The sequence below is a fragment of the Nocardioides iriomotensis genome (genome assembly GCF_004168035.1).
In the GTDB taxonomy this organism is placed as follows: domain Bacteria; phylum Actinomycetota; class Actinomycetes; order Propionibacteriales; family Nocardioidaceae; genus Nocardioides_B; species Nocardioides_B iriomotensis.
Genome location: NZ_SDPU01000013.1, coordinates 54,732 through 103,268, shown reverse-complemented (window position 1 = coordinate 103,268; position 48,537 = coordinate 54,732). Strand labels below are relative to the sequence as shown.

Sequence of the window (48,537 nt, the reverse complement as noted above, 5' to 3'; positions counted from 1 at the left end):
CTGGCTCGAGCACTACAACACTGACCGACGCCACAGCGCACTCGGAGGACGCCCGCCAATCAGCCGCCTGGCACCAACGTGATGGCCGGGTACAGCTAGATTCGGGCGCATGAGCGACGAGGGACTCCGGCAGGCCCGCGACAAGATGACCGCGGCGGGCGTCGACCCGGTGGCGATCGAGGTGTTCGCCCACTATTACCGGCTGGTCGAGAGCGGCGAGACCGGGATGGTCCCGGAGTCGTCGATCGAGCCGCTCGACTCGCCGGCGCTCGCCGACGCCGACGTCCCCGACGACGTGGCGCGCGAGGCGATCGGCACCACCGCGGTGATCAAGCTCAACGGCGGGCTCGGCACCTCGATGGGCATGGATCGCGCCAAGTCCCTGCTCGAGGTGCGCGACGGGCTGAGCTTCCTCGACATCATCGTGCGGCAGGTGCTGGCGCTTCGGAAGCGGTACGACGCGCCGCTGCCGCTGATCTTCATGGACAGCTTCCGCACCTCCGACGACACGCTCGCCGTGCTCGACCGGTACCCCGACCTCGCCGTCGACGGGCTGCCGCCGGACTTCCTGCAGAACAAGGAGCCCAAGCTCCGCACCGACGACCTCACGCCGGTCGACTGGCCCGACGACCCGGACCTCGAGTGGTGCCCGCCGGGGCACGGCGACATCTACACCGCGCTGCGGGGCACCGGGCTGCTCGACCGGCTGATCGACGCCGGCTTCACGCAGGTGTTCGTGTCCAACTCCGACAACCTGGGCGCCGTGCCCGACCCGCGGGTGGCCGGCTGGTTCGCGAGCTCGGGGGCGCCGTTCGCGATCGAGGCGGTGCGCCGTACCCCCTCGGACCGGAAGGGCGGCCACTTCGCCACCCGCAAGGAGGACGGCCGGATCGTGCTGCGCGAGACGGCGCAGACCCTCGACGAGGACAAGGCCGCGCTGGGTGACCTCGACCGGCACCGGTTCTGCTCGACCAACAACCTGTGGTTCAACCTCCAGGCGATGAAGGACGAGCTCGACCGGCGCGACGGCATCCTCGGCCTGGCGATGATCCGCAACACCAAGACCGTCGACCCCTCCGACCCCGACAGCCCCGAGGTCGTCCAGATCGAGACCGCGATGGGCGCCGCGATCGAGGTCTTCGACGGGGCCACCACGATCGAGGTGACCCGCGCCCGGTTCGTGCCGGTCAAGACGACCAACGACCTGCTGGTGCTGCGCTCCGACTGCTACGAGCTCGACGAGGACTACGTGCTGCACCAGGTGTCGGGCGGGATCCCGTACGTCGACCTCGAGCCGACGTTCTACAAGCTCGTCGGCGACTTCGACCGCCGCTTCCCGGCGGGCGCGCCGTCGCTGCGCGAGGCCAAGCAGCTCGTCGTCAAAGGCGACTGGACGTTCGAGGACGGGGTGACGGTCGTCGGCGACGCCGTTCTCGAGGACCAGGGTCCCGGGAGCCGGGTCGGAGCCGGTGCGACGCTGGGGTGACCGTTAGATTGCAGGTATGACGCGTGCGCTGATGCCGACCGACCGGCCGAGCACGGTCGACGAGCACGTCGAACGGATCATCGAGACGATCGACCCGCTCCCGCCGTACGACCAGCCGCTGCTGGAGGCGGTGGGCCTGCCCGTCTGCGAGGACGTGTCGGCGACGATGGACCTGCCGGCGTTCGACAACAGCGCCATGGACGGCTACGCCGTCTACTTCGACGACGTCGCCTCGGCCAGTGACGACCACCCGGTGCACCTGCCGGTGGTGGGGGAGATGGCGGCCGGGCAGACCAAGCTGTTCGCGCTGTCGCCCGGCACCGCGGTGCGGATCATGACCGGCGCTCCCGTGCCGCAGGGCGCCGACTCGGTCGTGCCGGTGGAGTGGACCGACGGCGGCATCGCCAACGTCCGGATCACCCAGGCCCCGACGAAGGGCCAGCACGTCCGGTACACCGGCGAGGACGTGCGCCGCGGCGACGTGCTCCTCCACGAGGGCACCGTGCTCGGCCCGCGCCAGCTCGGCCTGCTCGCCTCGGTCGGCCGCGCGAGCGTGCAGGCCCGACCGCGGCCGCGCGTGGTGATCGTGTCGACGGGCTCCGAGCTGCGCGAGCCGGGTGCCGGCCTCGACCACGACTCGATCTACGACGCGAACTCCTACATGCTCGCCGCCTCCGCACGGGCCGCCGGCGCCATCGCCTACCGGGTCGGCATCGTGTCCGACGACCCGGCCGAGTTCACCGACGCGCTCAGCGACCAGCTCGTGCGCGCCGACCTCGTGGTGACCAGCGGCGGGGTGAGCAAGGGCGCCTACGACGTCGTCAAGGAGGTGCTCGCCGAGCTCGGGACGGTGTCGTTCGGCGAGGTCGCCATGCAGCCCGGCAAGCCGCAGGGTTTCGGCTTCATCGGCGAGGACTCGACCCCGATCATCACCCTGCCGGGCAACCCGGTGTCGTCGTACGTGTCGTTCGAGATGTTCGTGCTGCCCGCGATCCGCCGCATGATGGGCAAGGTGCCGTACCGCCGCCCGATGGTCAGGGCCCTGCTCACCAAGGCGATCACGTCGATCCCGGGGAAGCGGCAGTTCGCGCGGGCGTTCTTCGAGATCGACGGCAAGGGCGCGCACGTCACCCCCGTCGGCGGTCACGGCTCGCACCTGATGGGCGACCTGTCGGACGCCAACGCGCTGATCGTGCTGCCCGAGGACCAGACCGGCGTGCAGGCCGGCGAGCAGGTGCAGGTCCTCGTGCTCGACCGGGACTTCTGATGGGCGACGCCCCGCGCCTCACCCACGTCGACGAGACCGGCGCCGCGCGCATGGTCGACGTGTCGGGCAAGGACGTCACGGCGCGGCAGGCGGTCGCGACCGGCCGCGTGCTGGTGTCCGCCGAGGTCGTCGGGCTGCTGCGCGGCGACGGCGTGCCCAAGGGTGACGCGCTCGGCGTCGCCCGGGTCGCGGGGATCATGGCCGCCAAGCGCACGCCCGACCTGGTGCCGCTGTGCCACCCGCTCGCCATCTCCGGCGTCACCGTCGACCTGGCCGTCGCCGACGACGCCGTCGACATCACCGCGACCGTGCGCACCAGCGACCGCACCGGGGTCGAGATGGAGGCGCTGACCGCGGTCTCGGTCGCCGCGCTCACCGTCGTCGACATGGTCAAGGCGGTCGACAAGGGCGCGGTGATCACCGACATCCGGGTCGAGACCAAGACCGGCGGCAAGTCCGGCGACTGGTCGCGAGGGGACGCATGAGGGCCGCGGTCGTCGTCGCGTCCAACCGCGCCGCGTCCGGGGTCTACGAGGACACCACCGGCCCGCTGATCGTCGCCGCGCTGCGCGACGAGGGCTTCGAGGCTGCCGACCCCGTCGTCGTCCCGGACGGCGAACCGGTCGGCGCCGCGATCAAGGACGCCGTCGCGTCCGGCGCGCGTGTCGTGCTGACGACGGGCGGCACCGGCCTCACCCCGACCGACCACACGCCCGAGGTGACCCGCCCGCTGCTGGACCGCGAGGTGCCGGGCATCGCCGAGGCGATCCGGGCGTACGGCGTGGCGAAGGGCGTGCCGACCGCGGCGCTCTCGCGCGGCGTCGCAGGGGTGAGCGGGCAGGCGCTCGTCGTGAACCTCCCCGGGTCGCGCGGCGGCGTCAAGGACGGCCTCGCGGTCGTCGTACCCCTGCTGCGGCACGCGGTGGAGCAGATCGTGGGGAGCGACCACTGAGCACGCCGTGGCGCGTCGAGCTGCGGGCCGGCCGGGTGGGCGTCCGACCGCTGCTGATGTCGGACGCGACGGTCTGGGCGGAGGTGCGCCGCCGCAACGCCGCCTGGCTGACGCCGTGGGAGGCGACCCTGCCGCCCGGTGACCGGTCGGCGCCGAAGACGTTCCGTGGCCTGGTGCGCGACCTGCACCGCCAGGCGCGCGAGCGGCGGGCGCTGCCGTTCGCGGTGACCGTGGACGACGAGTTCGCCGGACAGCTCACGGTCACCAACATCACCGGGGGATCGGCGCGCTGGGCGCAGGTCGGCTACTGGATCGACAAGCGGTTCGCGGGACAGGACGTGATGCCGACCGCCGTCGCGCTGGTCACCGACTACTGCCTGTTCGAGCTCGACCTGCACCGGGTCGAGGTGGCGATCCGACCCGAGAACACCGCGTCGCTGCGGGTCGTCGAGAAGCTCGGCTTCACCGAGGTCGGCTACGCCAAGGGGTACCTGCACATCGACGGTGCCTGGCGCGACCACCGGCTGTTCGCGCTCACCGTCGAGGAGTGCGAGGGCGGCGTGCTGCGCCGTTTCCGGCAGGGTCCCAGAGCCGAGAACCCCTGAATTCACATCAGTCACACGAGATCACAGGAGTGATCTTGCGACACACCGCTTGACGTGCGGGGCGGACCGTGCTGCCGCTCCTATCGTTCGTCGCGTGGACCTGTCTGGAGTCATCTTCGCCGTGCTCGCCCTGGCGTGGGCCGTCTACCTGATTCCCAAGGCGCTCAAGCATCACGACGAGGTCGCTCGGACCCGGTCTGTCGACCGTTTCTCGCCGGCCGCGCGTGTGCTGGCCCGCCGGGAGCCGGTGAGTCGCCGCGACAGCCGCCTCGTCGTGCCGTCCGGTCGCGCCGACGGCGAGGACCGCCCGTCGGCGCCTGCCCGGCCGGTCGACCCGCGGGCCGCCCGCGCCGCCCGGCGAGCCGCCAAGGCCGCCGCCCGCCGTCGTCGTCGGGTCCTCGCGTTCCTGCTGGTGTGCACCGCCGTCGTCGCCGGGCTCGCCGCGTTCGCGGTCGTGCCCTGGTGGTCGGTGACTATTCCGGCCGCGCTCGTGCTGCTGTGGCTCGTGCTCTGCCGCACTCAGGTCCGCCAGGCCCGCAACGCCCGCTGGGAGGCCGACCTCGCCGACGCGATCGAGCAGGAGGAGGCGGTCCGTCCGGGCCGCCCGGCCGCGCACGCGGAGGCACCCGCCGTACGCAACGCGCAGGGGTTCGAGGAGGTCGCGCCGGAGGAGGACACCATCGCGATCCCCGTCGCCGTGCTCGACGCCGTCATGGTGCCGACCGAGGACGGCGGCTCGCTCTGGGACCCGCTGCCGGTCACGCTGCCGACGTACGTCACGAAGCCGAAGGCGCGGCGCACCGTCCGCACGATCGACCTCGACGAGCCCGGTTCCTGGACGTCCGGCCGCAGCGATCAGGACTCCGCGCTGGTCGCCGAGGCGCAGGCCCAGGCCGAGCAGACCGCCGCCGAGGAGGCGCCGGTCGAGCAGCAGCGGGCCGTGGGGTCCTGATTCGGCGGCACCCGTCGTCGGCTGGTATCTTTTCTCCTCGCGTCCCGGTTCGTCCGGGTCGCTCCGGGGCTGTGGCGCAGTTGGTAGCGCGTCTCGTTCGCAATGAGAAGGTCAGGGGTTCGAATCCCCTCAGCTCCACCAAACCCGCTGGTCAGAGGCTGTGCCCGGATCCTGAACCGGAGACGAGCATGGCCTCTCGGCATGTCAGCAGAGATTCGGCCCCACCGGCGGCTGTTCTCGGGTCATCTGGACCCCTCTGGACCGGGTTCGGCACGACTGGCGCACCTGTGCGGTATGGCGACCGCAACACAGCGCCAGACCGCCGATCGCCCATCCTCGGAGGGCGGAATCGATCCCGTCGTCACCTTGTCGCCTCAGGGCGGACCGCCGCCGCGGCGCGTGCGCGGCTCCTGGAGCGGATCCGGGAGCGAGTGGCCGTGCCGAAAGCTCGCCGTGTGGGCGCGTGGACAAGGGCCCCGAGGAGGGTGCGTTGCATGAGTGAACGGTTCTACTCGGATGCGAGGCTGTATGACCGGTTGTTCCCGGGTGGCGAGCCGGCCGTCGACTTCTACCGGGCCGAGGCCGATCGGCAAGGCGGGCGTGTCCTGGAGCTCGGGTGCGGCACCGGACACAAGCTGATCCCCATCGCCTCCGACGGGCATCCGTGCACCGGCCTGGAGCTCTCCTCGGACATGCTCACCGAGGCTCAGCGCAAGGCGGACGAGCGCGCCATCGCGGTGGAGTGGGTGCAGGGCGACATGCGGGACTTCGACCTCGGCCGCACGTTCGATCTCGTGTTCGTCGCAGCCAATTCATTGCTCCATCTGCATGAGGCTGCCGATCTGCTGCGCTGCTTTCGATCCGTGCGAGCGCACCTGGCGCCCGGAGCGCGTTTCATCTTCGACGTGTTCAACCCGAACGTGCGCGTCCTCGCCGATGCCGACGGCGTACGACGCACCCGCGATGCGCTGTCGTTCGTGGATCCCGACCGTGGCGACGTGAGGGTCGATGTCGCGGAGACCTACGATGCTGCCGCGCAGGTGACCCGCGGGACGTGGCACTTCTCCGCCGACTCCGAGCCCGACTTCCTCGTCGCCCCGCTTGAGCTCAGGAGCATCTTCCCTCAGGAGCTGCCACTGCTGCTCTCCCTGGCTGGGCTTCGGCTCGTCGAGCGCTTCGGCGACTGGTCCGGTCGACCGTTCACGGGCGATGCGGCGATCCAGCTCTGCGTCTGCGAGTCGGACTGAAGAGATGAGCGGGCAGGACTGCCCGCTCAGGTCATCCTCGAAGAACGCACGTGTCGCAGATCGTGAAGCTCGGTTTGCCGATGTGCGATCGGACCTAGTCGGGCCGGCAACTGGGCAGGGCCGCCACACATCTGCTCCACGCCACCCGTTGGGAGCACCAACCTGACCGCAGTCGCTTGCCGCGCGCGCGGGCCCGTGGGCACCCTGAGACCAGGGCGTCCGGGCGCCCAGGCATGGGTGGAGGGGACATGTGGGGAATCCGGTGGCTGCTCGTGACGGTCGTACTGGCCGCGCTCACGGTCGCGTGCACCGGCGGTCAACCTTCGCCGAAACTGGCACCGGGTGCTTCCGCGCCACCATCGCCGGCGCCGTCGACCACCGATAAGCGCCCCGCCTCCGAGCAGACCCGCCTGGAGGAGTTCCTGGACCGGGCAGACGTTGTCACCGACGAACCGGTCGACGCCAAGTACGACCTGTACGACGTGCGGTACACCTCCTCGACCGACGCAGCCGCCGAGTTCGGCGCCTGCTCGAACAAGGGCACGTTGTGGTGCACCACGGTCATCGCGACCACAGACGACAACTGGGCCCACGCCGCCACCATCACCATCGACGAACGCCTCGCCGACCTGGTCACGTTCATCGCCGTGGGCCGCGGCGCCGTCGCGATCAAAGCGACGAACCAGATCACGACACCCCGGCGGTTCTACCCTCCGTTCGTGCTGTACCCCGACGGCACCGTCAACCTGTTGCACGTCGCCGAGGACCCCCAACCGCTACAACCCGGCCACGACGTCCTGGTCGACCAGCTTTACGACTTCCACTACGACGTCGGCCGCGGCATGCCCAAAGGCACCTGGGCCATCGACATCGCGGCCGCGCACACCTACCAGCTGCCGCCGGGGTCCGTCCCGTCGCGGCACAACCGGCTGCCGTGGGACGGGGAACCGAAACGTCGCTACGCCGACACCCGCAGCGACCTAGGCCCCGGCACCGCCTACGCGATCGCGATGAACGACTCCCCGCAGGACCTGCCGCTGTACCTGCGGGAGCTGTGGAGCACCGACGCCAAGGCGGTCCGGCGGGTCCCGCTGCCGCGGGACCGGATGGTCCTCGGCGGGCTGGCGTTCGCTCCCGACAAGACCCTGCTCGTCGCCGAGGGCAAGGACCCGCTCGGGTTCTGCGGCCCGCGTTGCCGACCGGGTCGAATCTGGCGGCTGCCGTTCGGCAGCAGCACCCTGCGGCCAGACGCGGGCGCGCCCCGGTTGGCGCCCTGGAACTCCCCGCTGGACCGCGGCCTGCACGCGATCGGCGCCGGCCCCATCGTCGGGTACGTCAACGACCGGACGGTCGTGATCTCCACCGACGGTCGTAGCTGGACGAAGGTCACCCCGGGCCGCTGACGGATGGTTCCGTTCGTGCTGATGACGGGGGACACTCAACAGAGCGGGACCGGGCGCAGAGGGGGTCCGAGCGATGAAGGCACGACACGCTTCGCACCGCGCCGGGACCGCCGCCGCGTCGGCCGTCCTGCTCCTCCAAGCGGCGTGCGTGGCAAACGAGTCATCGGGCTCATCGGGCTCACCGGGCTCGGTGGGTGCATCGGAAGACGCCGTCGCGGTGGGTGAGGCGACGGGCCGGCGCACCAGCCCCCGGGAAGCCAGGGACAGGGGCCCGGCGCCATGTCCGTTCGAGACATCGCCCTCCTGGTCTCTGGGGGACGTCACGACCCGCGGTCTCGCCGCGTACGGGACCCTCGAAGACGTGGCGGTCAGCCGGACCGGGACGACGACCGTCGCGTGGACCGTCTCCGTCGACTCCGGGGAGGTCCGCACGATGGACGTCCCGGCCGCGCCGGGAGATCCGCAGTCGCCCGCCGGGCCGCCTGACCCGCAGCATCGCGAGGTGTTCGACGTGTTCGGCGACGGCGTGCTGGGTGTCGACGCGACGGATGCACAGACGCTGCTCTGGCTCTCCGACGAGCGCGGACGTGGCGCCGGACCGGCCCCGTTCACCGAGTTCTTCGACATCGTGGTCGCCGACCGAAGCCCGGGTGGCCGCTGGTCGAGCGCGCCGACGGTCCTCGGAGCCGGGTACGTCCATTCTCATCAGCTTGTGGTGAACGCCGCCGGCGCCGCGGTGGTGGTCTGGAGCCTGTTCGAGGGTCGGAAGTCCTTGATCTACGCGTCCCACCGGGAAGCGGCAGGCGCGGAGTGGACGCCCATGGAACTCGTGGCGAAGGACGCGTCGTCAGAAGAGGTCGGCATCGACGATGCGGGACGCGTCCTGCTGCTGTTCAGCCGTGGACACAACGCACGGACGCGCCTGTACGCCGTACGTCGCACCCCGACCGATGGCTGGGGTCCCTCGACGCGCCTCCACGGCGGTTGGCTGCACGACGACTTCGCCCTCGCCGCCAACGGCTCCGCGATGGTCGTGCGCACCCGTGTCTCCTACGACGGGAACACCCCCCAGGGCTCGCAGTTCACCCTGCGGATGACCCCATCCGGTAGCTGGCAGCGTCCGGTCCGACAGCCGACCCTCACGGAAGGGGTCTACGGGCGCTCCATCGACATGGACGCCAAGGGCAGGGCGCTGAAGGCATGGTGGCACGGCACGGACCTCATGGTCAGATGGAGCCGTCCTGGCGGCGAGTGGCGCCGCCCGTGCGTCCTAGCGACAGACGTCAAGAGGCCGCGTTCGCTCAGTCCCGACGCGCGGCTCTCGGTGAACCGAGCCGGTGATGCGCTCGTGGTGTGGGGCGCCAAGGGCCGGGTGCCGCAACTGTGGGCTCGCCTCAAGCCTGCCGGGCACGCATGGTCCGAACCCATCAAGGTGACGCCCGAGAGCAGCCTTCCCGACGAGTACACCACCGATCTCGGCGACGGCGGGTATGCGGCGATCGCGTGGATACCTCGCAACGGCCGCCAGCTCGTCGTGCGAACCGTCAGCCTGAACGCCGGCGGGAGGGACTGACGTGCGGGTTGCGACGTAGAGCCTCGAGAACCGCTTTGCGCCGCGCAGCAGCGCCGCGCCAACCGACAGCGTCGTCTAAATGACCGGGGTCTCATCACCGCCTGGGTGCAGGCATGCCGACGTCTGGATCTACCGCGATCCGGGCTGTCATCCGAGTAGTACGTCCCGAGCCGTCAGCAGTGGTGGGGCCTCTTTGCCGGCATGACATCCGCTGCAATCGCATCCTCGTTTTGGGCCTGGACGATCTAGGATCGCCGGGTGCAGGCCGGTATGACTCCGAATGCGGACGCGACCCGGGTTGCGCTGGTTCTCGATGCGGGTGGCGCTCGCTCGGCATACCAGGTTGGCGCGCTGGAGGTACTACTTCCGGCCTTGGCCGAACGCGGTATGCGGCCCCGCCTACTGGTCGGCACCAGCGCCGGTGCACTGCTCACGGGCGCGCTCAGCGCGACGGCCCACCTTGAGCCGGAGGACCAGGTCGCGCGGCTCAAGAGCCTGCTCGGCCAGACCACCAAGGCGAACGTGATGCGGCCGTTGTGGAGGCAGGTGCCGGAAGTGCTTGTGCGCTACACGTCGGAGACATTCGGCGTGTCCTACTTCCGTCTGCGCGGGTTGTTCGGAAGCCAGCCGCTCGCCCGAACCCTCGCGACGTCCATCGACTGGGAGGCCCTGCACCGCAACGTCGAGAATGGTGTCATCGAGGCCGCGGCCGTCACGGCGACGTCCGTCCGAACCGGGCGAGTCATCGTTTTCACCGAGTCCGGCTCTCCTGTACCGCGCTCGGCGCCCGAATACCACGGGCGCTTCGTCGCCGTCCGGCTTGACGTCCCCCACCTGATGGCCTCCGCGGCGATCCCGGTTCTGTTCCCCTCCGTGCACGTCGGGGAGCCCGCCGAAGCCGAGGGGTGGTACGTCGACGGCGCCACCCGCCGTCGAGCGCCGCTCGCTCCGGCTCTCGAGCTTGGTGCCGATCGCGTGGTGGTGGTCGGCACTGGCGGACTGCGCCCGCCAGCAGACCCCGAGTTGGACAGGGTCGCCGTCGACCTGGGAGACGCCGGGGCGACCCTGCTGGGCACGGTCATGGACGACCCGCTGCGGCATGACCTGCGGCGACTCGCGGAACTCAACGCGCTGACGGGGGACGCCGAGCTCGCCCCGGTTCTCAAGCGTCACCGCGAGGCGCGCGGTCGGTCGGCGTACCAGACGATCCCCTACGTCGCAGTAGCGCCCGAAGACGGCGAAGAACTTGCCCGCACTGCGATGCAGGTCTTCCGGGCCAACCACGGCTCGCTCCTGCGCACCCTCGGCGATCCCGACCTGCAGGTCATGCACCGGTTGCTCGGCAGCGACAGCCCGCTCCAAGGCGAGCTTCTCTCCTACCTCTTGTTCGACCCCGATTTCTTCGCGGCCGCTTCCGCGTTCGGCCACCGCGACGCCCTACGTTGGGTCGAGCAACACCCCGACATGTGGCGGACCGATCGGCTTCCTGACCCCGGGAACTAGCGTGCGTCGACCCGCGTGATCAACTCCGCCTTCACCGTGCCCGGCAACCCCTGCACCAACAAACAGGCCTTGCGGTGTGCTGACGAAGCAACGCACTCACGTGCCGCGGAGAGTGAAGCTCCAGCGTGCCGACGACAGGGGCTCCGGAATCGAGAGGAGCGCGTCGTGCCGAAGCGAGTTGTCTTCCGGGCCTCCCGATGCTGTTCGGGGGCGTAGCCTGAGGGTGATGCCTCGGCAACTGCCCAGACCCCGTTGAGTCCCGGACGAACTCGTAGCTGATCGGATCGGACCGGACCGGACATGGCGGGCAATCAACCGCACTGGGCACATGAGACAAGGCTCGAGGCGAATCCGATCAGTGCGTCGGAAGCCCGCAATTTCGTCTGCCAGCACCTGGTTGATCACCGGCTGTTGTACCTGGTCGATTCCGTACGACTCGTAGCGAGTGAACTGGCAACCAACGCCTTGGTGCATGCGCAGACCGCATTCACAGTCACCCTGTCGGAACTCGACGAGACGGTCATGCTGGCCGTGCGAGACGACTCGAACTCGGTCCCCGTCCGGGGCGCCTACCACGAAATGCACTCGGACGGTCGAGGGCTGAAGATCGTGGCTCTTGTCAGTCTTGATTGGGGAGTCGTCGTCGACGAAGGATCGAAGACGGTCTGGGCATCGTTCGCCACGCGCACGAGGAATTGATTCCCGCGACGGTAGGTCCAGACTCTCGATCCAGAAAGTGCAGCCCCACAGACAAGCTTGGCGGCATCCGCCACCATTGGCGCCCGCGAAGCACAAGCGCTCGCGTACGCTGCTGTCGTCGGGGAGTGCAGCTACCTACGAGGGCGGCTCTCATCGCCGGCAGAAGGAAGACGTCCATGACGTCCCACACTGCGTCCGAGTCCGTCGCCAGTACTCAAGAAGACAAACGTCACCGACTGCGCCTTGAGCTCTCTCCGTCGCCGGGCCAGTCACCAGTAGACGGAGCCTGGTGGCCGCGAACCCGCGACATCGACCTCGAGCTCGCTGACCTGGTCGACCACTTCCCGGATCACCTGGGACGCATCTACCGTGCGCTGTACTCGAGATCAGACTGGACCAGCCACCCGCGCAGCGTCGCGACAGCCCGGAGGCGGATCAGAACGGCCGCCTTCCCCCGGGACGATACTCATCTGATCCTGCTGAGCTTCTCCACTCGGCGATCCCTGCGCTTGCTCGTCGTGCCACCTGGTCATGCGACCGGGGAGCGTCTCATGCAGTGGGCTACCCATCCACTCAACCGCCTGACAGGCGCGCAGTTGCTCTCCACGCGCGCCGAGTCCGAGGACGACGACGAGGAGTTCGATGACCTGTGGAGCGACGTCGGAGGCAACTGGTGGCAGGGCTCTCGCGCACCCTCGTTTCGCACAGACCCACCGGCTGAAGGCGATCCTCCACCGTCCTCATGAAGGCGGGTACGCGCGAGGACTCCGCCGCGTCGAGGCCCGGCAAGCCGCTTCCCGGGATCGAACCCGCCGCGAATGACCTCGAAGGAGATCGGACAATTTGAGAATCACCGTTTTCACCCCGGGCGAAGACGACCAAGGCGAGTGGGATGTCGACGCGTACAGCATCGAAGGTGGAGCTCTCCGGCTCTTCAGCCACGCCGGCGACGAACTGGCCGCTTACTCACCGACAGGGTGGACGCACATGCGGGTGCTCGAGAGATAGCCGTACTTCCTCAGCAACACGATCACGCATATTGCCCCGTCGCGCTGTCCCCGACACCCGCACCGGCCGAGTCGATCACCACTGCCGCAGCCACCGATTGCCAGGCGATGACCAGGGTGGCCACGGCATCGGTCTGAGAGTCGATGACCGACAACCGACCGATGCCCTCCTGCCCCAACCGCGCGATCTCAGTGTGGACCAGGTCGTCCTGCCCCTCGGGGATCTGCCATCGCTGCGACCAGCCCCCGACTCCGTACAACAGCAGATATGACACCACGTGCTCCTAGAAAGATCCGGTGCGAGGTGCCGCGTGCGGATCCCATCGGGAACCACCCCCGCCATGCCGCTGGGTTCGTGGGTCGAGAGTCGCCTCGCGAGGCGAGTTGATCGATGGTTCCTCGGGAGTCGTCACTGACAGCCGGGTCATCGTTCGGGTCGACATCCACAGGCGGGAGTACGTCTGCTGCAGCTCGAGACGCAGCGGAAGCCGGCCGGACGTCAAGGACAGCGCAGGCTGCGGGGAGGGCGAAGGATGGGTCGGCGTCGTCATGACGACCGCCTCTCAGCCGGCCCAGGCAAGGGAGTCCGCGGTGGAGATGTCGCTTGGCCGGTCACGATCCACAGTACGTTGCCCTGCCTCACCGAGCGCCCAGCCCCAGGAGTCGAGCCGCACAACGTGGGTGACTGAGCCAGCTGGGCGGCCGGTCGTGAGCCACATCCAGTGTCTAGCCATCGTTTCGGAATCCGACCGGGGCTGGGTACGTTGCTTATGGAACGCCCTGCTAGTGGACGTATGTGGGCAGTACGCGCACATCGTTCGCCACTGGCAGGCGTTTCACGTGCGGGCCCCCTTTTGCGTGGCCCGACGTGGTCAGCGCGCATGTTCGACGCTCGCCCCCTCGACCGGCGCGGGCGCGCCGATCGCCGCATCCAGCTGTCGCAGTCTCCCGATCAGCCTGCCCATCTTGACGCGCCACCCTCGCGCTCCCCGGAGCGTTCAGGCGCTCCGAGGGCGCACCCGGTAGCGCAGGTGGAGCACCCGGTTGCCCTGGATCACCACGTCGGGATCCTCCAGCAGGTGCTGCGCATCGACCGACCCGAAGAAGCGCTTGCCGGACCCGAGCACGACGGGCACGACGTCCATGCGCACCTCGTTGACCAGGCCCGCGGCCAGCACCTGGCCACCGACCTCGCCCGCGGCGACCTCGACGAGGCGGTCACCCGCGAGCTCCTTCGCCATGGCCACGGCTGCCTCGACGCCGTCGACGAAGTGGAACGGCGCCTCGGGGTCCCAGCCATGGGGCTCCGGCCGGTGCGTCACGACGACGACGTGGTCGACTCCGCTCGGAGGCTGCCCGCCCCAGCCGTCCGTCATGTCGAAGACGTGGCGGCCGACGAGTGTCGCACCGATCTGGTTCCAGTACGGACGGGTGTAGTCGTAGGACGTCTGCGACACCTTCACCTCGCCGCTCGCGTCCAACGGGACGTCACCGCTGGACAACCAGTCGAACAGTGGTCCGGGCTGATCGTGCTCGTCGGCGATGAAGCCGTCCACCGACACCGAGCCGTACATGACCACCGTGCCCACGGGCTCTCCTCTGCTTCGGGATGTCCCCAAGTTAGCGTCGTGGGCGGCGCGCGGTGGTACCGAATGTCGTTGACGACCACGTCGGTCTCGCAGAGGATCCGTCGGGTGACGACTGTGCAGCCGGCCGCACCCGCCGGCCGCCTGGCCCCGCTGCGCCATCGCGACTTCCGGTGGCTGGTGGCCGGCACCGCCACCAGCAGCCTGGGGAACGCAATCACGCCGGTCGCCCTGGCGTTCGGGGTGCTCGACCTCGGTGGGTCGCCGACCGACCTCGGGGTCGTGGTGGGGGCGTTCGCGCTCGCCGAGGTCGTGACCGTGCTGCTCGGCGGTGTGCTCGGCGACCGGGTGTCCCGCAAGATCATGATGGAGGGCTCCGCGGCGGCGTGCACCATGACGCAGGGCCTGGTCGCGGTGCTGCTGATCGGCGGGTGGGCGACCATCCCGACGTTGGCTCTGATCGGTGCCGTCAACGGGTGCCTCGGGGCGCTGAGCCAGCCCTCGTCCGCCGCGATGACGCGGTTGACGGTGCCGGCCGAGCTCCTCGGCTCGGCAGTGGCGTTGCGCGGCCTGCTGCAGACGAGTACGGCGGTGGTCGGCTTCAGCCTGGGCGGCGTCCTGGTCGCCGCCGTCGGTCCCGGTTGGGCGATCGCCGTCGACGCGGCCACGTTCGCGATCGCGGCGACCTGCTTCTCCCGGCTCCAGGTGCCGCACAGCCGACCGGGCACGGCACGGACCTCGCTCCTCGCGGATCTGGCGGAGGGATTCCGCGAGGTGATGCGCCATGCCTGGCTGTGGCTGCTCATCGGCCAGGCGATGCTCTACCACCTGGTGTACGGCGGCGCGCAGGCCGTCCTCGGGCCGGTCGTGGTGGGAGAGACCTTCGGGCGATCGCTGTGGGGCGTCGCCCTCAGTGCGCTGATGGCCGGGTTCGTCGTCGGTGGCGCGGTGTGCGTGCGGTGGCGGCCGCGCCTCGCCGTCGGCACCCTGCTGCTGTCGCTGACGGCCGCGTTCCCCCTGGCCATGGCGCTCAGCGACCACGTCGCCCCCATCCTCCTCGGGGCATTCCTGCACGGCTTCGGCCTGCAGGTCTTCGATGTGGCGTGGGAGGTGTCGATCCAGGAGCAGGTCGCGGAGGACAAGCTCGCGCGCGTGTTCTCGCTGGACATGGTCGGGTCCTTCGTAGCCCGACCGCTGGGACTCGTGCTGACCGGGCCGGTCGCCGAGGTCGTCGGCTACGACCGATGGCTGGTAGTCGTCGGCTGCGTGATGGGCGGGTCCGCCCTGCTCGCCCTGCTCTCGCGGGACGTCCGACGCCTGGAGCGGCGAACCTGACACGCGCGACTGGGCCGGCCGGGCCGGGGCATGACACCCTGCGGGCGTGGCGAGGGGATCCGCAGAGGTGTCCGGCGAACGGCCGTTCTACGGCCTGTTCGCGGGCGCGTACGACGCGCTCATCGACGACCCGGTCGAGCCGTGGGTCGACGCGGTCCACGAGGCGCTCGGGGCGGCGGGGTTCGGATCCGCGCGTGTGCTCGACGCCGGCTGTGGGACGGGGCGGCACGCGGCGGCCCTGGTCGACCGTGGGCACGCGGTGACCTTGTTGGACGCCTCCCCAGCGCTCCTGCGGGTTGCCGCCCAGCGGTGTCCTGACGCGCCCGTACTGCTCACCGACCTGTGCTCCCCGGCTGTCACCGCGACCTTCGACGCAGTGGTCTCCCGCGGAGTGCTGAACGACCTCCTGACGGACCGGGAGCGGGCGGATGCCGTGAGCTCGTTCGCCCGGCTCACCCGACGGGTCGCACTTGCGATGCGACAGCCGCCCGACCTGGACGAACGGGAGGATCGTGGTCGACGAGCGCTACGAGCTCACGCCTGGCCCTCACGCCGGTCCTGTGCTGCGCGAGTACACCTTCCAGATGCGACCGTGGACGACCGAAGAGCTCGACGACACGCTTGGGCAGGCCGGCTATCACAGCATCGCGACCACGGGTGGAGTCGGGCGCAGAGCCCAGGACCGCCTGCTCGTGGTTGCCCGGCGATGACGGTGAGGACGTGGGCCCGACGCACGCACAGCACCGTCGTGGCGTCGATGGTCAGCCGTTTCGCGTGTCGCCCGATCCCTGACGCAGTACGGCGTTGAGGCGGGCGGCCTGGCTCGTGAGGTGGTCGCGTTCCGGCGTGCTGGTGGCGCGGCGGGCTGCTTCGGCGTAGAGCCCGGCGGCCCGGTCGAGGTCGCCGGCCCGCTCGTGGAGGTAGGCGGCGACGGCGGCGTACCGCGGCGGCGACGGGTCGAGAACCGCCAGGGCGGCGAGGCCGGCCGGCGCGCCGTCCGCCTCGCCGACGGCGACGGCCCGGTTGAGACGGGCGACCGGGCTGTCGGTGAGCCGGACCAGCTCGTCGTACCACTCGACGATCTGGACCCAGTCGGTCTCCTCCGTCGTCGGGGCGTCGGCGTGCAGGGCCGCGATCGCGGCCTGCGCCTGGTACTCGCCGAGCCGGTCCCGGGCGAGCGCCTTCTGCAGGATCTCGACCCCCTCGGCGATCAGACGTGTGTCCCACCGACCGCGGTCCTGCTCCGCCAGCGGCACCAGGCTGCCGTCGGGCCGGGTGCGCGCGGCACGCCGGGCGTGGTGCAGCAGCATGAGTGCGAGCAGCCCGGACACCTCCGGGTGGTCGATGGCACCCGAGAGCTGACGGGTGAGCCTGATCGCCTCCGCCGCCAGGTCCAGCTCGCCCGAGTAGCCCTCGTTGAACACCAGGTAGAGCACCCGCAGGACGGTGGCGACGTCACCGGGCTCGTCGAACCGCACGCCCGAGACGGTCCGCTTCGCGCGGCTGATCCGCTGCGCCATGGTGGCCTCGGGGACGAGGTAGGCCTGCGCGATCTGACGCGTCGTCAGGCCGCCGACGGCGCGCAGGGTGAGCGCCACCGCGGACGCCGGGGTGAGCGACGGGTGGGCGCAGAGGAAGTACAGCTGGAGGGTGTCGTCGACACCCGCCACCGGGGTGGGCTCGGGGTCGGCGTCGACGAGGTCCTCGCGTCGGCGACGCGCCACGTCCGCCCGGACGGCGTCCAGGTAGCGGCGCCAGGCCACGGCCACCAGCCAGGCGAGCGGGTCGCGCGGTGGGTTGTCGGGCCACGCCCGCATCGCGTCGAGCAGCGCATCCTGGACCGCGTCCTCGGCCGCCGCGAAGTCTGCTCCGCGGCGGACGAGGATCGCGATGGTGGCCGGTGTGAGCCCACGCAGCGCGGCGTCGTCCACGACGTCTACTCGACGGCCGTGTGGTTGTGCGACAGGAACGGCCGGAGCTCGAGCCACTCGTGGATCGGCTCGCCGTTGGCGCCGGGGGCCGCGGACAGCTCGCCGGCCAGCTCCACCGCCCGCTCGTAGCTGTCGACGTCGATCACCATCCAGCCGGCGATCAGGTCCTTCGTCTCCGCGAAGGGACCGTCGGTGACGGGCGGGCGTCCCTCGCCGTCGTACCGGACCCAGGTGCCCTCGGGGGAGAGGGCCTGCCCGTCGACGTACTCACCGGTGCTCTCCAGCCGGGTGGCGAAGTCCCCCATGTACTTGATGTGCGCGGCCACCTCGTCCGGGGCCCACTGGTCCATCGGCACGTCGTTCACGGCGGCGGGGGCGCCTCGGTAGTGCTTGAGCAGCAGGTACTTGGCCATCGGTGTCTCCTCGAGTCGGTTCGCCCATTCTGGGCTGGTCACGGAGGGAGAACGGAGCCGACCACGCGTTCTCGACATGCTCGGCCCCATGATCCTGCCGTCCGGCCGGCCCGGGTCGGACCGGTGCGTCCCGGAAAAAGGCATAGGACGGGCGTTCGGCGGGAACGGTCACCGCTGAGCACTGACCGCGGCGTGCAGCGACACCGAGGTGCACGCCCTTGGAGGGAGAATCATGAGCACAGACGAGTTCGCACCTCTCACACCGGAAGAGCTGCAGGGCGAGGGCGCCACAGCACTCCCGGACAAGGAGGTCATCTCGATCCTCGACCTCGCCGCCGATGTGGACCTGGCGATCGACGGCGCCGCGCCGATCGACCTGGCGGTGGCTCTCAACGCGAACGTCGTGGCTCCGATCGACGCCGCGGTGAGCGCGAACCTGCTCAGCGACGGCTCGACGTCCCAGGCCCTGGCCGACCAGGGCGTCCAGGTCACCCAGAACGTCACGGCCGACGCGCTGGCCACGGGCATCCAGGACAGCACCATCGACCAGAGCGACACCGTCGACGGCGGTGCCCCGGTGGACGCCGGTGACACCGGCGGGACCGGAGACGCCGCGCTGCTGAGCGCCGGCACCGGGGACGGTGCGGACGGCGCCGACTCCGCCGACTCCGCGGACGCCCTGGACGCCGCGGCCGCCGACGCGAGCGGGCCCGTCGACGGCAGCGTCGTCGTGGACTCGACCGGCAACATCCTGGGTGTCCTCGACAGTGCGACCGGCAACGTCGTGGCCCCGGACGGGTCGATCGTCGGCACGCTCAACGAGGCCACCGGCGTGGTGGTCGACTCGGCCGGCAACCTCATCGGCTCGGTCACCGACCTCGTGGACGGTGCGACGGTGGTCGACTCCGGCGGCGAGGTCGTCGGTGTCCTCGACGCCGTCACCGGCAACGTGGTGGACGCCTCGGGCAACGTGGTCGGTGTGCTCGACCCGCTGACCGGCGACGTGCTCAACACCGTCGGGAACGTCGTCGGCTCGGTGACCGACTTCGTCGACGGCACCACCGTCGTCGACTCGGCCGGCAACGTGATCGGTGTCCTCGACGGCGCCACGGGCAACGTCGTGAACTCTCTCGGCACGGTGGTCGGATCGCTCGACCCGGTCACCGGACAGGTGCTGGACGCCGCGGGCAACGTCCTCGGCACGGTCGGCGAGGTGCTGGACGACGTCACCGACACCCTCGGTGGCCTCGACACCGGCGACCTGCTCAAGGGCGACCTGCTCAACGTCGACGTCAACGTCGACCTCGACGCCGACCTGGCCGCACCGATCAACGGCGCGGTCGCCGCCAACGCGAACGTCGCGGCGCCGATCGACGCCGCGGTGGCGGCGAACATCCTGTCCGAGGGGTCGGACGCGACCGCGATCTCCCAGCAGGACGCGATCATCACCCAGAACATCTCGGGCACCGCCGAGGCGACCTCGGACCAGACGTCGGCCATCGACCAGTCGTCCCTCGAGCCCGTCGACACCGACACCGCGTCGGCCGACGGCACGGACGCCGGTGCGGACGCCGCGGCTGCCTCGGCGGCCGGCACGGCCGCGCCTGCGGACACCGGCGCCGACACGGGCACGGCAGCCGCCGCTGAGCCCACCGCTGCGACCGAGGAGCCGGCACCCGCCGAGGAGCCGGTCGCCGGCGCGACGACCACGCAGTGAGCACGCTCGTCGACGCTCCCGCCCGCGTCGACGGCGTCGAGCTGATCGGGGAGATGGCGGGGTCCGGCTACCGGACCCCACCGTCCCTCGTCCGGCGCGGCGACGGGCAGGTCCTCCAGCTCACACCCTTGCTGTACCTGGTGCTGAGCGCCGTGGACGGCCGCCGGAGCTGTGCCGAGATCGCCGAGAGGGTCAGCCAGGCGCTGGGCCGGCTGGTGAGCGAGGACCAGGTCCGGTCGCTCGTCGACGGCCACCTGCGGCCGTTGGGGCTGCTCACGCGTGCCGACGGTGCCGAGCCCGAGCTGCGCCGGGCGAACCCGCTGCTGCGTCTCAAGCCGCGGTTCGCCGTGACAGACCCGCGGACCACGCGCCGGATCACGGATCCCTTCCGGGTGCTCTTCTCGCCGATCGTCGTGACGGTGTGCCTGCTCGGGTTCCTCGCGGTCGTGACCTGGGTCTTCTTCGAGCGCGGCCTGGGCGCCTCGGCGTACGACGCGTTCGAGCGGCCGCACCTGCTGCTGCTCGTCTTCGTGGTGACGGTGCTCTCGGGAGGCTTCCACGAGTTCGGACACGCCGCCGCGACGCGGTACAGCGGTGCGCAGCCCGGAGCGATGGGCGCGGGGCTCTACCTCGTCTGGCCCGCGTTCTACACCGACGTCACGGACAGCTACCGCCTGGACCGCGCCGGCCGGATCCGCACCGACCTGGGTGGCCTGTACTTCAACGCCATCGTGGTGGTGCTCACCTTCGTGTGGTGGGCCGCGACCGGGTGGGAGGCGCTGCTCCTCCTCGTCGCCACCCAGGTGCTGCAGATGACGCAGCAGCTGCTGCCGCTCCTCCGCTTCGACGGATACCACGTGCTGGCGGACATCGCGGGCGTCCCCGACCTGTACCACCGGATCAAGCCGACCCTCGCCGGGCTCCTGCCGCACCGCTGGAAGGCGCCGGAGAACCGGGTGCTCACGACGCGGGCGCGCGTCCTGATCACCCTGTGGGTGCTGGTCACGGTCCCGATGATGGCGCTGATGCTCCTGGGCGTCGTCGCGGCGGTGCCGCGGCTCCTGGGCAGCGCGGGGTCCTCGGTGCGTGAGGACCTCGACGGTGTGGCCCGGGCGTGGACCGCCGGAGCGGGCATCGACCTCGCCGCGCAGACCCTCCAGGTGCTCGGCGTGGTGCTGCCGGTCCTCGCGGCCGCCCTCGTCCTGAGCCGGGTCGGCACCCGCTTCTTCGGCGGGCTCGCTGGCTGGAGCCGGGGGTCGGCGGGCAAGCGGCTGGTCGCGATCCTGGTCAGCGCGATGGTGGTCACCGGGCTGTCGTGGGCGTGGTGGCCGCACCCCGGCACCTACCGACCGATCCAGCCCGGCGAGCGCGGGCTCGTCTCCGCCCTCCTGCCGGGCTCCTCGACCCCGCCCGCCGACCTCGCCCGTGCGGCCGCCGTCCCGGGTCTCAGCGCCCTCCCCGCCGGTGCCGCCGCCCGGCAGCGGCTGTCCGGCGACGACCCGCTCGTCGCGGCGTTCCCCGACGACGGTGAGCTGCCGACCGCCGACGAGCCCGACCTCGCCATCGTGCTCGTCCCGGCCGACGACCCCGGCGCCGGTCCGAGCGGCGTCGCGAGCCCGACCGGTGCCCCGAGCGGCGCCCCGGACAGCGGCGGCACGCCGAGCCCGAGCAGCATCCCCGGCGCCGCCGGCAGCACCCCTGGCCCCGGTGCCGTCCCCGAGGACGAGCCCTGGGTCTTCCCGTTCGACCAGCCGCTGCCGCCCGCGGAGGGGGACAACCAGGCCCTCGCGACCAACACGACCGACAACACCGCCGTGTACGACGTCGCCTTCGCCCTGGTCTGGGCGGAGGGAGACGAGGTGCTCAACGTCAACGAGGCGCACGCGTACGCCTCCTGCTCCGACTGCGTGGCGGTCGCCGTCGCCTTCCAGGTCGTGCTGATCATGGACGACGCCCACGTCGTCGTGCCGCAGAACCTCGCGGTCGCCGCCAACTACGACTGCTACCAGTGCATCACGGCGGCCATCGCCAGCCAGCTGGTGCTGTCGGTCGAGCAGGAGCCCGGCGAGGAGGACCTGCGCGCGCTGGGCGAGGTGTGGAACCAGCTCCTCCAGTTCGCCAACGCGATCTCGACGTACAGCCTCGTCGAGATCACCCAGCAGCTCGAGAGCTTCAAGACGCAGATCGTCGACATCCTGATGAGCGCGCCGCCGGCCGAGGGTGCGGTCCCCGGTGGCACGACGACCGCGGACCCCTCCGGGAGTCCGGGCTCCTCGCTGTCGCCGACCCCGACGGGCACCCCCACCGCGTCGCCCACGGGCACGACCACGTCCACGACGCCGACCCCGACGCCGTCGGGCGCGGCGGAACCGTCCCCGACGACGCCGGGCACGACGGCGCCCAGCCCGACCGGGTCCGGTACGACGTCGCCCACGCCTGCGGAGTCGCCCACCCCGTCGCCCTCGGCGGGGGACACCACGGACTCGCCCTCGCCGACGCAGGCGGAGACCGTCGGCCCCTCACCGTTGGAGTCGTCGACGACCGCGGTCAGGTGAGGCCGAGCGGCCGCTCGGCCCCGCGCAGCCCGGCGACCACGTGCGCGTCGGCGACGTCGCGCACCGGACACTGTCGGTCCCCCCGCGGTACGGCGAGATCAATCGACCGCACCCGGCTCCCTGGGCCACCTCCAGGTCACGCGTGACCGGCCGCGGGCGGCTCCCTCGTCCGCCGCTCCGCGCGGGCCCGGTGCCGCACCAGCCACACGACGACGCCGGTGGTGAGGACGCCGGCCAGCAGCACCTCGTCCCGCGACAGCCCGTCGATGTTGGGCTGGAGCTCCTCCTCGGTCGCCCAGCCGAACAACCACTCACTGGCCAACAGTCCGGCCACGAGGCACGTGCACGTCGTGACCACGACCGTCCACAACCGGCGTGACCAGCCGCCGCCGACCAGCAGCCCGGCGAGCACACCGAAGCCGAGGGAGAGCGCGGCGAGCACCGACAACCCTTGAAGTCCCAGGTCCCACTGCATGACAGAACCTCTCCCTTCCGGGTCCGTCCCGACTCCAGCGTCGCGCCGCCCAGGGCCCGTCGGGCAGGGTCGAACTGCCGTCGATCGGGGGACCGTTGGCCGGGCTCGCACCGGGCGGGGACATGATGGCGGGTGAGGGTGCGCCTGCAGCCCTCTCGGCCCGACCGACCGCCACGAAACCGCCGGAGGCACCGATGGCCCAGACGCCGCTCGCCCTCTTCGACACCGACTCGCTCCTCGACGAGGAGGAACGCGCGATCCGTGACACCGTGCGGCAGTTCGTCGACGCCAAGATCAAGCCCGAGCTCGCCGACTGGTACGAGGCGGGCCGGATCCCGGCGCGTGACCTCGCCCGCGAGCTGGGCGCGCTCGGGGTGCTGGGCATGCACCTCGACGGCTACGGCTGCGCAGGGACGACCGCGACGGCGTACGGCCTGGCCTGCCTGGAGCTGGAGGCCGGCGACTCCGGTCTCCGCTCGCTGGTGTCGGTGCAGGGCTCGCTCGCCATGTTCGCGCTGTGGAAGCACGGCTCCGAGGAGCAGAAGCAGGAGTGGCTGCCCCGGATGGCGACGGGCGAGGCGATCGGCTGCTTCGGCCTCACGGAGCCGGACTTCGGCTCGAACCCCGCCGGCATGCGCACGCGCGCCCGGCGCGACGGCGACGACTGGGTCCTCGACGGCACGAAGATGTGGATCACCAACGGGTCGGTGGCCGACGTCGCCGTGGTCTGGGCGCAGACCGACGACGGTGTGCGCGGCTTCGTGGTGCCGACGGGCACGCCGGGGTTCAGCGCGCCGGAGATCAAGCACAAGATGTCGCTGCGCGCGTCGGTCACCAGCGAGCTCGTGCTGGACGGCGTACGGCTGCCCGACTCGGCGCGGCTTCCGGAGGCCCGTGGCCTGTCCGGCCCGCTGTCGTGCCTGACCGAGGCGAGGTTCGGGATCATCTTCGGCGCGCTCGGGGCCGCGCGCGACTGCCTCGAGACGACCCTGGCGTACGCCGCCGAGCGGGAGATCTTCGACAAGCCGCTGGCGGCGTTCCAGCTGACGCAGGCCAAGCTCGCCGACATGACTCTCGAGCTCGGCAAGGGGATGCTGCTGGCGCTGCACCTGGGCCGGCTGAAGGACGCCGGCCGGCTGCGGCCCGAGCAGGTCAGCCTCGGCAAGCTCAACAACGTCCGCGAGGCGATCGCGATCGCGCGGGAGTGCCGCACCATCCTCGGCGCGGCCGGCATCACCCTGGAGTACCCGCTGATGCGGCACGCCAACAACCTCGAGTCGGTGCTGACCTACGAGGGCACCAGCGAGGTGCACCAGCTGGTGATCGGCCAGGCGCTCACCGGGCAGGGCGCGTTCCGCTGACGGCCCGGCCGCGTCACGCGTCCAGGTAGGGGTCCGCCCACGCGCTGACGATGCGGGCGGCGCGCCGGGCCTGGTCGCGGCCCGTGAGCAGGTGGTCGGCACCCTCCAGCGACACGAAGCTCCGCGGGTGCCGCGCGGCCCGGAAGATCTTGCTGGCGTTGATGATCCCGACGGTGTTGTCGGTCGGGGAGTGCATCACCAGCAGGGCGGGGCGCAGGCTGTGGATCCGCTCGTGCAGGTCGGCGGCGCGCACGTCCTCGATGAAGTGACGCCGCAAGGTCAGGGCCTTGCCGCCGATCAGGAACGGCGCCTCGCCGTCGCTCATGATCCGGTCGACGAGGGCGTCGTAGTTGTGCTCGACGTGCGCGGGCTCGTACGGCGCCCCGATGCTGACGACGGCCCCGAAGCCGTCGAGGAGGTGGGCGGCCGCGATGACGGCGGCACCGCCGAACGAGTGGCCGACGAGCAGCCGGACCGGCCGCCCGGTCGACTCCATGAACCGCACCGCCTGGGCGGTGTCGGCGACCTTGTGGGAGAACGAGCCGTCGCCCCAGTCGCCCTCGGAGTCACCGAGGCCGAGGTTGTCGAACCGGAGCATGCCGATGCCCTCGTCCGCCAGCTGCTTGCAGATCCGGCTGGCTGCCGCGCAGTCCTTGCCGAGCGTGAAGCCGTGCGCGAAGACGCCCCACCCGCGCAGCTCACCCCGCGGCGGGTCGACGAGGCCGGCGAGTCGAGGGCCGCTGGAGCTCTCGAAGTCGACGCGCTCAGCCACCGAGAATCCCGTGCAGCTGCGAGGAGAAGCCCCCGAGCATGGCGAGCGGACCGTCGACGAGCGGTCGGACCGCCTCGCGAGTCAGGCGCCGCACGGTCGTGCCGTCGTCGATGCCGTTGTGGTCGCACCCGGCGTAGGTGACGACCACGTGCTCGACGCCCTCGGCGTGACGGATGTCGAGCAGCAGCACCTCGTCACCATAGGCGTACTCCGGCAGGCACGAGTCGGGACGGTTCGGTCCGCCGCCCGCGGGCGCCGCGGCCAGCGCCGCGACGAGGTCCCGCGCCGACTGCCCGGTGAACTGACGGGTCGCGGTCAGCGGGGGGAGGTCCGTCCGGTCGCCGGGTCGGTCGACGGCGTACTTGCACGCGGTCACCGACCGTACGTCGACCAGGTCGGCGAGCCCGGTGCCGGGCTCCGGCCGCCGGCCGGGGTCGTGCGCGAGCGGGTGGTCCATCGGGCAGCCGGTGGAGGTGACCTCGACGGCCCGCACCGTCTCCGCGATCCGCGCGCGCAGCGCCGGGTCCGCGGTCTGGACGAGGACGGCGACTTTCCCGGCGACCACCGTGCGACGGTCGCCCACGTCGCCGGGCCGCGCACCCGCGGCCGCCTCGAAGGCGACGACGTCGCCGGTGTTGCGGGTCAGCGTGTCCGGCGGCGGGCCGTCTCCCTCAGACGGGCAGGCCACCATCGTCGAGACGCCGGGCCGTCCGACCGCCGGTGAGAGGTCGCGGTCGCCCCGCTCGCCCACGCACCACTGGCCGATCCGCTGGCCGCTGTTCGTCCAGCCCCAGTCGCCGGGCACGGCCACCTCGACGCCGCGGAAGGCCTCCCACCGCCAGCCCTCCGGCGCCGTCTGGTCGACCGGTGCCGGGTCGGAGCCCGCGGACGTCCGCGGCCCGCAGCCGGTCAGCAGCAGCACGGCGACGGCCGGCGCCACCAGCACGGCGGCCGTCCTGTTCCTGCTGACGACGCGTCTCACGCGGGTGGGACGCAGGCCGTCGGACGGCGGTTCCGGCGACGTCAGGGCCGCAGACCCTCCGGCACCGGCGGCATCCGGTGGACGCCGCCGAGTCGCTTGTGGAACCGGACGTGGTCGGCGAACGCGTCCAGCGCCCGCCACAGTGCCTGGTGCGCAGCCCACGGCAGCGGCTCGTCGCCGTGCTGCCAGCTCAGCCCGAACCCGATCCACACGGGCACCCAGTCGGCGGCCAGGTCCCACTCGCCGCGGTGGCTCATCAGCAGGCGGCGGCGTACCTGGAAGGCCGTGCGCGGCCCGTCGACGCAGTTGGGTGCGGTCCGCACCGGCCACACCCGCAGATCGAGCGCCATCAGCTCCAGCTCGACGTCGCCGAGCACGCGCGGGTCCACCAGGACCGTCGCGACGTTCTCGTGCGGGGCGCGACTCACCCGGGCACGCTAACCCCGGCCGGCGACACCTGTCAGCGGTCCGTCCCCGTCTCCGGAGATGGGTGGTGCCGCAACCCCCCGTCCGGGCTCTGCCGCCGGTGCCGCTCCGGGAGCACACTCAGGCCAGGTGACGCCCTGGGGAGGGTCCGGTGTCGTACGACGGTCTGCACGGAAGCGCGGCGGGGGAGGCCGGGCCGCGCGTGGACGTGCTGCTGCGACCCCAGGGCGCGAGGGTCGCGGGCATCTTCGACGCGACCACGTCGGCGTGGGTCGGCTACCAGCTCTTCGAGCACCTGGAGCACCACCGCGAGCGGCTCGGGGGCGTGCGTCTGATCGGCGGCTTCGTCGTCGACCTGACCCGCCTCGAGATCCTCGGCGGTGCCGGCACCCGGGTCCTCGACCAGCTGGTCGTCGAGGCCGGCGAGCGCGGGATCGGCATCGAGCTGCTGGTCCGCTCGGGGAGCACGACGGAGCGGGTGCTCCGCCTGGTCGGGCTCGGCTGCCACGTTCGAGGCCGCGTGAGGTAGGCCGCCCCTGCGCCGGGTTTGACGCCAGGGGCTCGAGGGCAAGGAACCAACATGCTGCGCGACTTCCTCTACCTGATCACGATGGTGGGGATCGCCGCGGGAACTGCGCTGGCAGCGCCGGACCACACCGAGCGACCCGAGCCTCAGTGGTACGTCGAGCTCTGCGCGCAGTACGACGTCTGCTGATCCCGCGACTCCCGCGACACCCGTGCCACTCGTGACTGCCACGAGCACGACGAAGCCGCTCCGGACGGGGTGACCGGAGCGGCTCCATCGCCTCTGGGACAGGTCCAGGTGTGGCTAGGGCAGGAACGGTGCCCAGGTCTGCAGCATCTTGGGGACCATCTCGCCGGCGATCGGACGGGCGAAGTAGTAGCCCTGCGCGTAGTCGCAGCCGAGCGCGGCGGCGCGCTTGTGCTGCGGGGCGTTCTCGACGCCCTCGGCGCAGACCTTGAGCCCCATCGCACGACCCTCGCGGATCACCTCGCGCACCTCGTCCTCGCGGTCGAGGTCGCTGATGAACGAGCGGTCCAGCTTGAGCATGTCGACCGGCGGGATGTGCGCCAGCCGGCCGCCGGCGTCGTCGCCGCCGAAGTCGTCGAGCATGACCGAGATGCCGGTGCCGCGGAGCCGGGCCAGCACGTCGCGTGTGGGGGCGCCCTCCTGGGCGAGCACCGACTCGGTGACCTCGAGGCCGAGCAGCGCCGGGTCGAGGCCCGCGCGGTTCAGCTTGCGCATCACGTCGTCGTAGAAGTTGTGGGAGCGGAGCTCGTGGACCGAGACGTTCACGCGCAGGCCGGTCGGGGCGATCTGCTGCCACGTGGCGGCGTCGCGGGCGGCCATGGCGAGGATCTGCGAGCCGAGCTCGACGATGAGGCCGTTCTCCTCGGCGACCGGGATGAAGACCTCGGGCGAGACCGACGTACCGGTGGAGGTGGTCCAGCGGGCGAACGCCTCGAGCGCGGCGATCCGGCCGGTCGCGAGGCTGACGATGGGCTGGTAGGCGATGTTGAGGCCATGGCCCCGCAGGGCGCTGCGGAGGGCGCCGGCGGTGCTCAGACGACCGACCACTTCCGCCCGCACGTGCGCGTCGACGACCGACGGCACGGCCACGTCCTCCTTGGCACCGAACATCCCGATGTCAGCCTCTCCCAGATCTCCCAGTGTGTTCACCGGAGAGACGGACGAATCGGACATCCATGACGCCGTTCGCCGAACCGTCTTCTCGCTGCGCACCCTCTCCCAGTGGTACGCCGGGAAACACGTTCCCAGGGTGGCCGACGAGGGCCGCTCGCGTCCTCGAAACGCCCAAATCGGTACGCGTCCGGCGGGACTAGATCCAGGCCTTGAACCAGATCCGGTGCAGCCAGTCCGGGGTGGTGATCAGCTCGCCGGTGTAGATGGGCCAGAACCACGCGAAGTTGAGCACCACGAGCACCACGAAGGCGCCGGCCAGCGTGGTGCCCCACAGCCGTCGTGCCGGCGTGGCGCGGGGCCCGCCCATCAGCACGCCGAGCGCGAGGGTCAGCCCGATCACGGTGAACGGCAGGATCGAGATGGCGTAAAAGGAGAAGATCGGACGGTCGTCGTACCGGATCCAGGGCAGCCAGGTGGAGACGACCCCGACGACGACCAGGCCGAACCGCCAGTCGCGGCGGGCGACCCAGCCCCAGATCGCGTAGAGGAAGGCGATCGCCGCGCCCCACCAGAGCGCGGGCGTGCCGAGCAGCAGCACCTGGCGCAGGCAGGTGCTGCCCGCGGCGGCGGTGCAGCCCTGCTGGCCCGGCTCGATGCCGAGGTCGGCCTGCATGCCGACGGGGCGGTTCAGCACCAGCCACCACTGTGGCTTGGACTGGTAGCTGTGCGTCGCGTCGTTGAGGAAGCGCGTGTGGAACGTGTACACGTCCTGGTGGTAGTTCCACAGCGAGCGCAGCGACTGGATCAGCTCGGGGAAGAAGCCCTGCGCGTCGTGCTGGAGGTAGCCGCCCCAGTAGGGGCCGTACTGCGTGTTGGACAGCGCCCGCTCGTAGACGTCGGCGTGCAGCAGCCAACCCGTCCACGAGACGACGTACACGACCAGCGCCACGACGACGAGGTAGAAGAAGGCCGGGATCGCGTCGACGACGAACGCGCGGGCCCGGGCGTTGCGGACGCCGAGGGAACGGCGGGCGCCGGCGTCCCAGAGCCAGACCAGGATGCCGAACGCCGCGAGGGGGAACAGCGCGTTCCACTTGGTACCGCACGCGAGGCCGAAGAAGAGGCCGGCGCTCAGCCGCCACGGTCGCCAGAGCAGGCCGCGTACGGGGCCCCAGTCGGAGGCCGTCGTGCGGTAGCCCGACGGCACCAGCCGGGCCATCCGCATCCGCCCCCAGTCGCGGTCGGCGACCAGGCACGCGACGGCGCACAGGAGGAAGAACGCCAGGAAGATGTCGAGCAGCGCCGACCGGGACATCACGAAGTGCAGCCCGTCGACGGTGAGCAGCAGGCCGGCCGTGCCGCCCAGCAGGTTCGACCCGGTGAGCCGGCGGACCAGGCGGACCATTACGAAGACCATCAGCGCGCCGACGACCGCCGAGGAGATCCGCCAGCCGTAGGAGTCGAGCCCGAACACCCTCTCGCCGAGCGCGATCACCCACTTCCCGACCTCCGGGTGCACGACCATGCTCGGGTTGTCCTTGAACAGCCCGGTGGTCTGCCCGGCGATGATCTTCTTGTCCGCGCCGGCGACGTAGTCGGTGACGTAGCCGTGGTGCAGCAGGGACCAGGCGTCCTTGGCGTAGTAGGTCTCGTCGAAGAGGAACCGGTTGGGGCGGCCGAGGTTCCAGATCTGCAGGAACAGCGCCAGCATGCCGAGCACCGTGGCCGTCGCCCAGCCCGCGAAGGAGTCGTGGTCGGCCCGGGCCAGGACGGGGACGAACCGGCGGCGGGCGCTCGGCACGACCCGGCCGTCGGCGGTGCGCGAGAGCCCCGAGGTGTGCTCGGCGGGCTCCTGCGTCACGGTCACGGCGGAAACCCTACGGGTGCCCCTTCGTTCAGCGGGGGCGGCTGGGAGGATCGGCGCGTGGACACCGAGCGAGCGCCCCTGGACGGTGGGGTCCTCGTGCTCGCCGCGACGCCGATCGGGCGGCCGGACGACGCACCACCGCGGCTGGCCCGCGAGCTCGCCGAGGCCGACGTGGTCGCGGCCGAGGACACCCGCCGGCTCAAGCGGCTCTGCGCCGACCTGGGCGTGACGGTCGGCGGCCGGGTCGTGTCCTACTTCGAGGGCAACGAGGCGTCCCGCACCGGCTCGCTCGTCGACGCGCTCGAGGCCGGCGAGCGCGTGCTGCTCGTGACCGACGCCGGAATGCCGTCGGTGTCCGACCCGGGCTACCGGCTCGTCGCGGCGGCGGTCGAGCGCGGCCTCCCGGTGACCGCCGTGCCCGGTCCGTCGGCGGTGCTCACCGCCCTGGCCGTGTCGGGGCTGCCGGTCGACCGGTTCTGCTTCGAGGGGTTCCTGCCGCGCAAGGCCGGCGAGCGGGCGCGACGGCTCGCCTCGCTCGCCGACGAGCCGCGGACGATGGTGTTCTTCGAGGCGCCGCACCGCACCGGGGCGGCGCTGACCGCGATGGCGGAGGCGTTCGGCGGCGAGCGGCCGGGCGCGGTCTGCCGCGAGCTGACCAAGACCCACGAGGAGGTACGGCGGGCCGGGCTGGCCGACCTCGCGGCCTGGGCGGGCGACGGCGTGCGCGGCGAGGTGACGATCGTCGTGGCGGGCGCGACCGGAGGCGGCGACGTGCCGACCGACCCGGCGTCGCTGGCGGCGCTGGTCGCCGAGGCCGAGGCCGCGGGCCTGACCCGCAAGGACGCGATCCTCGACGTGGCGAGGCGGGCCGGTCTGCCCAAGCGCGAGGTCTACGACGCGGTGCACAAGAAGCCATGAGCGCGAGCCACCGCCCACCGGTCCCCGAGCCGCTGCCGCACCCGGTCGTCGACAACCACTGCCACCTCGACATCGCCCGCGACGGCGAGGACGTGCTCGGCGTCGAGGAGGCGCTCGCGCAGGCGGCGGCCGTCGGCGTCACCCGGATCGTGCAGATCGGCTGCGACCTGCCCGGCGCGCGCTGGGCGGTCGAGGCCGCCGCGACCCACGACGCGCTGGTCGCCGGGGTCGCGCTGCATCCCAACGAGGCGCCGCGGCTGGCCGCCGCCGGCTCGCTCGACGACGCGCTCGACGAGATCGAGCGGCTGGCGTCGTCCTCCGACCGCGTGCGGGCCGTGGGGGAGACGGGGCTCGACTACTTCCGCACCGGCGAGGACGGGATGGCCGCGCAGCACCACTCGTTCCGCCGGCACGTGGAGCTGGCCAAGCGGCTCGGCAAGTCGCTCGTCATCCACGACCGCGACGCCCACGACGACGTGCTGCGCATCCTCGACGAGGAGGGCGTGCCCGACCGGTTCGTCATGCACTGCTTCTCCGGCGACGCGGCGTTCGCGCGCGCGTGCCTCGACCGCGGCGGCTACCTGTCGTTCGCGGGCACGGTCACGTTCAAGAACGCCGAGCCGCTGCGCGACGCGCTCCGGGTGGCTCCCCGCGACCGGCTGCTCGTCGAGACCGACGCGCCGTACCTCACCCCGATGCCGCACCGCGGACGCGCCAACGCGTCGTACCTGGTGCCGCTGACGGTGCGGGCGATGGCCGAGGCGCGGGGCGACGACCTCGCCGAGCTGTGCGCCGCCGTGGACGCCAACACCGAGGTCGCCTTCGGCGGTGCCTGGTAAGCGCCGGTACGCCGGAAATGCCCCGAAAATGTTGTATGCAACACCGGCCTGGACCGGTCGTGAACGCGTGATTCGCCCCACCGCGCAGGGGGAACCAAGGGGGCGAACAGGTCCGAATCGTTTGGCAGCCTCGCTGCCTGCCGTTATGGTCTTGTGACTGTTGGCCGGGAGCGGGGAAGTTCTCGGGCGACATCCGGGGGGCCACACGCAGTGATTCCACGGCTCGAACCCACCACCTGGGGGACGGCCGCGGGGGACGCGTGCGGGCCGTTGCGCTGTTCGGGCGCCGATGGATCGTCGCCGCCCGCGGCCCGGGGAGCACGAACATTGGAGAACTGTGCGAACTCGCATCGCACTGCTGACCAGGAGCAAGCGCGCTCTCGCCGTCCTCGTGGGGGGCGTCACCCTGGCCGTCGCGGCCACCGGTGTCGGCTACGCCTCGATGACCAAGACAGTGACCCTGTCGCTGGACGGCCAGGAGACGCAGGTCCGCGTCCTCGGTGACACCGTGGCGGACGTGCTCGACAGCCAGGACATCAGCGTCGACCAGCGCGACCAGGTCTTCCCGAGCCTCGACTCGTCCGTCGGCGACGGCGGCTCGGTGGCGGTGAAGTTCGCCCGCCCCCTCGACGTGAGCGTCGACGGTGAGGACTCCCGCTACTGGGTGACCGCGACCGACGTGGCCGGTGCCCTCGGCCAGATCGGCGAGCGCTTCAAGCAGGCCGACCTCTCGGTCAGCCGCGGCGCGGAGATCGGCCGCGAGGGTCTCGACCTCGACGTCGTCACCCCCAAGGACCTCACGGTGAAGATCGGCGGCGACAAGGCGACCGACGAGAGCGTCGCCGCCCTCACCGTCGGTGACGCGCTCGAGAAGCTCGGCGTCAAGGTCGGCAAGCACGACGAGGTCGAGCCCGGGCTCGGCACCGTGCTCGAGGACGGCGACAAGCTGGTCTTCACGCAGGTCCGCAAGGTGACCAAGAAGGTCACCGAGGACGTGGCGTACAAGACCATCGAGCGCACCGACTCCTCGATGTACGACGACGAGTCCGAGACCGTCCGCGCCGGCCAGGACGGCAGCCGCCGGGTGACCTACCGGATCATCATCGAGAACGGCAAGGTCGCCGACCGCAAGGAGCTCGAGGCGACGGTGCTGCGCGCGCCGGTCGACGCCATCGAGCGGGTCGGCACCAAGGAGCGTCCGGTCGCCACCAACTTCGCCGGTGGCAACACCGTGTGGGACCGCCTCGCGCAGTGCGAGTCGGGCGGCAACTGGGCCATCAACACCGGCAACGGCTACTACGGCGGCCTCCAGTTCAACCTGGGCACGTGGCGTTCCTACGGCGGTCCGGGCTACCCGCACACCGCCAGCCGCGAGACCCAGATCGCGATCGCGACCAAGGTCCGCGACGCGAGCGGTGGCTACGGCGCCTGGCCGGGCTGCGCGGCCTCGCTGGGTCTGCCGCGCTGACCGCCCAGCCGCTGGATAGGGTCGCCCGCGTGGGCGACGACTTCACCTCCGCCGGCCCGAGACTCCTCGGGCCGGCGGACGTGCGTCGGCTCGCCGCCGCCCTCGACCTCCGGCCGACCAAGCAACGCGGCCAGAACTTCGTCATCGACCCCAACACCGTCCGCCGCATCGTGCGGGCCTCCGGGGTCGGTTCCGACGACGTGGTCGTCGAGGTCGGGCCCGGACTCGGGTCGCTGACGCTGGCCCTCCTGGAGGAGGTACGGCGCGTCGTGGCGATCGAGGTCGACCCGGTTCTCGCCCGCGCGCTGCCCGCCACCGTCGCGGACCGCGCACCGGAGCACGCCGACCGGTTCGAGGTCGTCGAGGCCGACGCGCTGCGCGTCGACTCCGTCCCCGGCCCGCCGCCGACCGCGCTGGTGGCGAACCTGCCCTACAACGTGTCGGTCCCGGTCCTGCTGCACCTGATGGCGCTGCTGCCGTCCCTGCGGCACGGCCTGGTCATGGTGCAGTCGGAGGTGGCCGACCGGCTCGCTGCCGCGCCGGGCTCCCGCACCTACGGCGTCCCGTCGGTCAAGGCGGCCTGGTTCGCCGAGGTCCGGCGGGCCGGGGCGATCGGCCGCAACGTCTTCTGGCCCGCGCCCAACGTGGACTCCGGGCTGGTCGCCTGGGAGCACCGCGACCCGCCGACCACGTCCGTGCGCCGGGAGCAGGTCTTCGCGGTCGTCGACGCCGCGTTCGCGCAGCGCCGCAAGACGCTGCGGTCCACCCTGAAGGCGACCGCCGGGTCCGCGCAGGCCGCCGAGGCCGCGCTGGTGCGCGCGGGCGTCGACCCCCAGGCGCGCGGTGAGATGCTCCGCGTCGAGGACTTCGCCCGGATCGCCGAGGAGCTGCAGCGCGAGGCCGCCCGATGAGCCTCGCCGACGGCGGCGGGCCCGCCTGGGTGCGGGCGTCCGCGCCCGCCAAGATCAACCTGCACCTCGGCGTCGGGCCGGTGCGCTACGACGGCTTCCACCCGCTTGCGACCGTCTACCAGGCGGTCGGGCTGCTCGACGAGGTGACCGTCGCACCCGCGGCCGACTGGACGGTGACCGTGGCCGGCGACGAGCGCCTCGCCCTGTCCGACGTACCCGAGGACGGGACGAACATCGCCGTCCGCGCGGCCCGGCTGCTCGCCGAGCACGCCGGCCTCGACGAGCCGGTGTCCGTGCGCATCGACAAGGGCATCCCGGTGGCCGGCGGCATGGCCGGCGGCAGCGCCGACGCCGCCGCCACGCTGGTCGCCTGCGACGCCCTGTGGCAGCTCGGCACCCCGCGCGAGGAGCTGATGCTGCTGGCCGCCGAGCTCGGCAGCGACGTGCCGTTCGCGCTGGTCGGCGGGACCGCCGTCGGCACCGGGCGCGGCGAGGTCGTCGTGCCGGCGATGGTGCGCGGTGACTACTGGTGGGTGGTCACCGGGGCGGCGCAGGGCCTGTCGACCCCGCAGGTGTACGGCGAGTTCGACGTGATCGCGGAGGGCCTGGGCGTCGGCGAGCCCGAGATCCCCGACGAGCTCATGGAGGCGCTGCGCGCGCACGACCTGGAGAAGCTCGCGCTGTCGCTGCACAACGACCTCGAGCCCGCCGCGATCCGGCTGCGTCCCGAGCTGAGCGACGTGCTCGCCACCGGCATCGACGAGACCGCCCTCGGTGCGCTGGTCTCCGGCTCGGGTCCGAGCTGCCTGTTCCTGTGCTCCGGCCGCGAGCACGCCCACCAGGTCGCGCAGAGCCTGCGCCTGGCGAAGGCGGGCGACCCCGTGACGGTCGCGCGGGGCCCGGTGCCGGGCGCGCGGGTGGAACGGTTCGGCTGATGCCTCCGAGAAGTCAGGGCAACCTGGTCAGCCTGGAGCGGGTCAGCAAGTCCTACGGCATCCGCCCGCTGCTCGACGACGTGTCCCTCGGCGTCGGCGCCGGTGAGCGGATCGGCGTCGTCGGCCGCAACGGCGACGGCAAGACCACCCTGCTGCGCGTGCTGTGCGGCGCCGAGGAGCCCGACCAGGGCCGGGTCGCGCGCAACCGCGGGCTGCGCCTCGGCAACCTCTCGCAGGGCGACGACCTCGAGCCCGGCGTCACGGTCCGGCACGCCGTCCTCGGCGACCGGGCCGACCACGAGTGGGCCGCCGACGCGACCACCCGCGAGACGGTCGAGGTGCTGCTCGCCGGGGTCGAGCTGGACCGGACGGTGGACGGCCTCTCGGGCGGCGAGCGACGCCGCTGCTCGCTGGCCGCGCTGCTCCTCGACGACCACGACCTGGTCGTGCTCGACGAGCCGACGAACCACCTCGACGTGGAGGCGGTCGCCTGGCTGGCGCGCCACCTCGTCCGCCGTACCTCCGCGCTGGTGGTGGTGACGCACGACCGCTGGTTCCTCGACGCGGTCTGCGAGCGCACCTGGGAGGTGCACGACGGCGACGTCGACGTGTACGACGGCGGGTACGCCGCCTTCGTGCTCGCCAAGGCCGAGCGGCAGCGCCAAGCGGCGGCCAGCGAGGCCCGCCGGCAGAACCTCGTCCGCAAGGAGCTCGCCTGGCTGCGCCGCGGCGCCCCGGCCCGCACCAGCAAGCCGAAGTTCCGCATCGACGCCGCCAACACCCTGATCGAGGACGTGCCGCCGCCGCGGGACCGGCTGGAGCTGCAGGCGTTCGCGACGCAGCGGCTCGGCAAGGACGTCATCGACGTCGAGGACGTCGACCTCGTGCGCGGCGACCGCACCCTGCTGCAGCACGCCACCTGGCGGCTCGGGCCCGGCGACCGGGTCGGCCTGGTCGGCGTCAACGGCGCCGGCAAGACCTCGGTGCTGCGGCTGCTGTCCGGCGAGCTCGCGCCGGCGGCCGGCCGGGTGCGCACCGGCCGCACCGTCGCGCTGGAGCACCTCACCCAGGCGGTGACCGAGGTCGACCCCGAGGAGCGGGTGCTGCCCTCGGTCGAGAAGATCAAGCGGGTCACCAAGGTCGCGGGCGGCGAGGTGACCGCGACGTCGATGCTGGAGCGGTTCGGTTTCATCGGCGACCGGCTGACCGCCCGGGTCGGTGACCTGTCCGGCGGCGAGCGGCGCCGGTTCCAGCTGCTGCGGCTGCTGCTGTCCGAGCCCAACGTGCTGCTGCTCGACGAGCCGACCAACGACCTCGACATCGAGACCCTGAACGTCCTCGAGGACTTCCTCGACGGCTGGCCCGGCACGCTCGTCGTGGTGTCCCACGACCGGTACTTCCTGGAGCGCGTCTGCGACAGCGTGTGGGCGCTGCTCGACGACGGGCAGGTGTCGATGCTGCCGCGCGGCGTCGACGAGTACCTCGAGCGACGCGAGGCCGCCCTCGCCGCCTCCGCCCCCGAGGCTGGTGCGGCCGCCCCGTCGGAAGCCGTACCCACGGCGCAGGAGCAGCGCGAGGCCCGCAAGACCGTCGCCCGCATCGACAAGCAGCTCGCCCGGCTGGCCGAGCGCGAGGCCGCGCTGCACGCCGACCTGGCCGAGCACGCGACCGACTACGAGAAGCTGGCCGAGCTCGACGCGGAGCTCCGGGCCGTCGTGGCCGAGAAGGACGCGCTCGAGGAGGAGTGGCTCGAGGCCGCCTCCGTCCTGGAGTAGCCGCACCACCCGGGCGTGGTCAGTTCTCGAACGCCACGACCAGCGACCGAAGAAGTCCCGCGAGCTGCCGCTGCGCGCCGGCGTCGAGACCGGCGAGGAGCTCGTGCTCGCGGTCGAGCAGGGCCGACAGGGCGCCGTCGACGGTCGCCCGGCCCGCGTCGGTGAGCCGCACCAGCACGCCGCGCCGGTCCTTCGGGTCGGGTAGCCGCGCGACGAACCCGCGGGCGGCCAGCCGGTCGACCCGGTTGGTCATCGTCCCGCTGGTCACCAGCGTCTCCTTGAGCAGCCGGCCGGGGGAGAGCTCGTACGGCGAGCCGGCGCGGCGCAACGCCGCCAGCACGTCGAACTCCCACGACTCCAGGCCGTGCTCGGTGAACGCCTGCCGCCGCGCCCGGTCCAGGTGGTGGCTCAGCCGGCTGACCCGGCTCAGCACCTCCATCGGCCGCAGGTCGAGGTCCGCGCGCTCGCGGCGCCAGGCGTCGACCAGGCGGTCGACCTCGTCCTGCTGCGGCTCCGGCATGTGCTTAGCGTACTCGTGAAGATTCTTGACATCGAGACACCTGGCCGCCCAGGATGTATCTTGACGTCAAGATACTTCGAGCGGAGGCACCGATGGCACCGAGCCCACCGAGCCACACCTGGGACCCCGAGCGGTACCTCCAGTTCGCCGACGAGCGCGGCCGCTCCTTCGTCGAGCTGATCGCCCGGGTCGGCGCGACCGATCCGGCGACCGTGGTCGACCTCGGCTGCGGCCCCGGCCACCTGACCCACGTGCTGCGCGAGCGCTGGCCGGCCGCCTCGGTGCTCGGCGTCGACTCCTCCGCGCCGATGCTCGCCAGGGCCGAGCCCGCCCACGGCGTGCGTTTCGAGCTCGGCGACGTGCGCACCTGGCAGCCCGTGGCGCCCGTCGACGTGCTCGTCTCCAACGCCACGCTGCAGTGGGTGCCCGGCCACCTCGAGCTGCTGCCGCGGCTCGTCGGGCACGTCGCGCCCGGCGGCTGGTTCGCGTTCCAGGTGCCCGGCAACTTCGAGGAGCAGAGCCACGTCATCCGGCGCGACCTCGCCGCCGAGGAGCCGTACGCCGCGCACACCGCCGACGTCGCCGCCCCCGACGCCTTCGGGCCGGACGTCTACCTCGACGCGCTGGCCGGCCTCGGCTGCACCGTGGACGCGTGGGAGACGACGTACCTGCACGTGCTGGAGGGCGAGGACCCGGTCTTCACGTGGGTCAGCGCGACCGGTGCCCGGCCGACGCTCGAGGCGCTGCCCGACGGGCTGCGCGAGGAGTTCACGGCGGAGTTCAAGGCACGGCTGCGCGCGGCGTACCCGCCCCGGCCCTACGGCACCGTCCTCGCGTTCCGGCGCGTCTTCGTCGTCGCGCGGGTGCCCGCGTGAGCGCCGGGCTCGTCGTGCGGGACGCCCGGCCCGACGACCTCGACGCCGTGATCGCCCTGCTGCGCGAGGACGCGATCCGCGAGGTCGACGAGGCCGAGGTCCCCGCGTCGGCGTACGCCCCGGCTTTCGCCGAGATCCTCGCCGACGACCACCACCAGCTCCTCGTCGGCGAGGCGGACGGCGAGCTGGTGGCCACCGCGCAGCTGTCGTGGCTGCGCCGGCTCACCTACGTGGGCGGGCTGTTCTGCGTCGTCGAGTCGGTGCGGGTGCGCTCCGACCTCCGCTCCCGGGGGTACGGCGCCGACCTGATGCGCGCGGTCGAGCGGATCGCCCGCGACCGCGGCGCCGCCCGCATCGAGCTCACCACCAACGCGCGCCGCGACCGGGCGCGCACGTTCTACGAGCGGCTCGGCTACGTCCCGTCGCACGTCGGCATGAAGCGCTACCTCGGAGGTGTCGCATGACCCGGGTGCTCCTGCACCACGTCCAGGTGTCCTGCCCGGAGGGTGGCGAGGACGCGGCCCGCCGGTTCTACGCCGGGGTGCTCGGCCTGCCGGAGGTGCCGAAGCCGCCGGCGCTCGCGGCGCGCGGCGGCTGCTGGTTCCGCGACGAGGGCGTCGAGGTGCACGTCGGGGTGGAGCCCGGCTTCGCGCCCGCGCGCAAGGCACACCCGGCGTTCCTGCTCGAGGACGGCGCCGCCCTCGACGAGGCCGCAGCCCGCTGCGCGGCGGCCGGCTTCCCGGTCGGCTGGGACGAGGACCTGCCCGGCTACCGCCGCTTCCACACCGCGGACGGCAACGGCAACCGGGTCGAGGTCCTCAGTCCCGCGGGCTGATCAGCCGATCGTCGCCGTGACCGGTGTCGCGGCCAGGGCCGGCCGGCCGAGCGTGTCGTAGGACATCAGCGAGAAGCACCAGACTCCGGGCGCGATCGGCCGCATGTCGGTGTCGTTGGCGCCCACCGGGACGCTCCAGGCGTACGGCCCCTCGGTGACCGGGGCGCCGGTCGGGGCGGCGCAGTCGCCCGGGGTCGTGGTGAGCGAGAAGGCGGGCCCGCGGGCGTTGACGTTCAGCCAGGCCTCCTGGACCGGCTCCGCCGCGTGGTTCCACGTGAGCGTGACCCAGCCGGACGCCGGCTCACCGGTGTTGCTGTAGGTGCCCTGCGTAGCCGTGATGGCGCCGGACGCGGGCATCCGCACGCCGAGGTCGCACCACTCCGTCTCGCTGACCTCCACCTTGCCGCCGTACATCTTCTTGGCGCGCTTGATGTCGACCTTCTGCAGCACGCGGCAGTTCCAGTGGCCGGGCATCTCGTCGCCGTCGGTGCGGTCGTCGGTCACGCACTTGTACTGGGCGACGCCGTTGATGTGCATGGTGTTCATCAGCGAGCACTGGCTGTCGTCGTGCTTGAGGCCGAGGACGTGACCGAGCTCGTGGGCCATCACCAGGGTCTGGCCGGGCCAGGCGCAGGTCTGACCGTCGGCGTCGGTGCCGTGCAGGATGTTGACGAAGGCCTGGCGCTTGCCGGTGTAGCCGAGCGTGGCGAGGCCGGTGCCGCAGCCGTTGGGGACGTTCGTGGAGTTGCGGATCAGGAGCTGGGCCTTCTTCTTGCTCTTGATCTTCTTGAACTTCATGTCGATGCCGCTGCGGTTCCACAGCGTGACCGCGCGCTTGACCGCGTCGGAGTCCTTGGTGGCGTCGAAGTAGGTGATGGTGCGGCCGGGCCACGTGCGGACGCGGGCGTAGCGCGCGGTGGCCCCGTCCTCGTCGTGGTCGAAGTACTTCTCCACCACGTCGGGTGTCTTCGGAGCCGTGGACAGGGCACGGTGGCCGGTCGAGGGGCCCGAGGTGTCCCGGGCGACGGCGGAGGGGCTCGCGGTCGCCACGAGGGCGAGGGCGACGGCGGCGACCAGGGCGCCGACGAGGGTGCGGGGTGCGTTCACGCGCGTCAGGGTATCCGCGCGGACTCCGAAGTACCGCTTTTGTTGCGATCCGGCCGCACGGCGTATCTCCGCCCGGCGGTGGCTACGCCCCGCCGCGCAGGGTCGGCTTCTTCTCGAGGTTCGCCAGGCCGTGCCAGGCGAGGTTCACCAGGTGTGCGGCGACCTCCTCCTTGGACGGCTTGCGCGCGTCGAGCCACCACTGGCCAGTGGTGCCGACCATGCCGACGAGCATCTGGGCATACATGGGCGCGGCCTTGGCGTCGAAGCCGCGGCTCTTGAACTCCGCCGCGAGGATGTGCTCCACCCGGCTGGCGACGTCGCCGATGATCGAGACGAACGACCCCGAGGAGGAGCCGACCGGGCTGTCGCGCACCAGGATCCGGAAGCCGTCGGGGTTCTGCTCGATGTAGTCGAGCAGCGCGAACGCCGCCTGCTCCAGCAGCACGCGGGGGTGCCCGGCCGTCAGGGCGCGCGTCATCATGTCGAGGAGGCTGCGCACCTCGCGGTCGACGACGACGGCGTACAGGCCCTCCTTGCCGCCGAAGTGCTCGTAGACGATCGGCTTGGACACCTCGGCGCGCGAGGCCACCTCCTCGATGGACGACCCGTCGAAGCCGCGCTCGGCGAAGAGCCCACGGGCAATGAGGATGAGCTGCTCGCGGCGCTCCGCCGCGGTCATCCGGCCGCGCTGGTAGCGCCGGGTCTTCTCGTTGCTCACCTCGGACACGTCCTTCATTCAAGCAAAGCGGCGGCCCGGTGCTCCGGGCCGCCGCTGCTGTGGCAGTTGTCGATGCTGCTGTCGGTCCTGCTGGCGGTGTGGCTCAGGCCGCGCGGGAGACGGTCTCGGGCACCTGGTTGGCGACGAGCTTGGCGTCGATCCGCTCGCGGACCGGCCAGCGGACGTCGTACACCCAGCCGAGCTTCTCCATCACGCGGATGACCCGCGCGCTGGTGTCGATCTGACCCTTGAGCACGCCGTGCCGGGCGCACGTCGGGTCGGCGTGGTGCAGGTTGTGCCAGGACTCGCCCATCGACGGGATCGCCAGCCACCAGACGTTGGCGGACTTGTCGCGGGAGACGAACGGGCGCTCGCCGATCGTGTGGCAGATCGAGTTGATCGACCACGTCACGTGGTGCAGCAGCGAGACCCGCACCAGCGAGCCCCAGAAGAACGCCGTCAGCGCGCCCTGCCACGACATGGTCAGCAGGCCGCCCGCCAGTGCGGGGAGCAGCAGCGAGACCAGGACCCAGAACGGGAACTGCCGCGACACCTTGACGATGTCGGGGTCCTTCATCAGGTCGGGGGCGTACTTGCGCTGCGGGGTCTGCTCGGGGTTGAACAGCCACATCATGTGGGCGTACAGGAACCCCTTGGTCAGGGCGCCGACGCCGGTGCCGTAGCGCCACGGCGAGTGCGGGTCGCCGTCGCGGTCGGAGAACTTGTGGTGCTTGCGGTGGTCGGCCACCCAGCGCACGACCGGGCCCTGGATCGCCATCGACCCGGCGACCGCCCAGAAGATCTTCACAGCACGGTTGGGCTTGTAGGACTTGTGCGTGAACAGGCGGTGGAAGCCGACCGTGATGCCGTGGCCGGTCAGGGCGTACATGACCGCGAAGATCACCACGTCGGTCCAGCCGAGCCAGCCGCCCCAGGCGATCGGGACGGCGGTGACGAGCGCGAGGAACGGGACCACGATGAAGATGCCCAGCACGACCTGGTCGGTGCGGGAGAGGTGGTCGCCGCCCAGCGTCGCGTCGATCTGGGTCAGCTCGTCGGGACCGGTGCCGTCGGGCGGGCGGGGGGCAAGCTCGGTGGCAGGTGCGGTCATGCGCGTCGGTTCCTCACGAGTCGGGGGCAGGTCGACGTACTTACGCAACCGTAACCTACGGAACCGTAAGTTCAAACCTGGTCGCCGGCACTGGTCCACCGCGTTTGTAGGCTGTCTGCCGCATTCCCCGGTTGGTCTGCCGGCAGGGCCCGCCTGACTTTGAATCAGGACTAGCGACGTAGGTTCGACTCCTACCCGGGGAGCCAGAGCGGTACCCAGCGACCCCGGAGGCATACGTGAGCGACCCCACCGAGCGCACTGGCCTAGTCGACGCTGGCCGCCCCGCCGCCGTCATCGTGCTGGCGGCCGGCAGCGGCACCCGGATGAAGTCGAAGACCATGAAGGTGCTGCACCCGATCGGCGGGCGTTCGATGGTCGGTCACGTCCTGCACGCCGCGCTCGCCGTCCACCCCGACCGCGTCGTCGCTGTCGTGGGCCATGGCCGCGACCAGGTCGGCCCGCACGTGCTCGAGCAGGCGCCCGGCGCTCTGCTCGCCGTCCAGGAGACGCAGGAGGGCACTGGGCACGCCGTCCGGGTCGCCGTCGAGACGCTGGCGGCCGAGGTGGGTGCGCCGGCGGGCACGGTCGTCGTGATGTACGGCGACACCCCGCTGCTGCAGGGCGAGACGATCGCCGCGCTGGTGGCCGACCACACGGCCGGACGCCGCGCGGTGACGGTGCTGACCGCGCAGGTCGACAACCCGTTCGGCTACGGCCGGATCATCCGCGACGCCGACGGCGGCGTCACCGCGATCGTCGAGGAGAAGGACGCCACCGCCGAGCAGGCCTCGGTGCGCGAGATCAACAGCGGGGTGATGGCCTTCGACGGGTCGTTCCTCGCCGACGCTCTCGGTCGGATCACCAACGACAACGCGAAGGGCGAGTACTACCTCACCGACGTCGTCGGCCTCGCTCGCGAGGCCGGACAGCCGGTGGGTGCTCACCTCATCGACGACGTCATCCAGACCGAGGGCGCCAACGACCGGGTGCAGCTCGCGGCGCTCGGCCGCGAGATGAACCGACGGATCGTCGAGCGCTGGATGCGCGACGGCGTCACGGTGATGGATCCGGCCACGACGTGGATCGACGCCGACGTCGTGCTGGAGCCGGACGTCACGATCCTGCCCGGCACCCAGCTGCTCGGGGCGACCGTGGTCGCGGAGGACGCCGTCGTCGGGCCGGACTGCACGCTCAAGGACGTCGAGGTCGGCCGTGGCGCCCGCGTCGTGCGCACGCACGGCGAGCTCGCGGTCGTGGGGGAGGGCGCGACCGTCGGGCCGTTCGCCTTCCTGCGGCCCGGGACCGAGCTCGGGCGCGACGGCAAGATCGGCACCTACGTGGAGACCAAGAACGCCAAGATCGGCGACGGCGCGAAGGTGCCGCACCTGTCGTACGTCGGGGACGCCGAGATCGGCGACGGCACCAACATCGGCGCCGGCACGATCTTCGCCAACTACGACGGGGTCAACAAGCACCGCACGACCGTCGGGCGGCATGCCCGCACCGGGTCGAACAACACGTTCATCGCGCCCGTCACCATCGGCGACGGCGCCTCGACCGGCGGTGGCACGGTGGTCCGGCGCGACGTACCCCCGGGCGCGCTGGCCGTCTCGACCGGCCCGCAGCGCAACCTCGAGGAGTGGGTCCTGTCGAGGCGGGCGGGCACCGCGCAGGGCGACGCGGCCGCGGCGGCGCTGGCCGCCGGGGATGAGCCGTCTCACAGCGACGAGCCCCGATTGGGTCGGGGCGAGGGGTCTGGTTCACAATCGACCTGACGCGGTGCGTGTACCAGAGCTCGAGGAGACCCCTGACGTGAGCGGCTTGAAGCGGACGACCGAGAAGAACCTCATGGTCTTCAGCGGTCGGGCACACCCCGAGCTCGCGGAGGAGGTCGCCGAGCTGCTCGGCACCGGGCTGGTCCCGACCTCGGCCTACGAGTTCGCGAACTCCGAGATCTACGTCCGCTTCGAGGAGTCCGTCCGGGGCTCCGACGCCTTCGTGATCCAGAGCCACACGGCGCCGATCAACGAGTGGATCATGGAGCACCTGATCATGGTCGACGCGCTCAAGCGCGCCTCGGCCAAGCGGATCACGGTCGTGATGCCGTTCTACGGCTACGCCCGCCAGGACAAGAAGCACCGCGGCCGCGAGCCGATCTCCGCGCGCCTGATGGCCGACATGTTCAAGACCGCCGGCGCCGACCGGCTGATCGCGGTCGACCTGCACACCGCGCAGATCCAGGGCTTCTTCGACGGCCCGGTGGACCACCTGATGGCGCTGCCGATCCTGTCGCAGCACGTGGCGGACCGCTACGGCCACGAGCAGCTGGCGGTCGTCTCGCCCGACGCCGGCCGGATCAAGGTCGCCGAGCAGTGGTCGAGCCGGTTGGGCGGTGCCCCGCTGGCGTTCATCCACAAGACCCGCGACATCAACCGGCCCAACGAGTCGGTCGCCAACCGCGTCGTCGGCCAGGTCGAGGGTCGCATCTGCGTGCTCGTCGACGACATGATCGACACCGGTGGCACGATCGTGAAGGCCGCCGAGGCGCTGATGAACGACGGCGCCGCGGGCGTCGTCATCGCCGCCACCCACGCGATCCTGTCCGACCCGGCGGTCGACCGGCTCAAGAACAGCCCGGCCACCGAGGTCGTCGTGACCAACACGCTGCCGATCCCGGCGGACCGGCAGTTCGACAAGCTCACCGTGCTGTCGATCGCGCCGCTGATCAGCCGCGCGATCCGCGAGGTGTTCGAGGACGGTTCGGTCACCTCGCTGTTCGAGGGCCAGGCCCAGTAGGAGCGCCCCCCGCGCGCCCCTACTGGGGCACGCTGACCCGCGCGGCGCTCCGGCCGGTCACGAACATCAGCAGCTCCTGCATCGGCGCCTCGACCACGCGGTCACCCCGGCCCCGCGTCCAGTCGGTGTCGGTCGCGACCAGGCGGAGCCCGCGCCGTGGGATCCCTGTGCCGAAGACGGGCGCGAACAGCAGCCAGGCGCGGTCGGCCGCGAACGCCGCGGCCTCGGCCGGCATCTCGTGCTCGATGCCGAGCGGCCGGAGCACGTCCTGGGTGTGCACCAGGGCGTCGATCAGCGGCTCCACGTGCGTCGTGGTGGGGACGTGGTGGGTCGAGCCGTCGTACCGCTCGTACTGGGCCAGGATGTCGTCGACCGGCGCCTTTCCCAGCTCCTTGGTCACCTCGAAGATCGCGCGGTGGTAGCCCTTGAGCATCAGCGGCGTCATCCGCAGCACCTCGCGCCAGCCGATCTGCGGCGTGGAGATGACGTGGGCGGCGACGTCGCGCACGGTCCAGCCCGCGCAGAGCGAGTCGTGCTCCCACTGCTCGGCGTCGAGGGTGGCGAGGTGGCCGGCCAGGGCGCGACGTTCCGCGTGGATGTACCGCCAGACGGTGTCCTTGTCCATGCCGCTCATCGCCACGCCTCCGAAACTGGTAAGGTTCCCTGACGAAAATAGTCAGGACTCCTGACCAATCTGTCAAGGCCGAGGGAGAGGAGGTCCAGCCCATGGCCGACCAGCCGCACGTGGCCGTGCTGATGTTCATCGCGCAACGGCACGCCGAGCGCCGGATCCTCGACTTCCTCGCCGACGAGGGCTTCGACGACGTCACCCTCGCCCAGGCCCGCGTGGCCGCGCGTGTCAGCCAGGACGGCATCCGCCTCACCGAGCTCGCCGAGCAGGCCCAGATCACCAAGCAGGCCTGCGGCGAGCTCGTCGGCCAGCTCGAGCGGACCGGGTACGTCGAACGCGTCCCCGACCCCTCCGACGCCCGGGCCCGCCTCGTCCGGCTCGCCGCACGCGGCCGGGAGGCGCAGCACCGGGCCCGCGAGATGGAGCAGCGGATCGACCGGGAGTGGGAGCAGCACCTCGGCGCCAAGCGGATGGCCGAGCTGCGCCGCTCGCTGGCCGACCTGCGCTCGATCACCGACCCCTGGGCCTGACCACCCCCGCGTCGCGGATTCGCGCGCGGGCCGGGGAGGCCGTTAGACTCGGCAAGTTGCCTCGGCGAGGGAGATGTTCTCGCTCCGTGATCGACGCGGTGGCCCGACCGGCTGGTCTTCCGGCCCGGTCCGCGCCCGCGTCCCGGAGCGCCACCCTCCTCACCGGTGCAGCCACCGAGCAGAAGCACCACACGCACGTCGTACGCATCGAAGCTGAGGAGTTCCACCCCCATGTCCGAGAGCAACATCCAGGCCGAGCCGCGCACCGAGTTCGGCAAGGGCGCCGCCCGCCGCATCCGCCGCGCCGACAAGGTCCCCGCGGTCCTCTACGGCCACGGCAGCGACCCGATCCACGTCACCCTGCCCGGCCACGACACGATGCTGGCCCTCAAGCACGGTGGCGTGAACGCGCTGCTCACGCTGACGGTCGACGGCACGGAGCAGCTCGCCCTGCCCAAGCAGGTGCAGCGCGACCCGATCAAGGGCTTCCTCGAGCACCTCGACCTGCTCATCGTCAAGAAGGGCGAGAAGGTCACCGTCGAGATCCCCGTCCACCTCAACGGCGAGGCCGCTCCCGACGCCCTGGTCGTCACCGAGCACTCGACGATCACCGTCGAGGCCGAGGCGACCCACATCCCCGAGTACGTCGAGGTGTCCATCGAGGGCGCCGAGGTCGGCACCCAGGTGTTCGTCAGGGACCTGGAGGTCCCGACGGGCTCCACGATCCTCGCCGACGAGGACACGCTGGTCATCAACGTGACCCACGCCCCGACCGCCGAGGAGCTCGAGGCCGAGCTCGAGGAGGCCGAGGCCGAGGCCGGCATCGAGCGTGACGAGGCCGAGGTCGAGGAGGGCGAGGCCGCCGAGGGCGCCGAGGGCGAGGCCGCCGAGGGCGAGAGCGCCGAGGGCGAGGGCGACTCCGAGGAGTGAGCCGCGTCAGGTCTCTCATCGAGGCCGTCGCGCGTGCCCTCCGGGGCTCGACCGAGTACGACAGGAAGGCCGGGGATCCCGTGAGCACCACGCCTGCCGGCGCCGACAGCGGTGTCTGGCTGGTCGTGGGCCTCGGGAACCCCGGCCCTTCGTACGCCGGCCACCGGCACAACATCGGCTACCTCGTGGCCGACGAGCTGGCCGACCGCGTCGGCTCCGGCTTCCGGCCGCACAAGTCCGGCCGCGCCGACGTCGTGGAGGGCCGCCTCGGCGGCACCGGCGGCATCGGCGGGGTGCGGGTCGTGCTGGCCCGGCCGCGCTGCTACATGAACGAGACCGGCGGACCCGTGTCCACGCTGGCGAAGTTCTACAAGGTCCCCGTCGAGCGGATCGTCGCGATCCACGACGAGCTCGACATCCCCTTCGACACGATGCGCGTGAAGATCGGCGGCGGCGACAACGGCCACAACGGCCTCCGCTCGATGCGCCGCTCGCTCGACTCCGGTGACTTCCACCGGGTCCGCGTGGGCATCGGCCGCCCGCCCGGCCGGCAGGACCCCGCCGCCTTCGTGCTGTCCAACTACTCGTCCAGCGAGCGCAAGGTGCTGCCGTTCCAGGTGGACCGCGCCGCCGACGCCGTCGAGAGCCTGGTCACCGAGGGCCTCGACAAGACCCAGAGCCGCTTCAACTCCTGAAGGAGTCCGCATGAACACCCCACGACGTTCCCCGTCTCCTCCGCTACGCTCCTCCGCCGGAGAACGCCGCGGGGACCCCGTATGAGCACCACCGACCTCCCCGTCCCGCCCGCCGAGGCGCTGGCCGACGACCACCTCTTCGCCGCCTGGGCGGCCACCGTCGCCGGCGAGCGGCTGACCCAGGTCCGCACCGAGGGCCTCGAGGGCAAGGAGCTCAAGGACGCCGGTGACCAGGCCGCCCACGACCTGCTCGTCGCGCTCCTCGCCGAGCACCGCCCCGGCGACGCCGTGCTGTCGGAGGAGGGCAAGGACGACAAGGCCCGCCTCGGCGCCGACCGGGTCTGGATCGTCGACCCGCTCGACGGCACCCGGGAGTTCTCCGAGCCGCCGCGCGACGACTGGGCCGTGCACGTCGCGCTCTGGTCGCGCACCGGCGACGACACCGGCGAGCTGGTCGCGGGCGCGGTCGCGCAGCCCGGCCTCGGCACCACCTTCCACACCGGCCAGCCGCCGGTGGTCCCGGCCCGCACCGCGCCCCGTCCGCGGATCGCGGTCTCCCGCAGCCGCCCGCCGGCGTTCGTGCAGGCCCTGGCCGAGGAGATCGGCGCCGACCTGGTGCCGATGGGCTCGGCCGGAGCCAAGGTCATCTCCGTCGCCCGCGACGTGTCCGACGCCTACGTGCACGCCGGCGGCCAGTACGAGTGGGACTCCGCCGCCCCCGTCGCGGTCGCCCGCGCGGCCGGCCTCTTCACCTCGCGCGTCGACGGCACCCCGCTCGTCTACAACCAGGACGACGTCTGGCTGCCCGACCTCATCGTCTGCCGTCCCGAGCTGTCCGACGCCATCGTCGAGTTCGTCCGCACCCACGGCACCGACTGACGTGCGCGCGGGGGGCGTGTCCGCCGTCCTGTGGGACGCCGACGGCGTCCTCCAGGACCTGCCCTCGGGCTGGGAGGCCTCGATGCGCCCGGCCGTCGGGCACCTCGTCGACGACGTCGAGGGGTTCCTCGCCGCGGCGTTCGCCGCCGAGCGGCCGTGCCTGACCGGCGACGCGCGCTGGGTCGAGGTGCTGCCCCGCCTGCTGGAGGAGTGGGGCATCCCCGAGGCGTACGACGACGCGCTGCAGGTGTGGCTCACGATCCGGCCGGTCGAGGAGACCCGAG

General features: G+C 71.8%; 51 protein-coding genes, 2 tRNA genes and 1 pseudogene (1 of these 54 cut by a window edge). 39 read left to right on the top strand and 15 right to left on the bottom strand.

Features of this window, described 5'->3' with window-relative positions:
• From ETU37_RS05390 to ETU37_RS23950, 14 genes are all read left to right on the top strand, one after another.
• The coding region (locus ETU37_RS05390) for an integrase core domain-containing protein (protein ID WP_129985062.1) at positions 1–82 on the top strand (82 nt) is incomplete at its 5' end.
• Positions 83–109: 27 nt separating this feature from the next.
• Complete coding sequence (locus tag ETU37_RS05385; protein ID WP_129986078.1) at positions 110–1,486, top strand: UTP--glucose-1-phosphate uridylyltransferase; 1,377 nt, start codon at positions 110–112, stop codon at positions 1,484–1,486.
• A gap of 16 nt (positions 1,487–1,502) precedes the next feature.
• The gene (gene glp / locus ETU37_RS05380; protein WP_129986076.1) at positions 1,503–2,753 is read left to right on the top strand and encodes a molybdotransferase-like divisome protein Glp; all 1,251 of its coding nucleotides are present in this window, start codon (positions 1,503–1,505) and stop codon (positions 2,751–2,753) included.
• The gene (moaC, locus tag ETU37_RS05375) at positions 2,753–3,238 is read left to right on the top strand and encodes a cyclic pyranopterin monophosphate synthase MoaC (protein WP_129986074.1); all 486 of its coding nucleotides are present in this window, start codon (positions 2,753–2,755) and stop codon (positions 3,236–3,238) included. Before glp ends, moaC begins: the two co-directional genes overlap by 1 nt.
• The gene (locus ETU37_RS05370; RefSeq protein WP_129986072.1) at positions 3,235–3,705 is read left to right on the top strand and encodes a MogA/MoaB family molybdenum cofactor biosynthesis protein; all 471 of its coding nucleotides are present in this window, start codon (positions 3,235–3,237) and stop codon (positions 3,703–3,705) included. The genes moaC and ETU37_RS05370 overlap by 4 nt, the downstream gene beginning before the upstream one ends.
• A 35-nt stretch (positions 3,706–3,740) precedes the next feature.
• Positions 3,741–4,310, top strand: a complete 570-nt coding sequence (locus ETU37_RS05365; RefSeq protein ID WP_240755555.1) for a GNAT family N-acetyltransferase — start codon at positions 3,741–3,743, stop codon at positions 4,308–4,310.
• A gap of 94 nt (positions 4,311–4,404) precedes the next feature.
• The gene (gene sepX, locus ETU37_RS05360) at positions 4,405–5,262 is read left to right on the top strand and encodes a divisome protein SepX/GlpR (RefSeq protein ID WP_129986068.1); all 858 of its coding nucleotides are present in this window, start codon (positions 4,405–4,407) and stop codon (positions 5,260–5,262) included.
• Between the two features lie 65 nt (positions 5,263–5,327).
• Positions 5,328–5,403, top strand: a tRNA-Ala gene (locus tag ETU37_RS05355).
• 353 nt (positions 5,404–5,756) lie between these two features.
• A complete protein-coding gene (locus tag ETU37_RS05350) occupies positions 5,757–6,509 on the top strand; it encodes a class I SAM-dependent methyltransferase (RefSeq protein WP_165372408.1) in 753 nt (250 codons plus the stop codon).
• Positions 6,510–6,757: 248 nt separating this feature from the next.
• Positions 6,758–7,912, top strand: coding sequence for a hypothetical protein (locus ETU37_RS05345; protein ID WP_129986064.1), 1,155 nt, complete (start codon positions 6,758–6,760; stop codon positions 7,910–7,912).
• 433 nt (positions 7,913–8,345) lie between these two features.
• Positions 8,346–9,485 carry a hypothetical protein gene (locus ETU37_RS05340; RefSeq protein WP_129986062.1) on the top strand — a complete coding sequence of 380 codons (1,140 nt, stop codon included), beginning with the start codon at positions 8,346–8,348 and terminating at the stop codon, positions 9,483–9,485.
• Positions 9,486–9,743: 258 nt separating this feature from the next.
• Entirely contained in the window at positions 9,744–10,988 is a 1,245-nt protein-coding gene (locus tag ETU37_RS05335) for a patatin-like phospholipase family protein (RefSeq protein ID WP_129986060.1), read from the top strand.
• Between the two features lie 300 nt (positions 10,989–11,288).
• Entirely contained in the window at positions 11,289–11,687 is a 399-nt protein-coding gene (locus ETU37_RS05330) for an ATP-binding protein (RefSeq protein WP_129986058.1), read from the top strand.
• 176 nt (positions 11,688–11,863) lie between these two features.
• A complete protein-coding gene (locus tag ETU37_RS23950) occupies positions 11,864–12,433 on the top strand; it encodes a DUF5994 family protein (protein WP_420819099.1) in 570 nt (189 codons plus the stop codon).
• A gap of 284 nt (positions 12,434–12,717) precedes the next feature.
• Here ETU37_RS23950 and ETU37_RS05325 read toward each other — a convergent pair whose 3' ends face one another.
• Together ETU37_RS05325 and ETU37_RS05320 are read right to left on the bottom strand one after the other, a co-directional pair.
• Positions 12,718–12,969: a hypothetical protein gene (locus ETU37_RS05325; RefSeq protein WP_129986056.1), complete on the bottom strand. Its 252-nt coding sequence runs from the start codon at positions 12,967–12,969 to the stop codon at positions 12,718–12,720.
• Between the two features lie 723 nt (positions 12,970–13,692).
• Positions 13,693–14,283, bottom strand: coding sequence for a dihydrofolate reductase family protein (locus ETU37_RS05320; protein WP_129986054.1), 591 nt, complete (start codon positions 14,281–14,283; stop codon positions 13,693–13,695).
• A gap of 105 nt (positions 14,284–14,388) precedes the next feature.
• Between ETU37_RS05320 and ETU37_RS05315 the strand changes: the two genes are divergently transcribed.
• From ETU37_RS05315 to ETU37_RS23560, 3 genes and pseudogenes are all read left to right on the top strand, one after another.
• Entirely contained in the window at positions 14,389–15,615 is a 1,227-nt protein-coding gene (locus ETU37_RS05315; protein WP_240755554.1) for an MFS transporter, read from the top strand.
• Between the two features lie 46 nt (positions 15,616–15,661).
• A pseudogene (locus ETU37_RS23815) lies at positions 15,662–16,063 on the top strand (class I SAM-dependent methyltransferase); the annotation flags it as partial.
• Between the two features lie 64 nt (positions 16,064–16,127).
• Positions 16,128–16,325: a hypothetical protein gene (locus ETU37_RS23560; protein ID WP_240755560.1), complete on the top strand. Its 198-nt coding sequence runs from the start codon at positions 16,128–16,130 to the stop codon at positions 16,323–16,325.
• A 51-nt stretch (positions 16,326–16,376) separates the two neighbouring features.
• Here the strand turns inward: ETU37_RS23560 and ETU37_RS05305 are convergent, their stop codons facing one another.
• Both ETU37_RS05305 and ETU37_RS05300 read right to left on the bottom strand, forming a co-directional pair.
• Positions 16,377–17,546: an RNA polymerase sigma factor gene (locus ETU37_RS05305; RefSeq protein WP_129986048.1), complete on the bottom strand. Its 1,170-nt coding sequence runs from the start codon at positions 17,544–17,546 to the stop codon at positions 16,377–16,379.
• A 5-nt stretch (positions 17,547–17,551) separates the two neighbouring features.
• Positions 17,552–17,959, bottom strand: a complete 408-nt coding sequence (locus ETU37_RS05300; RefSeq protein WP_129986046.1) for a YciI family protein — start codon at positions 17,957–17,959, stop codon at positions 17,552–17,554.
• Positions 17,960–18,191: 232 nt separating this feature from the next.
• Between ETU37_RS05300 and ETU37_RS23415 the strand changes: the two genes are divergently transcribed.
• Both ETU37_RS23415 and ETU37_RS05290 read left to right on the top strand, forming a co-directional pair.
• Positions 18,192–19,676, top strand: coding sequence for a hypothetical protein (locus ETU37_RS23415; protein WP_206053742.1), 1,485 nt, complete (start codon positions 18,192–18,194; stop codon positions 19,674–19,676).
• Positions 19,673–22,231 (top strand): hypothetical protein, encoded by a 2,559-nt coding sequence (locus ETU37_RS05290; protein WP_129986044.1) that lies wholly within the window; start codon positions 19,673–19,675, stop codon positions 22,229–22,231. Before ETU37_RS23415 ends, ETU37_RS05290 begins: the two co-directional genes overlap by 4 nt.
• 136 nt (positions 22,232–22,367) lie before the next feature.
• Here ETU37_RS05290 and ETU37_RS05285 read toward each other — a convergent pair whose 3' ends face one another.
• A complete protein-coding gene (locus ETU37_RS05285; RefSeq protein ID WP_129986042.1) occupies positions 22,368–22,706 on the bottom strand; it encodes a hypothetical protein in 339 nt (112 codons plus the stop codon).
• Between the two features lie 194 nt (positions 22,707–22,900).
• Here ETU37_RS05285 and ETU37_RS05280 point away from each other — a divergent pair, with 194 nt between their 5' ends.
• Positions 22,901–24,067: an acyl-CoA dehydrogenase family protein gene (locus ETU37_RS05280; protein ID WP_129986040.1), complete on the top strand. Its 1,167-nt coding sequence runs from the start codon at positions 22,901–22,903 to the stop codon at positions 24,065–24,067.
• Between the two features lie 13 nt (positions 24,068–24,080).
• Here ETU37_RS05280 and ETU37_RS05275 read toward each other — a convergent pair whose 3' ends face one another.
• The 3 genes from ETU37_RS05275 to ETU37_RS05265 form a co-directional block, all read right to left on the bottom strand.
• Positions 24,081–24,839 carry an alpha/beta hydrolase family protein gene (locus ETU37_RS05275; RefSeq protein ID WP_129986038.1) on the bottom strand — a complete coding sequence of 253 codons (759 nt, stop codon included), beginning with the start codon at positions 24,837–24,839 and terminating at the stop codon, positions 24,081–24,083.
• Positions 24,832–25,785, bottom strand: a complete 954-nt coding sequence (locus ETU37_RS05270; RefSeq protein WP_129986036.1) for a hypothetical protein — start codon at positions 25,783–25,785, stop codon at positions 24,832–24,834. The genes ETU37_RS05275 and ETU37_RS05270 overlap by 8 nt, the downstream gene beginning before the upstream one ends.
• A 77-nt stretch (positions 25,786–25,862) precedes the next feature.
• Positions 25,863–26,249, bottom strand: a complete 387-nt coding sequence (locus tag ETU37_RS05265) for a hypothetical protein (RefSeq protein ID WP_129986034.1) — start codon at positions 26,247–26,249, stop codon at positions 25,863–25,865.
• Positions 26,250–26,398: 149 nt separating this feature from the next.
• Between ETU37_RS05265 and ETU37_RS05260 the strand changes: the two genes are divergently transcribed.
• Complete coding sequence (locus ETU37_RS05260; protein WP_129986032.1) at positions 26,399–26,776, top strand: hypothetical protein; 378 nt, start codon at positions 26,399–26,401, stop codon at positions 26,774–26,776.
• A 51-nt stretch (positions 26,777–26,827) separates the two neighbouring features.
• Positions 26,828–26,962, top strand: coding sequence for a hypothetical protein (locus ETU37_RS23810; RefSeq protein WP_276319669.1), 135 nt, complete (start codon positions 26,828–26,830; stop codon positions 26,960–26,962).
• A gap of 114 nt (positions 26,963–27,076) precedes the next feature.
• On the opposite strand, the gene ETU37_RS05255 is transcribed toward ETU37_RS23810, so the two are convergent.
• A complete protein-coding gene (locus tag ETU37_RS05255) occupies positions 27,077–27,910 on the bottom strand; it encodes an EAL domain-containing protein (protein WP_165372407.1) in 834 nt (277 codons plus the stop codon).
• A gap of 199 nt (positions 27,911–28,109) precedes the next feature.
• Complete coding sequence (locus ETU37_RS05250) at positions 28,110–29,780, bottom strand: dolichyl-phosphate-mannose--protein mannosyltransferase (protein WP_240755553.1); 1,671 nt, start codon at positions 29,778–29,780, stop codon at positions 28,110–28,112.
• A 57-nt stretch (positions 29,781–29,837) separates the two neighbouring features.
• Between ETU37_RS05250 and rsmI the strand changes: the two genes are divergently transcribed.
• The 6 genes from rsmI to ETU37_RS05220 all read left to right on the top strand — a co-directional run bounded on the left by rsmI (position 29,838) and on the right by ETU37_RS05220 (position 36,626).
• Complete coding sequence (rsmI, locus tag ETU37_RS05245; RefSeq protein ID WP_240755552.1) at positions 29,838–30,698, top strand: 16S rRNA (cytidine(1402)-2'-O)-methyltransferase; 861 nt, start codon at positions 29,838–29,840, stop codon at positions 30,696–30,698.
• Positions 30,695–31,537 carry a TatD family hydrolase gene (locus ETU37_RS05240; protein WP_129986028.1) on the top strand — a complete coding sequence of 281 codons (843 nt, stop codon included), beginning with the start codon at positions 30,695–30,697 and terminating at the stop codon, positions 31,535–31,537. Before rsmI ends, ETU37_RS05240 begins: the two co-directional genes overlap by 4 nt.
• Positions 31,538–31,874: 337 nt before the next feature.
• The gene (locus ETU37_RS23805) at positions 31,875–33,005 is read left to right on the top strand and encodes a resuscitation-promoting factor (RefSeq protein WP_276319668.1); all 1,131 of its coding nucleotides are present in this window, start codon (positions 31,875–31,877) and stop codon (positions 33,003–33,005) included.
• A 29-nt stretch (positions 33,006–33,034) separates the two neighbouring features.
• Positions 33,035–33,916, top strand: a complete 882-nt coding sequence (gene rsmA / locus ETU37_RS05230; protein WP_129986024.1) for a 16S rRNA (adenine(1518)-N(6)/adenine(1519)-N(6))-dimethyltransferase RsmA — start codon at positions 33,035–33,037, stop codon at positions 33,914–33,916.
• The gene (locus ETU37_RS05225) at positions 33,913–34,851 is read left to right on the top strand and encodes a 4-(cytidine 5'-diphospho)-2-C-methyl-D-erythritol kinase (protein ID WP_129986022.1); all 939 of its coding nucleotides are present in this window, start codon (positions 33,913–33,915) and stop codon (positions 34,849–34,851) included. The genes rsmA and ETU37_RS05225 overlap by 4 nt, the downstream gene beginning before the upstream one ends.
• Positions 34,851–36,626 carry an ABC-F family ATP-binding cassette domain-containing protein gene (locus ETU37_RS05220; RefSeq protein ID WP_129986020.1) on the top strand — a complete coding sequence of 592 codons (1,776 nt, stop codon included), beginning with the start codon at positions 34,851–34,853 and terminating at the stop codon, positions 36,624–36,626. The genes ETU37_RS05225 and ETU37_RS05220 overlap by 1 nt, the downstream gene beginning before the upstream one ends.
• Before the next feature lie 19 nt (positions 36,627–36,645).
• Here the strand turns inward: ETU37_RS05220 and ETU37_RS05215 are convergent, their stop codons facing one another.
• Positions 36,646–37,146: a MarR family winged helix-turn-helix transcriptional regulator gene (locus ETU37_RS05215; RefSeq protein ID WP_129986018.1), complete on the bottom strand. Its 501-nt coding sequence runs from the start codon at positions 37,144–37,146 to the stop codon at positions 36,646–36,648.
• Between the two features lie 92 nt (positions 37,147–37,238).
• On the opposite strand from ETU37_RS05215, the gene ETU37_RS05210 reads away from it, so the two are divergent.
• The 3 genes from ETU37_RS05210 to ETU37_RS05200 are packed head-to-tail and all read left to right on the top strand — an operon-like array spanning position 37,239 to position 38,856.
• Positions 37,239–38,021, top strand: coding sequence for a methyltransferase domain-containing protein (locus tag ETU37_RS05210; RefSeq protein WP_129986016.1), 783 nt, complete (start codon positions 37,239–37,241; stop codon positions 38,019–38,021).
• Complete coding sequence (locus tag ETU37_RS05205; protein WP_129986014.1) at positions 38,018–38,485, top strand: GNAT family N-acetyltransferase; 468 nt, start codon at positions 38,018–38,020, stop codon at positions 38,483–38,485. The genes ETU37_RS05210 and ETU37_RS05205 overlap by 4 nt, the downstream gene beginning before the upstream one ends.
• Positions 38,482–38,856, top strand: coding sequence for a VOC family protein (locus ETU37_RS05200; protein ID WP_129986012.1), 375 nt, complete (start codon positions 38,482–38,484; stop codon positions 38,854–38,856). The genes ETU37_RS05205 and ETU37_RS05200 overlap by 4 nt, the downstream gene beginning before the upstream one ends.
• Here the strand turns inward: ETU37_RS05200 and ETU37_RS05195 are convergent, their stop codons facing one another.
• From ETU37_RS05195 to ETU37_RS05185, 3 genes are all read right to left on the bottom strand, one after another.
• On the bottom strand, positions 38,857–39,963 hold the full coding sequence (locus ETU37_RS05195; protein ID WP_129986010.1) for a M57 family metalloprotease: 1,107 nt from the start codon (positions 39,961–39,963) through the stop codon (positions 38,857–38,859).
• An 82-nt stretch (positions 39,964–40,045) separates the two neighbouring features.
• Positions 40,046–40,642, bottom strand: coding sequence for a TetR family transcriptional regulator (locus ETU37_RS05190; RefSeq protein WP_420819100.1), 597 nt, complete (start codon positions 40,640–40,642; stop codon positions 40,046–40,048).
• A 142-nt stretch (positions 40,643–40,784) separates the two neighbouring features.
• On the bottom strand, positions 40,785–41,792 hold the full coding sequence (locus ETU37_RS05185) for an acyl-CoA desaturase (RefSeq protein WP_129986006.1): 1,008 nt from the start codon (positions 41,790–41,792) through the stop codon (positions 40,785–40,787).
• A gap of 124 nt (positions 41,793–41,916) precedes the next feature.
• On the opposite strand from ETU37_RS05185, the gene ETU37_RS05180 reads away from it, so the two are divergent.
• The 3 genes from ETU37_RS05180 (at position 41,917) to ETU37_RS05170 (ending at position 44,588) form a co-directional block, all read left to right on the top strand.
• Positions 41,917–41,998, top strand: a tRNA-Gln gene (locus ETU37_RS05180).
• Positions 41,999–42,028: 30 nt separating this feature from the next.
• A complete protein-coding gene (gene glmU, locus ETU37_RS05175) occupies positions 42,029–43,567 on the top strand; it encodes a bifunctional UDP-N-acetylglucosamine diphosphorylase/glucosamine-1-phosphate N-acetyltransferase GlmU (RefSeq protein ID WP_276319667.1) in 1,539 nt (512 codons plus the stop codon).
• A 37-nt stretch (positions 43,568–43,604) separates the two neighbouring features.
• A complete protein-coding gene (locus tag ETU37_RS05170; protein ID WP_129986004.1) occupies positions 43,605–44,588 on the top strand; it encodes a ribose-phosphate diphosphokinase in 984 nt (327 codons plus the stop codon).
• Between the two features lie 19 nt (positions 44,589–44,607).
• On the opposite strand, the gene ETU37_RS05165 is transcribed toward ETU37_RS05170, so the two are convergent.
• Complete coding sequence (locus tag ETU37_RS05165; RefSeq protein ID WP_129986002.1) at positions 44,608–45,222, bottom strand: maleylpyruvate isomerase family mycothiol-dependent enzyme; 615 nt, start codon at positions 45,220–45,222, stop codon at positions 44,608–44,610.
• 92 nt (positions 45,223–45,314) lie between these two features.
• On the opposite strand from ETU37_RS05165, the gene ETU37_RS05160 reads away from it, so the two are divergent.
• From ETU37_RS05160 to ETU37_RS05140, 5 genes are all read left to right on the top strand, one after another.
• Positions 45,315–45,749, top strand: coding sequence for a MarR family winged helix-turn-helix transcriptional regulator (locus ETU37_RS05160; protein WP_129986000.1), 435 nt, complete (start codon positions 45,315–45,317; stop codon positions 45,747–45,749).
• A 231-nt stretch (positions 45,750–45,980) separates the two neighbouring features.
• Positions 45,981–46,679: a 50S ribosomal protein L25/general stress protein Ctc gene (locus tag ETU37_RS05155; RefSeq protein ID WP_129985998.1), complete on the top strand. Its 699-nt coding sequence runs from the start codon at positions 45,981–45,983 to the stop codon at positions 46,677–46,679.
• A gap of 80 nt (positions 46,680–46,759) precedes the next feature.
• Entirely contained in the window at positions 46,760–47,374 is a 615-nt protein-coding gene (gene pth / locus ETU37_RS05150) for an aminoacyl-tRNA hydrolase (RefSeq protein ID WP_129985996.1), read from the top strand.
• A gap of 81 nt (positions 47,375–47,455) precedes the next feature.
• Positions 47,456–48,253 carry a 3'(2'),5'-bisphosphate nucleotidase CysQ gene (locus ETU37_RS05145; RefSeq protein ID WP_129985994.1) on the top strand — a complete coding sequence of 266 codons (798 nt, stop codon included), beginning with the start codon at positions 47,456–47,458 and terminating at the stop codon, positions 48,251–48,253.
• Positions 48,254–48,269: 16 nt separating this feature from the next.
• Positions 48,270–48,537, top strand: the start of a protein-coding gene (locus ETU37_RS05140; RefSeq protein WP_129985992.1) for an HAD family hydrolase. 341 nt of this gene lie beyond the right edge of the window; 268 of the gene's 609 nt are visible here — the first part of the coding sequence; it begins with the start codon at positions 48,270–48,272; its stop codon lies off the right edge, out of view.

Coding starts and splice junctions, on each gene's coding strand:
- ETU37_RS05385 (WP_129986078.1), top strand. CDS start 110: ATGAGCGACGAGGGACTCCGGCAGGCCCGCGACAAGATGACCGCGGCG.
- glp (WP_129986076.1), top strand. CDS start 1,503: ATGACGCGTGCGCTGATGCCGACCGACCGGCCGAGCACGGTCGACGAG.
- moaC (WP_129986074.1), top strand. CDS start 2,753: ATGGGCGACGCCCCGCGCCTCACCCACGTCGACGAGACCGGCGCCGCG.
- ETU37_RS05370 (WP_129986072.1), top strand. CDS start 3,235: ATGAGGGCCGCGGTCGTCGTCGCGTCCAACCGCGCCGCGTCCGGGGTC.
- ETU37_RS05350 (WP_165372408.1), top strand. CDS start 5,757: ATGAGTGAACGGTTCTACTCGGATGCGAGGCTGTATGACCGGTTGTTC.
- ETU37_RS05345 (WP_129986064.1), top strand. CDS start 6,758: ATGTGGGGAATCCGGTGGCTGCTCGTGACGGTCGTACTGGCCGCGCTC.
- ETU37_RS05340 (WP_129986062.1), top strand. CDS start 8,346: ATGGACGTCCCGGCCGCGCCGGGAGATCCGCAGTCGCCCGCCGGGCCG.
- ETU37_RS05330 (WP_129986058.1), top strand. CDS start 11,289: ATGGCGGGCAATCAACCGCACTGGGCACATGAGACAAGGCTCGAGGCG.
- ETU37_RS23950 (WP_420819099.1), top strand. CDS start 11,864: ATGACGTCCCACACTGCGTCCGAGTCCGTCGCCAGTACTCAAGAAGAC.
- ETU37_RS05300 (WP_129986046.1), bottom strand. CDS start 17,959: ATGGCCAAGTACCTGCTGCTCAAGCACTACCGAGGCGCCCCCGCCGCC.
- ETU37_RS23415 (WP_206053742.1), top strand. CDS start 18,192: ATGAGCACAGACGAGTTCGCACCTCTCACACCGGAAGAGCTGCAGGGC.
- ETU37_RS05285 (WP_129986042.1), bottom strand. CDS start 22,706: ATGCAGTGGGACCTGGGACTTCAAGGGTTGTCGGTGCTCGCCGCGCTC.
- ETU37_RS05280 (WP_129986040.1), top strand. CDS start 22,901: ATGGCCCAGACGCCGCTCGCCCTCTTCGACACCGACTCGCTCCTCGAC.
- ETU37_RS23810 (WP_276319669.1), top strand. CDS start 26,828: ATGCTGCGCGACTTCCTCTACCTGATCACGATGGTGGGGATCGCCGCG.
- ETU37_RS05255 (WP_165372407.1), bottom strand. CDS start 27,910: ATGTTCGGTGCCAAGGAGGACGTGGCCGTGCCGTCGGTCGTCGACGCG.
- ETU37_RS05240 (WP_129986028.1), top strand. CDS start 30,695: ATGAGCGCGAGCCACCGCCCACCGGTCCCCGAGCCGCTGCCGCACCCG.
- ETU37_RS05225 (WP_129986022.1), top strand. CDS start 33,913: ATGAGCCTCGCCGACGGCGGCGGGCCCGCCTGGGTGCGGGCGTCCGCG.
- ETU37_RS05220 (WP_129986020.1), top strand. CDS start 34,851: ATGCCTCCGAGAAGTCAGGGCAACCTGGTCAGCCTGGAGCGGGTCAGC.
- ETU37_RS05215 (WP_129986018.1), bottom strand. CDS start 37,146: ATGCCGGAGCCGCAGCAGGACGAGGTCGACCGCCTGGTCGACGCCTGG.
- ETU37_RS05210 (WP_129986016.1), top strand. CDS start 37,239: ATGGCACCGAGCCCACCGAGCCACACCTGGGACCCCGAGCGGTACCTC.
- ETU37_RS05200 (WP_129986012.1), top strand. CDS start 38,482: ATGACCCGGGTGCTCCTGCACCACGTCCAGGTGTCCTGCCCGGAGGGT.
- ETU37_RS05190 (WP_420819100.1), bottom strand. CDS start 40,642: ATGACCGCGGCGGAGCGCCGCGAGCAGCTCATCCTCATTGCCCGTGGG.
- ETU37_RS05185 (WP_129986006.1), bottom strand. CDS start 41,792: ATGACCGCACCTGCCACCGAGCTTGCCCCCCGCCCGCCCGACGGCACC.
- ETU37_RS05165 (WP_129986002.1), bottom strand. CDS start 45,222: ATGAGCGGCATGGACAAGGACACCGTCTGGCGGTACATCCACGCGGAA.
- ETU37_RS05160 (WP_129986000.1), top strand. CDS start 45,315: ATGGCCGACCAGCCGCACGTGGCCGTGCTGATGTTCATCGCGCAACGG.
- ETU37_RS05155 (WP_129985998.1), top strand. CDS start 45,981: ATGTCCGAGAGCAACATCCAGGCCGAGCCGCGCACCGAGTTCGGCAAG.
- ETU37_RS05145 (WP_129985994.1), top strand. CDS start 47,456: ATGAGCACCACCGACCTCCCCGTCCCGCCCGCCGAGGCGCTGGCCGAC.